General features: G+C 65.0%; 49 protein-coding genes, 1 tRNA gene, 1 pseudogene and 2 riboswitches (1 of these 53 running past the window's edge). Of the genes and pseudogenes, 30 read left to right on the forward strand and 21 right to left on the reverse strand.

All coding sequences use genetic code 11. From position 1 onward, the window contains the following. Both MUG94_RS02425 and MUG94_RS02430 read left to right on the forward strand, forming a co-directional pair. Window positions 1-320 carry the 3' end of a lipid II:glycine glycyltransferase FemX gene (locus MUG94_RS02425; protein ID WP_227909041.1) on the forward strand. It extends 754 nt beyond the left edge of the window, so 320 of the gene's 1,074 nt are visible here — the last part of the coding sequence; its start codon lies beyond the left edge, outside the window; its stop codon occupies window positions 318-320. Window positions 321-365: 45 nt separating this feature from the next. Further along, on the forward strand, window positions 366-2,285 hold the full coding sequence (locus MUG94_RS02430) for a threonine/serine exporter family protein (RefSeq protein ID WP_341482175.1): 1,920 nt from the start codon (window positions 366-368) through the stop codon (window positions 2,283-2,285). Between the two features lie 69 nt (window positions 2,286-2,354). Here the strand turns inward: MUG94_RS02430 and MUG94_RS02435 are convergent, their stop codons facing one another. Further along, window positions 2,355-3,197 (reverse strand): siderophore-interacting protein, encoded by an 843-nt coding sequence (locus MUG94_RS02435; RefSeq protein ID WP_423724462.1) that lies wholly within the window; start codon window positions 3,195-3,197, stop codon window positions 2,355-2,357. 7 nt (window positions 3,198-3,204) lie between these two features. Next, window positions 3,205-4,065 carry a uracil-DNA glycosylase gene (locus MUG94_RS02440; protein WP_423724453.1) on the reverse strand — a complete coding sequence of 287 codons (861 nt, stop codon included), beginning with the start codon at window positions 4,063-4,065 and terminating at the stop codon, window positions 3,205-3,207. 121 nt (window positions 4,066-4,186) lie between these two features. Here MUG94_RS02440 and MUG94_RS02445 point away from each other — a divergent pair, with 121 nt between their 5' ends. From MUG94_RS02445 to groL, 4 genes are all read left to right on the forward strand, one after another. Continuing rightward, window positions 4,187-4,489, forward strand: coding sequence for a DUF3263 domain-containing protein (locus MUG94_RS02445; RefSeq protein ID WP_227909039.1), 303 nt, complete (start codon window positions 4,187-4,189; stop codon window positions 4,487-4,489). Window positions 4,490-4,527: 38 nt separating this feature from the next. Then, entirely contained in the window at window positions 4,528-5,160 is a 633-nt protein-coding gene (locus MUG94_RS02450) for a LytR C-terminal domain-containing protein (RefSeq protein WP_227909038.1), read from the forward strand. 249 nt (window positions 5,161-5,409) lie between these two features. Next, window positions 5,410-5,613 carry a cold-shock protein gene (locus MUG94_RS02455; protein ID WP_227892593.1) on the forward strand — a complete coding sequence of 68 codons (204 nt, stop codon included), beginning with the start codon at window positions 5,410-5,412 and terminating at the stop codon, window positions 5,611-5,613. 284 nt (window positions 5,614-5,897) lie between these two features. After that, a complete protein-coding gene (groL, locus tag MUG94_RS02460) occupies window positions 5,898-7,535 on the forward strand; it encodes a chaperonin GroEL (RefSeq protein ID WP_227892594.1) in 1,638 nt (545 codons plus the stop codon). 212 nt (window positions 7,536-7,747) lie between these two features. Here groL and MUG94_RS02465 read toward each other — a convergent pair whose 3' ends face one another. From MUG94_RS02465 to MUG94_RS02490, 6 genes are all read right to left on the reverse strand, one after another. Continuing rightward, the gene (locus MUG94_RS02465) at window positions 7,748-8,038 is read right to left on the reverse strand and encodes a WXG100 family type VII secretion target (RefSeq protein WP_227909032.1); all 291 of its coding nucleotides are present in this window, start codon (window positions 8,036-8,038) and stop codon (window positions 7,748-7,750) included. Window positions 8,039-8,202: 164 nt separating this feature from the next. After that, window positions 8,203-9,621 carry a sensor histidine kinase gene (locus MUG94_RS02470; protein ID WP_227909031.1) on the reverse strand — a complete coding sequence of 473 codons (1,419 nt, stop codon included), beginning with the start codon at window positions 9,619-9,621 and terminating at the stop codon, window positions 8,203-8,205. Window positions 9,622-9,675: 54 nt separating this feature from the next. Then, a complete protein-coding gene (locus tag MUG94_RS02475) occupies window positions 9,676-10,389 on the reverse strand; it encodes a response regulator transcription factor (protein WP_227892600.1) in 714 nt (237 codons plus the stop codon). A 76-nt stretch (window positions 10,390-10,465) separates the two neighbouring features. Then, complete coding sequence (locus MUG94_RS02480) at window positions 10,466-12,112, reverse strand: DNA repair helicase XPB (RefSeq protein WP_227909030.1); 1,647 nt, start codon at window positions 12,110-12,112, stop codon at window positions 10,466-10,468. Continuing rightward, window positions 12,105-14,537: a helicase-associated domain-containing protein gene (locus MUG94_RS02485; protein ID WP_227909029.1), complete on the reverse strand. Its 2,433-nt coding sequence runs from the start codon at window positions 14,535-14,537 to the stop codon at window positions 12,105-12,107. The genes MUG94_RS02480 and MUG94_RS02485 overlap by 8 nt, the downstream gene beginning before the upstream one ends. A 39-nt stretch (window positions 14,538-14,576) precedes the next feature. Next, on the reverse strand, window positions 14,577-14,840 hold the full coding sequence (locus MUG94_RS02490; protein WP_227909028.1) for a hypothetical protein: 264 nt from the start codon (window positions 14,838-14,840) through the stop codon (window positions 14,577-14,579). 226 nt (window positions 14,841-15,066) lie between these two features. On the opposite strand from MUG94_RS02490, the gene MUG94_RS02495 reads away from it, so the two are divergent. From MUG94_RS02495 to MUG94_RS02505, 3 genes are read left to right on the forward strand one after another with little or no spacing between them, the layout of a single operon-like run. Beyond that, a complete protein-coding gene (locus tag MUG94_RS02495) occupies window positions 15,067-15,450 on the forward strand; it encodes a cold-shock protein (protein ID WP_210231717.1) in 384 nt (127 codons plus the stop codon). Window positions 15,451-15,470: 20 nt separating this feature from the next. After that, window positions 15,471-16,034: a DUF3027 domain-containing protein gene (locus MUG94_RS02500; protein ID WP_227909027.1), complete on the forward strand. Its 564-nt coding sequence runs from the start codon at window positions 15,471-15,473 to the stop codon at window positions 16,032-16,034. Window positions 16,035-16,088: 54 nt separating this feature from the next. Continuing rightward, window positions 16,089-17,363, forward strand: a complete 1,275-nt coding sequence (locus MUG94_RS02505) for an MFS transporter (RefSeq protein WP_227892605.1) — start codon at window positions 16,089-16,091, stop codon at window positions 17,361-17,363. Window positions 17,364-17,397: 34 nt separating this feature from the next. Here the strand turns inward: MUG94_RS02505 and serC are convergent, their stop codons facing one another. Beyond that, the gene (gene serC / locus MUG94_RS02510) at window positions 17,398-18,528 is read right to left on the reverse strand and encodes a phosphoserine transaminase (protein WP_227909026.1); all 1,131 of its coding nucleotides are present in this window, start codon (window positions 18,526-18,528) and stop codon (window positions 17,398-17,400) included. Window positions 18,529-18,755: 227 nt separating this feature from the next. On the opposite strand from serC, the gene MUG94_RS02515 reads away from it, so the two are divergent. The 9 genes from MUG94_RS02515 (at window position 18,756) to fdhD (ending at window position 26,375) form a co-directional block, all read left to right on the forward strand. Continuing rightward, on the forward strand, window positions 18,756-19,454 hold the full coding sequence (locus MUG94_RS02515) for an iron-dependent transcriptional repressor DtxR (RefSeq protein ID WP_227892607.1): 699 nt from the start codon (window positions 18,756-18,758) through the stop codon (window positions 19,452-19,454). Between the two features lie 92 nt (window positions 19,455-19,546). Further along, window positions 19,547-19,728: riboswitch (cyclic di-AMP (ydaO/yuaA leader) on the forward strand. Window positions 19,729-19,730: 2 nt separating this feature from the next. Next, entirely contained in the window at window positions 19,731-20,501 is a 771-nt protein-coding gene (locus MUG94_RS02520; protein WP_227892608.1) for a M23 family metallopeptidase, read from the forward strand. Window positions 20,502-20,619: 118 nt separating this feature from the next. Further along, window positions 20,620-20,782: riboswitch (cyclic di-AMP (ydaO/yuaA leader) on the forward strand. Between the two features lie 99 nt (window positions 20,783-20,881). After that, window positions 20,882-21,628 (forward strand): NlpC/P60 family protein, encoded by a 747-nt coding sequence (locus MUG94_RS02525; protein WP_227909025.1) that lies wholly within the window; start codon window positions 20,882-20,884, stop codon window positions 21,626-21,628. A gap of 32 nt (window positions 21,629-21,660) precedes the next feature. Then, entirely contained in the window at window positions 21,661-22,419 is a 759-nt protein-coding gene (locus tag MUG94_RS02530) for an NlpC/P60 family protein (RefSeq protein WP_227909024.1), read from the forward strand. A 221-nt stretch (window positions 22,420-22,640) separates the two neighbouring features. Continuing rightward, complete coding sequence (locus MUG94_RS02535) at window positions 22,641-23,141, forward strand: HNH endonuclease (RefSeq protein ID WP_227892611.1); 501 nt, start codon at window positions 22,641-22,643, stop codon at window positions 23,139-23,141. Continuing rightward, window positions 23,138-23,839 carry a molybdenum cofactor guanylyltransferase gene (gene mobA, locus MUG94_RS02540; RefSeq protein WP_227909023.1) on the forward strand — a complete coding sequence of 234 codons (702 nt, stop codon included), beginning with the start codon at window positions 23,138-23,140 and terminating at the stop codon, window positions 23,837-23,839. Before MUG94_RS02535 ends, mobA begins: the two co-directional genes overlap by 4 nt. 34 nt (window positions 23,840-23,873) lie before the next feature. Beyond that, window positions 23,874-24,164, forward strand: coding sequence for a DUF6457 domain-containing protein (locus tag MUG94_RS02545; RefSeq protein WP_227892613.1), 291 nt, complete (start codon window positions 23,874-23,876; stop codon window positions 24,162-24,164). Then, window positions 24,154-25,446: a molybdopterin molybdotransferase MoeA gene (locus tag MUG94_RS02550; RefSeq protein ID WP_227892614.1), complete on the forward strand. Its 1,293-nt coding sequence runs from the start codon at window positions 24,154-24,156 to the stop codon at window positions 25,444-25,446. Before MUG94_RS02545 ends, MUG94_RS02550 begins: the two co-directional genes overlap by 11 nt. Before the next feature lie 101 nt (window positions 25,447-25,547). Next, entirely contained in the window at window positions 25,548-26,375 is an 828-nt protein-coding gene (gene fdhD / locus MUG94_RS02555) for a formate dehydrogenase accessory sulfurtransferase FdhD (protein ID WP_227909022.1), read from the forward strand. 11 nt (window positions 26,376-26,386) lie between these two features. On the opposite strand, the gene MUG94_RS02560 is transcribed toward fdhD, so the two are convergent. Next, on the reverse strand, window positions 26,387-28,060 hold the full coding sequence (locus tag MUG94_RS02560) for a sensor histidine kinase (RefSeq protein ID WP_227909021.1): 1,674 nt from the start codon (window positions 28,058-28,060) through the stop codon (window positions 26,387-26,389). Window positions 28,061-28,266: 206 nt separating this feature from the next. Here MUG94_RS02560 and MUG94_RS02565 point away from each other — a divergent pair, with 206 nt between their 5' ends. After that, window positions 28,267-30,171, forward strand: a complete 1,905-nt coding sequence (locus MUG94_RS02565) for an ABC transporter ATP-binding protein (RefSeq protein ID WP_227909020.1) — start codon at window positions 28,267-28,269, stop codon at window positions 30,169-30,171. 67 nt (window positions 30,172-30,238) lie between these two features. Here the strand turns inward: MUG94_RS02565 and MUG94_RS02570 are convergent. Together MUG94_RS02570 and MUG94_RS02575 are read right to left on the reverse strand one after the other, a co-directional pair. After that, window positions 30,239-30,312: transfer RNA gene (locus MUG94_RS02570), tRNA-Arg, on the reverse strand. Between the two features lie 67 nt (window positions 30,313-30,379). Further along, a complete protein-coding gene (locus tag MUG94_RS02575; RefSeq protein ID WP_227909019.1) occupies window positions 30,380-30,889 on the reverse strand; it encodes a MarR family winged helix-turn-helix transcriptional regulator in 510 nt (169 codons plus the stop codon). 85 nt (window positions 30,890-30,974) lie between these two features. Here MUG94_RS02575 and MUG94_RS02580 point away from each other — a divergent pair, with 85 nt between their 5' ends. Beyond that, window positions 30,975-33,116: an MMPL family transporter gene (locus tag MUG94_RS02580; protein ID WP_227909018.1), complete on the forward strand. Its 2,142-nt coding sequence runs from the start codon at window positions 30,975-30,977 to the stop codon at window positions 33,114-33,116. A gap of 81 nt (window positions 33,117-33,197) precedes the next feature. On the opposite strand, the gene MUG94_RS02585 is transcribed toward MUG94_RS02580, so the two are convergent. Continuing rightward, complete coding sequence (locus MUG94_RS02585; RefSeq protein ID WP_227892620.1) at window positions 33,198-33,833, reverse strand: hypothetical protein; 636 nt, start codon at window positions 33,831-33,833, stop codon at window positions 33,198-33,200. 80 nt (window positions 33,834-33,913) lie between these two features. Here MUG94_RS02585 and MUG94_RS02590 point away from each other — a divergent pair, with 80 nt between their 5' ends. The 5 genes from MUG94_RS02590 (at window position 33,914) to MUG94_RS02610 (ending at window position 41,155) form a co-directional block, all read left to right on the forward strand. Next, window positions 33,914-34,714, forward strand: a complete 801-nt coding sequence (locus tag MUG94_RS02590) for an inositol monophosphatase family protein (protein ID WP_227892621.1) — start codon at window positions 33,914-33,916, stop codon at window positions 34,712-34,714. 86 nt (window positions 34,715-34,800) lie between these two features. Continuing rightward, window positions 34,801-37,332: a DNA helicase PcrA gene (gene pcrA / locus MUG94_RS02595; protein WP_227909017.1), complete on the forward strand. Its 2,532-nt coding sequence runs from the start codon at window positions 34,801-34,803 to the stop codon at window positions 37,330-37,332. A 206-nt stretch (window positions 37,333-37,538) separates the two neighbouring features. Then, window positions 37,539-38,708 (forward strand): ADP-forming succinate--CoA ligase subunit beta, encoded by a 1,170-nt coding sequence (gene sucC / locus MUG94_RS02600; protein WP_227892623.1) that lies wholly within the window; start codon window positions 37,539-37,541, stop codon window positions 38,706-38,708. Window positions 38,709-38,746: 38 nt separating this feature from the next. Next, complete coding sequence (gene sucD, locus MUG94_RS02605) at window positions 38,747-39,649, forward strand: succinate--CoA ligase subunit alpha (RefSeq protein WP_104056130.1); 903 nt, start codon at window positions 38,747-38,749, stop codon at window positions 39,647-39,649. A gap of 84 nt (window positions 39,650-39,733) precedes the next feature. Continuing rightward, the gene (locus MUG94_RS02610; protein WP_227909016.1) at window positions 39,734-41,155 is read left to right on the forward strand and encodes a sugar porter family MFS transporter; all 1,422 of its coding nucleotides are present in this window, start codon (window positions 39,734-39,736) and stop codon (window positions 41,153-41,155) included. 27 nt (window positions 41,156-41,182) lie between these two features. Here MUG94_RS02610 and MUG94_RS02615 read toward each other — a convergent pair whose 3' ends face one another. From MUG94_RS02615 to MUG94_RS02640, 7 genes and pseudogenes are all read right to left on the reverse strand, one after another. Next, the gene (locus MUG94_RS02615; protein WP_227909015.1) at window positions 41,183-42,736 is read right to left on the reverse strand and encodes an alpha/beta hydrolase; all 1,554 of its coding nucleotides are present in this window, start codon (window positions 42,734-42,736) and stop codon (window positions 41,183-41,185) included. 249 nt (window positions 42,737-42,985) lie between these two features. Further along, a complete protein-coding gene (locus MUG94_RS02620; RefSeq protein ID WP_227909014.1) occupies window positions 42,986-44,806 on the reverse strand; it encodes a BCCT family transporter in 1,821 nt (606 codons plus the stop codon). Window positions 44,807-45,173: 367 nt separating this feature from the next. Next, window positions 45,174-45,695, reverse strand: coding sequence for a hypothetical protein (locus tag MUG94_RS02625; protein WP_227909013.1), 522 nt, complete (start codon window positions 45,693-45,695; stop codon window positions 45,174-45,176). Between the two features lie 57 nt (window positions 45,696-45,752). Then, window positions 45,753-46,118, reverse strand: a complete 366-nt coding sequence (locus MUG94_RS02630; RefSeq protein WP_227892706.1) for a hypothetical protein — start codon at window positions 46,116-46,118, stop codon at window positions 45,753-45,755. 266 nt (window positions 46,119-46,384) lie between these two features. Continuing rightward, a pseudogene (locus MUG94_RS17310) lies at window positions 46,385-46,702 on the reverse strand (DUF6507 family protein); the annotation flags it as partial. A gap of 103 nt (window positions 46,703-46,805) precedes the next feature. Then, complete coding sequence (locus MUG94_RS02635) at window positions 46,806-47,633, reverse strand: aldo/keto reductase (protein WP_227909012.1); 828 nt, start codon at window positions 47,631-47,633, stop codon at window positions 46,806-46,808. Between the two features lie 9 nt (window positions 47,634-47,642). After that, window positions 47,643-48,767 (reverse strand): VIT1/CCC1 transporter family protein, encoded by a 1,125-nt coding sequence (locus tag MUG94_RS02640; RefSeq protein WP_227909011.1) that lies wholly within the window; start codon window positions 48,765-48,767, stop codon window positions 47,643-47,645. A 379-nt stretch (window positions 48,768-49,146) separates the two neighbouring features. On the opposite strand from MUG94_RS02640, the gene MUG94_RS02645 reads away from it, so the two are divergent. From MUG94_RS02645 to MUG94_RS02655, 3 genes are read left to right on the forward strand one after another with little or no spacing between them, the layout of a single operon-like run. Further along, window positions 49,147-50,958 carry a long-chain-fatty-acid--CoA ligase gene (locus MUG94_RS02645; protein WP_227909010.1) on the forward strand — a complete coding sequence of 604 codons (1,812 nt, stop codon included), beginning with the start codon at window positions 49,147-49,149 and terminating at the stop codon, window positions 50,956-50,958. A 45-nt stretch (window positions 50,959-51,003) separates the two neighbouring features. Beyond that, window positions 51,004-52,161: an AI-2E family transporter gene (locus tag MUG94_RS02650; protein WP_227892631.1), complete on the forward strand. Its 1,158-nt coding sequence runs from the start codon at window positions 51,004-51,006 to the stop codon at window positions 52,159-52,161. Between the two features lie 37 nt (window positions 52,162-52,198). Then, complete coding sequence (locus tag MUG94_RS02655; protein ID WP_227892632.1) at window positions 52,199-52,774, forward strand: helix-turn-helix domain-containing protein; 576 nt, start codon at window positions 52,199-52,201, stop codon at window positions 52,772-52,774. Between the two features lie 10 nt (window positions 52,775-52,784). Here the strand turns inward: MUG94_RS02655 and MUG94_RS02660 are convergent, their stop codons facing one another. Next, a complete protein-coding gene (locus MUG94_RS02660; protein WP_227909009.1) occupies window positions 52,785-54,512 on the reverse strand; it encodes an FAD-dependent monooxygenase in 1,728 nt (575 codons plus the stop codon). Between the two features lie 165 nt (window positions 54,513-54,677). Between MUG94_RS02660 and speB the strand changes: the two genes are divergently transcribed. Further along, entirely contained in the window at window positions 54,678-55,646 is a 969-nt protein-coding gene (gene speB / locus MUG94_RS02665) for an agmatinase (protein ID WP_227909008.1), read from the forward strand. After that, window positions 55,643-57,322 (forward strand): thiamine pyrophosphate-binding protein, encoded by a 1,680-nt coding sequence (locus MUG94_RS02670; RefSeq protein WP_227909007.1) that lies wholly within the window; start codon window positions 55,643-55,645, stop codon window positions 57,320-57,322. Before speB ends, MUG94_RS02670 begins: the two co-directional genes overlap by 4 nt. Window positions 57,323-57,671: the final 349 nt, after the last annotated feature.

Here is a 57,671-nt window from a genome sequence, read left to right on the forward strand (position 1 = left end):
ACGGCGGCTCCAAACCCCGCCGGAACCAGTACGGCGACTCCCACCTGGTGCAGTGGACCGCGATTAATGAGCTGAAGGAAGACTTCGGCATTGAACAGTACGACTTCTGCGGAACGCCTCCCAGCGATCAGCTGAAAAACAAGGAACATCCCCATCACGGCCTTGGCCTGTTCAAGACCAGTTTCTCCAAGACCGTCACGGATTTCGTGGGTTGCTATGACCTGGTGCTTGATCCCGTGCGGTACAAGATCTGGAACACCATCGGCGAACGCGTGGCGCGGCAGATTTACTGGCGCCGGCACCAGCAGCCGTTCTACTAAACAGCAAGCGCGCCTGAACGGATTCAGGCCAACAGAGGCGAGAGGGTGAGTCCTTTGGAGAACACGTCCGATGCAGACCGCCGAGAGCCTGCGCAGAATCCCGATCCCAAGGTGGGGTTGATCCCGGTCATCCGGCAGGCCGGACCAGCCAAACCGGAACGGAACAACCAGCCTGAAAGGCAGAACAAGCCGGCGCAGGAAGAACCCGGGCAACCGGGGCAGACCGGGCCCGCGGCGGGAGGAAAAACGCCGGGAGGAAAAACGCCGGCCGGCAAGCCGCCGCGGCTTGCCATGCCCGGCAGGGCGCCGAAGACTCCCAAGGCACCGAAGGGTGCCGAAGGTCTGCCCACGGGACCGGCCGGCATGGGCCTGCGCAGCACCAAACCCAAGCCGCCGCCTCCCACCACCTCCGTCATGCAGTCCCCGGTCAAGGGAACGTCGGGCGGTCAGGGCTCCGGGCCGATCGCGCCGGCAGGGCAGCCGCAGCGTAAACCGAGGGCCCGCAAAACGGTGCCCGGCAGCCACCACCTTCAGCCCGGCAGCGCCAACGCCCAGCGGCAGGACCGCTCGTCGGCCGCCGCCAAACGAATGCTGCGCCGGCTCGTTCAGGGCGAAACGCCGCCCACCCAGGCGATGTCCATTGTGGAGCGCCTGGCCGGGTCGCCCTATGCCAACCCCCTGGTGCGCACGGGCGGTCCGGATGCATCGGCCCGCAAGACGCTTGACCTGGCCCTGGGCCTGGCCGAAACGATGTTCCGTTACGGTGCGGGCGCCCTTGAGGTGGAAACCGCCATCATCGCGGTGACTGCTGCGTTTGGACTGGACAGTATCGAGGTGGACATCACCAACCAGTCGGTGCTGCTGAACTATTCGCCCAAGGACCAGACGCCCATCACCGTAATGCGGGTGGTGCGTTCCTGGACCAACAACTATGCCGGCCTGGGACTGGTCCACCAGCTGGTGACGGACATTATCGACGGCGGCGTTTCCCGCGCCGAGGCATCCAACCGGCTGAATGAAATCATGCACAAGCCCAAGCCGTTTCCGCGCTGGGCGGTGACCTTCTCGACCGGTGCCTTCGCAGCCGCGATCGTGGGGTTCATCGGCGGCGGACCGCTGGCATCCGCTGTGGCCTTCATCAGCACCTTCCTGGTCAGCCTGCTGCAGCGGGTGCTTGGTCGCTGGCGTGTTCCGGACTTCTTCACCACGGCAGCCAGCGGGTTCGTGGTCACGGGCCTTGCGATGCTTTTCTGGTCCGTGGACGTGCCCATCTCCCCGGGGATTGTGGTTGCCGGAGGCATCCTGCTGCTGCTGCCCACCGGACGACTCGTCTCTGCGGTGCAGGATGCGATCAACGGGTTCCCGGTCACGGCTTCCGGACGTTTCCTGTCAGCGTTCCTGACCTTCGGAGCGCTGGTGGCGGGCATCGCCGTCGCGCTGGTGGTCGGAGCACTCCTGGGCGTGCCGCGCCTGGACGTGACGCAGGTGACGGGATCCCAGTATCCGTTTGCCGTGACCCTGCTGTTGCTGGCCGTGGCGCTGGGAACCATCTGCGTCGTGGAGCAGTCGCCCATGAATCTGGTGCTGCCCACAGTCCTGACCGGGCTGGCCGGTTTCCTCGTGTTCCAGCTCTCGGAACTGGTGGGCGTCGGTCCCCGGCTGACGCCGGCCGTTGCCGCCATCTTCATCGGCATGGTGGCACGGATGATTGCCCTGCGGCTGGGCGCTCCGCAGCTGATTGTGGCAGTGCCCGCCGTGCTCTTCCTGTTCCCGGGGCTCTCCATCTTCCGGGCAATGTACGGGCTCAGCATCGGTTCGGATGACATCACCCTTGGCGCGGTGGGCATCTTCAACGCGCTGACGGTGATTCTGGCGATCGCCGGCGGAGTGGTGTTCGGAGACAACCTGGCCAGGCCGCTGACCCGGAACCTTTCCGGCAACGACCGCCGGAACCGCCGCCGCTAGGCACGGCTGAGGCAGGCAGGACGCCACTGAGGCCAACAGAAACAGCCTGAGGGCCCCGGAACGCAGGATCTAGAGGATCTTGCCGACCGGGGTCCTTTTTTCTGCCTGGAATGCGTCCTCGGTCCGGCCTGCCGCCCAGTACCCGGACAGCGAAACCTGCCGGCGCTCCAGGCCCCGGGTGCCGAAAAAGACATCCCTCAGGGCCTTCATGGCTTCCCGCTCGCCGTGCGCGAAGACCTGGACATCGTTGCCCGTCCAGGGTGCGTCAGCTACGGCGGCGGCCAGCAGGCCGGTGTTTCCTGCCGGGAGGTCACCGCGGTACAGCCAGGTCACGGTGAACCCCGCCGGCATTTTCAGGGGCTGGCGGTCCTCGGGTCCGCCCACTTCCAGGAAAACCTGCCCGACGGCGGACGCCGGCAGCGATTCCAGCACGGCAGCCGTGGCAGGCAGCGCGGATTCATCGGCGGCAAACAGGTACCAGCCGGCGTCGGGATCGGGATTGAACGCTCCGCCGGGGCCGGTGAAGGCGAGGGGTTCACCGGCAACGGCGCGGGCCGCCCACGGACCGGCCAGGCCCTCGTCGCCGTGGACCACAAAGTCGATGGCGATCTCCCCGGCGGCGGCATCGACGCTGCGGACGGTGTAGGTGCGCGAGACCGGCCACTGCTCGCGCGGGAACTGCTCCCGCAGTGCAACAAGTTCCTCGGTTCCGTCCAAGGGCTTGCCATCGGGGCCGAACCAGATCTTGCAGTACGCGTCGGCAAAACCGTTGTCCGCAAAACGGGAGAAATTCGGGCCGCCGGCAATAATCCGCACCATGTGCGGCGTGAGCTGTTCCTTCCGCAGAACCTCCAGGGTCAGCAGCGGGCGGGCCCGTCGGGGAGCATCCTGCGCCGGCTTCGCGGCGGGCACGGAGGGGTCAGGCATGTGGTTCTCCTAGATCAAGGCGGTTTTCCTTACCGTATCGCGCCAACCGCCAGTCAACCGGCTGGGCGCCCTGCTGCTGCAGCAGTTCGTTGACCCGGCTGAACGGGCGCGATCCGAAGAATCCGCGCGATGCCGAAAGCGGACTGGGATGGGCTGATTCGATTCGGGGAACATCTTCCAACAGTGCAACGATGGACCGTGCGTCGTTGCCCCACAGCACGGCCACCAGCGGTGCCCGGCTGCCGTTCTCCAGCCGACGGGCGACGACGGCGCGTACCGCCAGCTCGGTAATCTGTTCCCATCCGCGTTTGCGGTGCGACCCCGCGCTTCCTGCGCGGACGGTCAGCACCCGGTTCAGCAGCAGCACGCCCTGGTCCGACCAGCCGCTGAGGTCACCGTGTGCGCACGGAGCAATTCCGAGGTCCGAGTGGAGTTCCTTGAAGATGTTGTTCAGACTTCGGGGCAGCGGGCGAACTGCCGGGTCCACGGAAAAGGACAACCCCACCGCGTGGCCGGGAGTCGGGTAGGGGTCCTGGCCAATCAGCAGGACTTTGACCTCCGAAAGCGGGCGGGAGAATGCCCTGAGGACGTCATCCGGGGCCGGCAGGACGGTGTGGCCGGCGGCCCGCTCCTCCTGGAGGCCTGCGGCAATGCGCTGCAGTTCCTTGGTGGCAGGGGCCAGGGCTGACGCCCAATCCGGTGCCATGACGTCCGTCAATGCAGCGGGGGCGGCGAACGGGAAGGGGCGGTCACCGGGCAGATCAACGCCGGCCGGTTGAGCACCGGACACACGGGAACCGGCCTGCGGTGCATCAGGCGGCAGGGAAAAGAGCGTCGGCTCGCTGGAACTCACTCATCCAGCGTAGGTCGGATGCGGAGAACGGGCTATTCCGGGCCGGCGGGGGACTCAAATGACAGAGTTGTTATTCACCAACTAACATGGGGGTGAAACCGTCAACTATTGGGAGCGTTCCGTGGCCGAAACAACCGAAGCCTTCTCGCTGAACGGCGCGGTTGACCCCGACAGTCCGCTGGGGGAACAGGAACAGCAGATGCTGGCCCTGGAACGGGCCTGGTGGAAATACGCCGGCGCCAAGGAACAAGCCATCCGCGAACTGTTCGGCATGTCCGCCACCCGCTACTACCAGGTTCTCAACGCGCTGATCGATACCGAGGATGCCTTGGCTCACGATCCGATGCTGGTGAAGAGACTGCGTAGACTACGAACAACCCGTCAGCGCGCGCGCACCGCCCGTCGTTCAGGCTCTGACGTCTAGACCCGGCGCCACCTGAGACCAAGGACTGATACCTCACCATGAGCAAATACCCCCGGGATGAGTTCGACAAGGTTCCCGAGACATCGTCGCGTCAGGGCGTTCACAGGGAACGGCTGATCCCCTCACGCTCCGGCGGGCTGGGCCTGATCATCACGGTTGGCGTGCTTGCGCTGGTGCTCGGAGTGGCGGCCTACTTCGTCCTTCCCCGGCTGGGGATCGGAGCCGGCGACGGCGACACAGCGCCCGTCGCGAATTCCTCCGCCACCCAGGAGCCGCAAGAATCCCAGGAGCCGGCTGAATCTCAGGCCTCGGAGCCTGAGCAGAGTACGGAACCGACCCCCTCTGCCACCGCCGAGCCCAGCGTAGAACCCAGCGTTGAACCCACGCCGGAGGCCACAGCGGACCGGAGCCAGCCCGTGGTGGTGTTGAACGCCAGCGGAATCAGCGGCCTCGGAGCCAGCGTGTCGGCCCGGATAGGGGCGGATGGATGGACAACGGCACAGGTGGCGAACTGGGGCGGGCAGCCGCTGCAGGGATCGATCATTTTCTACAGCAGCGAAGATCAGCTGCCCAATGCGCAGGAGCTGTCGCAGCTGCTGGGGATCCCCACCATCGTTCAGTCTCCGGACTTTAGCCTCGTCACCGTGGTGCCCGGCCCGGGATTCCAATAAGGCCCCCGGCTTCCCCTCAACGAAAACGGGGGGGCGTCACTTTGCCTTTGCGTAAATACTCCATAACAATCCCGCCCGGCACCGGGGCAGAGGCAGCACGGTGGCTACAGTGAGTGCCAGCCAGGCCGTGCCGAATCCGGAAACGGGGCAGAAATAAGGCTCCACCCCCCGGACCCCGGTCCGAGCCGGCATGTTCCGCCATGAGCACCGTGGCGGGACCTACGCTCGCAACAAGGTGGGAGAGAGATCATGGCGCAGGGGATCGTCAAATGGTTTAACGGGGAAAAGGGCTACGGATTCATTACCGTGGACGAAGTTCAGACGGATGTTTTTGTGCACTGGTCCGCGATTCAGGCGTCCGGGTACCGCACCCTGGAAGAGGGCCAGCGTGTGGAGTTCGACATTGGCGAAGGCCAAAAGGGCCCGCAGGCGGAGGATGTCCGCGCCGTCTAGGGTCACGGAAGCTCCGGGACGGGTTGAGGATGGCTGTGACGCCGGCATCGAAGAGGCGTGATCGCTTGCACTCAGTGTGTGGGAGTGCTAATTATTGACTTAGCACTCTTGCCGGATGACTGCTAAAAGCAGTCGGCGTTGAGTGAAACAGCAAGCCACTGAGGTGAGGGCCTGCGGGCGCGTAAAAGAGATCGCGCCTGTTGGTCCGTCCGTCGCGGGCACCGCAGTCTGGAATGCAACATCTAAGCACCCAGCATGACTGTTCCGGAAGGACGAAAGCCGTTATGGCCAAGATCATTGCATTTGACGAAGAGGCACGCCGCGGCCTTGAGCGCGGATTGAACATCCTCGCCGACGCCGTGAAGGTTACCCTCGGCCCGCGTGGCCGCAACGTTGTCCTCGAAAAGAAGTGGGGCGCCCCCACGATCACCAATGACGGTGTTTCCATCGCCAAGGAGATCGAGCTCGACGATCCGTACGAAAAGATCGGCGCAGAGCTGGTCAAGGAAGTTGCCAAGAAGACTGACGATGTTGCCGGCGACGGTACCACCACGGCAACCGTTCTGGCCCAGGCACTGGTCAAGGAAGGCCTGCGCAACGTTGCTGCCGGCGCCGATCCGCTGAGCCTGAAGCGCGGCATCGAGAAGGCTGTCGAAGCCGTAACGGCCGAGCTGCTGTCCTCCGCCAAGGAGATCGAAACCAAGGAGCAGATTGCTGCCACGGCTTCCATCTCCGCCGGTGACCAGCAGATTGGCGACTTGATCGCCGAAGCGCTGGACAAGGTGGGCAAGGAAGGCGTCATCACCGTCGAAGAGTCCAACACCTTCGGCCTGGAGCTTGAGCTCACTGAAGGCATGCGCTTCGACAAGGGTTACATCTCCGGCTACTTCGTCACCGACGCCGAGCGCCAGGAAACGGTTCTGGAAGATCCGTACATCCTGATCGTGAACTCCAAGATCTCCAACGTGAAGGACCTCGTTGCCGTTCTCGAGAAGGTCATGCAGTCCGGCAAGCCGCTGCTGATCATCGCCGAAGACGTCGAAGGCGAAGCCCTCGCAACCCTGGTGGTCAACAAGATCCGCGGCACCTTCAAGTCCGTTGCCGTCAAGGCTCCGGGCTTCGGCGACCGCCGCAAGGCCCAGCTGGCTGACATTGCCATCCTCACCGGTGGCCAGGTCATCGCCGAGGAAGTCGGCCTGAAGCTGGAAAACGCCACGCTGGACCTGCTGGGCAAGGCCCGCAAGGTTGTAGTCACCAAGGATGAGACCACCATCGTGGAAGGCGCCGGTGACCCCGAGGAAATCGCGGGCCGCGTCAACCAGATCCGCGCCGAAATCGAGAACTCCGATTCCGATTACGACCGCGAGAAGCTGCAGGAACGCCTGGCCAAGCTGGCCGGCGGCGTTGCAGTCATCAAGGCCGGCGCTGCAACTGAAGTTGAGCTCAAGGAGCGCAAGCACCGCATTGAGGACGCTGTCCGCAACGCAAAGGCTGCCGTTGAAGAAGGCATCGTCGCCGGTGGCGGCGTGGCGCTCATCCAGGCCGGCCTGAAGGCTTTCGCAAACCTGAACCTCGAGGGCGACGAAGCAACGGGCGCCAACATCGTCCGCGTTGCCATCGACGCTCCGCTGAAGCAGATCGCCTTCAACGCCGGCATGGAGCCGGGCGTCGTTGTCGACAAGGTCCGCGGCCTGCCCGAGGGCTGGGGCCTGAACGCTGCTACGGGCGAGTACGAAGACCTGCTGGCTGCCGGCGTCAACGACCCGGTAAAGGTAACCCGCTCTGCCCTGCAGAACGCGGCCTCCATCGCCGGCCTGTTCCTCACCACCGAAGCAGTTGTTGCCGACAAGCCTGAAAAGGCTGCGCCGGCAATGGGCGGCGGCGACGACATGGGCGGCATGGGCGGTATGGGCGGCTTCTAGCAGCCCACCGATTCGTTCCCCAGGGCCACTCTGACCCCGCGGTGCGGATCACCATAACGCGGTTTTGAGAAGGCGCGGCACCTGCGGGTGCCGCGCCTTCCTGCTATGGGATGTACCCGTTCGGCGCCGAAACAGGGCTCAGCGCCGATAAGGACTCAGCGCCGAAACAGGGCTCAGAGCGCCGAACCAAGGCTCTCAGCGCCGGTAAGGACTCAGCGCCGAAAAAGGGCGGTGTTGGCTGCTTCGGTTTCGGCGTACTGCGCTGAGGCATGGCCCAGCGCCAGATTAATGCTGGCCAGGGACTCCTCGACTCTTGCCTGCGTGCTGCGCCAGTCGGCCACCAGGGACTGGAAGTTCGCTGATGCCTGCCCCTGCCAGGACTCGCTCAGGGACTGCAGCCCGGACTGCATCCGGTTGATGTCACACTGCAGCCGGTCGATGGTCCCGCGCACCTCTGCGCTTTTGGCGTCAAGGACCTCGCTGTCCACTGTTACCAGTGCCATGGTTGTCTCCGATCGAAGCTGTTGTAACTTTGGGGGTTATTGAGCTTTCGACGCTAGGCCGGCCGGAGCATCGAGGACGATCGTGCACGGAAGACTGTGGGCAACCCCGATCAAACACGACCGTCCCGCGCCCTGTGGAGGACCGGCAGCTGCGGAGCACAAATCTAGCCGTTGCCGGGCTCGTCCCGTTCGTCGTCGTCGAACTCTTCCGGGGCACGGTAGGGCAGACGGATGGACAGCGTGGCGCCGCCCCCTTCGGTTTCACTGAGGCGAACCGTGCCGTCATGCTGGGCCACCAGCGCTGCCACAATGGCCAGGCCCAGGCCGGTCCCGCCCGTTTCACGGTAGCGGGACGAATCGGCCCGGTAGAAGCGTTCAAAGACCCGTGCCGCGTCTTCTTCCGAGATGCCCGGTCCGTGATCGCGCACTTCAAGCACTGCGTCGGAACGGTTGTGGATGACCGGAGCCACCCCCACGGCAATCTCGATCGGGGACCCGTCAGGAGTGTAGCGCAGCGCATTGGTCATCAGGTTGGCCACAACCTGCCGCAGTCGTGCCTCGTCACCGAAGGTGGGAGCCGGACGCGGCTGCTGCCCGTCCAGGCCCACCACCCGGATGTCCCGCCCCGGAGCGCTGGCACGCGCGTCCATGGCCGCATCATTGCCCAGGAGCATCAGGTCCACCGGGGCGTATTCCAGCGGGCGCTGTTCATCAACACGGGCCAGGGTGAGCAGGTCTTCGACCAGCTGGCCCATCCGCTTGGCCTCACTCTCGATCCGGCCCATGGCGGCGCCGATCTCCTCGGGCTTCTGCAGTGCGCCGTGGCGGTACAGCTCGGAGAATCCACGAATCGTCACCAGCGGCGTGCGCAGCTCGTGGGATGCGTCCTGGACGAAGCGGCGCATCTTCTGTTCCGATTTGGTCCGGGCCGCAAACGCCGTTTCAATGTGGGCCAGCATGGCGTTCAGCGAGCGGGACAGCCGGCCGATCTCAGTGGCCGGGTTGCCCACGTCCACGCGCCGGGAAAGGTCTCCGGCGGCAATGGCCGCTGCGGTCTTCTCCACCTGGCTCAGCGGGCGGAACTGGCGGGTCACTGCCCAGTACGCGATGCCGGTTGCGCCCAGGGTGCCCAGCAGCCCCACCGAGAACACCAGCGAAGCTGCCTCATCCACCGTTGTGGCGACCGAATCGAGGGGAAGGGCCACCACAACGGAGCCGGGAGCATTCTCGAGAGCGAACACCCGCAGGCGCCAGCCCTTGCTGCCCGGTTCGGTACCGGGAACGGTCTGGCCCGCCTGATCGAGCTCCCGTACCCGCTGGGCGGTGTAGTGCGGTACAGCGGGCTTGTCGATGCGGGGGTCGGAGTGGGTCTCCGGTCCGTAGGAACCGTCATCCGCCAAGTAGAGACCGTAGAACTGGAACAGCGACGTATCACCGGCTTGGCCTTCGGACACGAGATAGCGCGATACGGCCGGAGCATTATCCTTGATTTCCGCGTCCAGGCGCGTCTCCAGGATCTGGCGCAGCACATAGATGGTGGCCAGCCCCGTGATGGTGACGGTGATGACCATCAGGACTGCCATGATGGCTACGAGCTGGGAGCGGAGCGAGGCAGATTTCCAGCGGCGGAGCAAGGCTTAGCGCTTCTCCGACGTCCGCAGCAGGTAACCCACCCCGCGCTTGGTCTGGATCAGGGCGGGCGCATCGGGGCTGCGGTCGATCTTTCGCCGCAGATAGGAAATGTAGGATTCGACGATGGATGCGTCGCCGTTGAAATCGTACTCCCAGACGTGGTCCAGGATCTGGGCCTTGGACAGCACCCGGTTGGGATTGAGCATCAGGTAACGGAGCAGCTTGAACTCGGTGGGGGAGAGGTCAATGGTCACGCCGCCGCGGCGGACCTCATGGGCGTCGTCGTCCAGCTCCAGGTCGTCCACGCGGATGACTGCGTCGTCATCGTCGAGCGGCTGGGTGCGCCGCAGGACAGCACGGATGCGCGCCACCACTTCGTCGAGGCTGAACGGCTTGGTGACGTAGTCGTCCCCGCCCACGGTCAGCCCGGTGACCTTGTCCTCGGTGTCATCCCGGGCCGTCAGGAAAACCACCGGGAAGTGCCGCCCGGCCGCCCGCAGGCGCCGGGTGAGCGTGAAACCGTCCATGTCCGGCAGCATGACGTCCAGAACCGCAAGGTCCGGGGCATGCTCCTCGACGGCGGCCAGGGCCTCGCGCCCGTTTGCTGCGGCAACGACGTCGAAACCGGCGAAGCGCAGGGAGGTGGAAAGGAGTTCGCGAATGTTGGGCTCGTCGTCAACGACCAGGAGCCGGGCTTCAGGTCCGGATGATTTGTTCACTGCACCAGTTTCTTACATTTAGCTGTGCGTTGTCTGTAGGCAATCAGGACATTGCCTGGCAGCCACCAGGGAAATGTCAGACCGGCTTCTCGATGTCAGCGGCGTCCAGGATGGAGTAAGCGTAGCCCTGCTCGGCCAGGAACCGCTGCCGCTTGGCCGCAAAGTCCTGGTCCAGGGTGTCCCGGGCCACCACGGTGTAGAAGTGCGCTGCCTTGCCGTCGGCCTTGGGCCGCAGCAGCCGCCCGAGGCGCTGTGCCTCCTCCTGCCGGGACCCGAAGGACCCGGACACCTGCACGGCTACAGACGCTTCCGGCAGATCGATGGAGAAGTTGGCAACCTTGGAAACCACCAGCGTGGTCAGCTTTCCCTCGCGGAACTCGTTGAACAGCCGCTGGCGTTCCTTCACGGGGGTGTCGCCCTTGATCACGGGTGCGTCCAGGCGCTCCGCAAGCTCGTCCAGCTGGTCCAGGTACTGCCCGATCACGAGGGTCTGCTCGCCGGCATGCCGGCGGACCAGCTGCTCGACGACTCCGGTTTTGGTTTCCGACGTCGAGCACAGCCGGTACTTGTCGCCGTCGTCCGCCATGGCATACGCGACCCGCTCGTCCCGTGGCAGGTCCACCCGAACTTCGATGCATTCCGCAGGCGCAATGTAACCCTGCGCTTCGATGTCCTTCCACGGCGCGTCGTAGCGCTTGGGCCCGATCAGGGAGAAAACCTCACCTTCGCGTCCATCCTCGCGCACCAGCGTGGCGGTGAGTCCGAGCCGCCGCCGGGCCTGCAGATCAGCGGTCATCCGGAAGATCGGTGCCGGCAGGAGATGCACCTCGTCGTAGATGATCAGGCCCCAGTCATTGGCGTCCAGCAGGTCCAGGTGCGGATACAGGCCGCCGCGTTTGAGCGTGAGGACCTGGTAGGTGGCGATGGTGACGGGACGGATTTCCTTGACCGCACCGGAGTATTCGCCGATCTCGTCCTCGGTCAGCGAGGTGCGCTTAAGGAGCTCATCTTTCCACTGCCGGGCGGAGACCGTGTTGGTCACCAGGATCAGCGTGGTGGTGGAGCTGGTCGCCATGGCTGCGGCGCCCACGAGGGTTTTGCCGGCTCCACAGGGCAGGACGACGACGCCGGACCCGCCGGCCCAGAAGTTCTCGGTGGCCAGCTTCTGGTAGGGACGCAGCGACCAGCCGTCCTCATTGAGCAGAATGGGATGCGGAGTGCCGTCCACATATCCGGCCAGGTCCTCGGCCGGCCAGCCGAGCTTCAGCAGCAGCTGCTTGAGCTGGCCGCGCATCGCAGACTGCACCACCACGGTTTCGCCGTCGATCCTCGGGCCGAGCAGGGGCTGGATTTTCTTGGCATGCATCACTTCTTCGAGCACCGGATAGTCGGTGGTGCGCAGCACCAATCCGTGCTGGGGGTCCTTCTCCAGCCGCAGCCGCCCGTACCGGGACATGGTTTCCTCGATGTCCACCAGCAGGGAGTGCGGCACGGGGAAGCGGGAGTAGGTGAGAAGGGTGTTCAGGACCTGCTCGGCGTCGAGCCCCGCGGCCCGCGCGTTCCACAGCCCCAGCGGGGTCAACCGGTAGCTGTGGATGTGTTCAGGGGCGCGCTCCAATTCGGCAAAGGCGGCGATGGCGTGCCTGGCCTCCGTAGCCTGGGCATGATCCACCTCCAGCAGAATGGTCTTATCACTCTGGACAATCAACGGTCCGTCAGCCATGCGCCGGGGTATCCTCCACTATTTCAACATCCATGATTCGGTGCACCGACACCACTCGCTCCACGTCGCGGCGCGGGTCGAAAACCCGCACCCGTCCGTCGGTGACTGATAAGGGAACGAATATTTCCTGCCGCTGATTCCCCTGGCCGTCGACGACGCCCATCCGGACCGAGCTGCGGGTGCGGATGGCTTCGCGCAGGATTTCCAGTCCTACCAGCGGCTGGCTTTCGCTGCGGCCGGCCACCGGCGGTCCCGAACCGCGGAGGGCAGCCAGCTGGTCCGCGATATCCTCGTCCGTCAGGTCCCAGGGATTGAGCCGTGTCCGCGACGACACCGGTACCGTCACCGGCGGATGCGCGTGGGATCCGGCCACGGGACGGGCTCGGCCCTCCAACGCAGGGGTGTAGCCGAGCTCGCGCAGGGTGTGGGACAGCTCCTGCGGGCTCGCGACCGAGCCAATGACAGTGGGTGACAGGCGTACAAGGCCCAGGGGTGCAGTGCCCGGATCGGCCATCAGCCCGGAGAGTCCGTCCTCGTCATCACTGCGCAGGTAGGACCCCATGGCACCCACACGGAGGCGGCCGTAGCGGGCGGCGGTGTCTTCCACCAGATATTTCAGCGGCTGAGGGACTTCAGTGGCGGAGTGTCTGTGCAGGAAGTCCAGGATTTCCGCTGCGCTCTGTCCGCCGTCCAGTGCCCGGCGCACGGAGTCAGCGGAAAAGCGGTAAATGGTGGCCGGCCCCTGGCCCTCGGCCACGGCGATGGCGGCGAGCTGCCGGGCGACGCCGGGCTCCAGATATCCGGGAGCGACAGCCGTCAGATCAGCCTGCAGCAGAAACGAGTTGAGCGGTTCCGGAAGCGCCTGGCGCAGGTATTCCAAAGCTGCGTCCCACTTCCCGGCGGCGACGGCGGCGCCCAACTCGGTGAGGGCGCCGGACCCCAGCAGGCCCAGTTGTGCAGCCTCCTTGAGGATGCCCGGAACAAGCCGCGCGAAGCGGCGCTGAAGCCGGGGCTGGTGCCACGTCAGGGCACTCACCAGGGCTTCTGCGTCGAGGGCTCCGGTGGCTCCCTCCTCAGCGGCGTCCTCCTCCAGCATGGCGGAGAGCATCTCCAGCGCCCGTTTGCGAACCAGGGGAGCGTCCGGCCGGGACGCCTCGGCTGCCAACGCGTTAATGGCTCCGCCGCCGGGCAGCGGGCTACCGACCAGGGAGGGCGCGCGGTCTGCTTCAAGCCATGCGGTGACCAGCTGCTTCCATTGCTCATGCCGGTCCAGGGTCAGCCAGGTTCCCTCCGTGACGCACCAGCGCGATGTGGTGACATCCAGGGACAGCAGGCCCGCCAGTGCAGCGAGTTCCAGCAGCCACGCGGTGGCGGGGATGTCAACGCGCAGCGCCTCCGAAACCCGGCGCACTTCCCGCACCCCCACTCCGCCTGAACGCAGAGTGCTGATGGGTGTTGAGGACGCCAGGCTCAGCAGCTCGGTGACCAGCCGCAGGGTTTCCGCCACTGCTCCGAAAGCCGCATTGTCACGAACACTGTTGGAGACACGGCGGGTTACCGGCGCGGGCGGTGAGAGTTTGAAATCGGAAACGATGACATGGCCGCGGGATGCCTGGCCCACCGGCCGGGGAAGCTCCACGTGCAGTGCATCCAGGGGAACCAGCAGGCCACGGGCCACCAGCCACTCCACCGGTGAGGGGGAAGGGTTGTCGAGCACGGCGCGTCCCAGTGCGGCCCTCTTCGGGATGGTGCCCACCGGGGAGTACTTGAAACGGCGGAGAAGCTCGAGGGTTTGGGGCGGGGCGTCCGAAATCAGCCGAGCCCATCCTGCCGGGTCTGAGACCAGATGGTGCAGCGAGTGCGCCGCCGTGGCCGGCGTGTCGGCTCTTTCCATGGAGATGCCGTTTTGGCGCAGCCCCTCCACGATGCCTACCAAGCGCTGGCCAAATTCCGGCTGCTGGACCGCCAGCGTGGAATAGGGGCGTCCCAAGCCTGCCGGGTAAGCCCCGAGTGCTTCGCCCAGTACGGAAACGGGCAGATAGAAGCGGCGTCCGGCGTCGGCTTTGGGCGCCCCGGGATGCGGGGTGGCACGCCTCAGCAGCGCAAGTGCATGCAGATGGTTCAGGATGGCATCCAGGGCCTTGATGGTGGATCCGGCGATGGCGCTTTTCAGCCAGGAGGCGGTGGTGCTGAGGTGCGAATCCTCGTTGGTCGTCAGGTCCACGGCTTCCAGGACCTGCAGTTCCGGTGAGGTGAGCTTCTCCAAAACGCGCTGCACGCTGATGCGCGTGGATGCACGGGCTGCGAGGGCCTGGAAATCCGGAACCGGGGGCAGGACCAAATCGGGTCTGGCCGCGAGCAATTCACGCAGCTGGTCGTCGCTGCGTGCAGCTAGATCTTCGGCTAAAGCGCGGATCGCGGACATCGTCTCCACGTTACCCGACCGGGAACCAAAACAAACGGCTTAGCCGCGTCGCCTGCGGCGGATTCCGTCAATTATTAGGCCTGCCATCAGGACGAATGCTGCCGGGAGCAAGTAAATGGCCCCCGCGGCGAATCCCGGCCAGACGCTTTCGCCGCGCAGTCCGGAGAGCAGGACGGCGCCCAGGCACAACAGCCCAACAACAGCCAGCAGTGCGGCCGTGCCCGTGAGGATTCGCCGCAGGGGAGAGCCCTCGGGAGCGGTGCGGTGCGGCGTCCTGCCGGGGGAAGGTGTGCTGGTGTCCATGGGCTTTAACGCTAACAGCGGAAACGGCGCCGTCCAAAGGTTAGGTACAGGGGAAGGATTACCCGGGCGGGATATTCTAAAGGGAACAGACTTCCCCGTAGTATCTCTCCCGTAGTATCTGGACAGCCAGTATCTGGAAGCAGTTCCCGGATGACCGGCACTGCGGGTTGCGGAACATTGCGGCAGTCAACTGCCGCACTCAATAGCTAAGAACGAGGTAACCGAAGTGCCCATCGGCAAGGTCAAGTGGTTCGACACTGGTAAAGGTTTTGGGTTTCTGGCCACGGACGAGGGTCAGGAAGTATTCCTTCATGCCTCGGCACTTCCGGCGGGCGTCACTGAGGTGAAGCCCGGTACCCGCATGGAGTTCGGCGTGGCCGACGGCCGTCGTGGACCGCAGGCGCTCTCGGCGCGGATCTTGGAAGCTCCGCCGTCGGTGGCGCGGGCCACGCGCAAGAGCGCGGATGACATGGCAGTCATTACGGAAGACCTTATTAAACTGTTGGATGCAGTCTCGAACGGCCTGCGCAAAGGCCGGTATCCGGACAAGAAGCATGCCACCAAGGTGGCGGCCGTTCTGCGTGCCGTCGCCGATGATCTGGACGTATAAGGCGGAACAGCTGCATGAGCATGAGCGCAACAGAATCTTCCGAATCGGTTTCCGGGGCTCCTGCCGCCGAGGCGGAGTCCCCTGCCAAGGCACCCCGCCGCGTGCGGCGGCCGTCCAAGCCTGACGCTGTTCTGGCGGCTGCGGTGGAAACGGCCCGTGCCGGCCTCCTCGAAGTTGTTCCGGCAGAGCAGATCGGTACCTATATTGGAGCCTTTCCCGACGCCGAACGCCTGGTAACGCACCGCTTTAAGTCCCTGCGCCCCGGGTACAACGGCTGGCACTGGTACGCCACGGTGGCGCGGGTTCCGCGGGGCAAGGTGGCCACGGTCTGCGAGGTGGGGCTGCTGCCCTCGGAAAACGCCGTCCTTGCTCCGGAGTGGCTGCCGTGGTCCGAGCGGCTGCGTCCGGAAGACGTTGCCGCCGAGGAAGCCGCCAAGGCGCAGGAACGCGCACTGTCCGACGACGATGAAGCCGCCGATCAGGCTCAGACAGGACAGGATCAGACGGAACAGGATGAGGCAGCGCAGGATGAAGCTGCCGAAAGTTCTTCAGATCCTCAGACAGGTGCGCAGGAGGATCGTTAAACCAGTGGTTCCGGGGGCAGACATCATCACGTTGAAACTGACCGGTGGTGAACTGTGTTCCGGTCGCTGAGATTCTTTAACTACCGCATCTGGTTCCTGGGTGCGCTGGTGTCCAACATCGGTACGTGGATGCAGCGGACAGCCCAGGACTGGCTGGTGTACGACATCCTCACCGATCAGGACGCTGCCGCGATGGGCATCGTCATGGCCCTTCAGCTCGGGCCGCAGCTGGTGCTCGCCCCGTGGGCCGGATTAATTGCCGACACGTACAACCGGCGCAAGGTACTGGTTTTCACCCAAGTGGCCATGGCCGCGCTGGGCCTGGGACTGGGCGTGCTGGTGCTTTCCGGTGCGGCCGAGCTGTGGCATGTCTATGCTTTTGCCCTTGCCCTGGGCGTGGTGTCGGCCGTGGACGCTCCGGCGCGCCAGAGCTTTGTGTCGGAAGTCGTGGGTGAAACCGACCTCCCCAACGCCGTTGCCCTGAACAGTGCCTCTTTTAATGGTGCGCGCATGGTGGGCCCCGCGGCGGCCGGGCTGCTGACTGTTGCCGTTGGCCCCGGCTGGGTTTTCCTGATCAACACGCTCACCTTCGCCGCAATGGTCATCGCACTGTTGAAGATGCGCAGCAGCGAACTGCGGGTCCTGCCCAAGGCGCCTCCGGGCAAGGGCCGCATCAGAGCCGGCCTGCGGTACGTTCGGCTCCGTCCCGACCTGATGATCGTGCTCCTGGCCGTCTTTATTGTCGGGACCTTCGGGCTGAACTTCGCGGTGTTCATTGCTGCAATGGCCCGCACCGAATTTGGCCAGGACGCCGGAGTTTTCGGACTGTTGAACTCCGTGATGGCCATTGGATCGGTATGCGGGGCGCTGCTCTCCGCCCGTCGGGACAAGCCGCGCCTGCGCTTTGTCTTCGGCGCGGCAGGAGCTTTTGGAGCCTCCTGCCTCGTGGCAGCCTCTGCGCCCACCCTCGTGTGGTTTGCCGTCTCCCTCATCCCGGTGGGACTGTTTGCGCTCACCCTCATGACCAGTGCGAACGCCTACGTGCAAACCACCACTGCGCCGGTGATGCGCGGCCGGGTGATGGCGCTTTATTTCGCCATCTTCATGGGGGGAACGCCGCTGGGTGCTCCCCTGGTGGGGTGGGTCTCCAACAGCTTCGGGCCTCGCTGGAGCCTCGGCGTCGCCGCGGCCTCCGGACTCATCACCGCCGTCGTTGGGTTTGTCTGGGCATGGCGTGCACACCACCTGCGGATCCACTATGACCGCACCCTTCCCCGGCGGCTGCATATGACCACCACTGAAACAGAGCAGGACCCGGGCCTGGTGTAAGGCCGCAGGTCCTGCCCCGTGGTGCGTTCGCCGATTACCGGGTGTGCTCGATCACGTAGTCAATGCACCGCAGCAGCGCGCTGACGTCGTCCGGCTCGATCGCCACGAACGTTGCGATCCGCAGCTGGTTGCGGCCGAGCTTGCGGTAAGGCTCAACATCCACGACGCCGTTTGCCCGCAGCGTCTTGGCGATTCCGGCCGCATCAATGCTGTCGTCAAAGTCAATGGTGGCAATGACATTGGAGCGGTCTTCAGGCCGGGCAACAAAGGGAGTGGCCACCGGGGAGGCCTCCGCCCAGGAATAGATCCGGCCGGCGGATTCTGCGGTTCGCCGCGTGGTGAATTCCAGGCCGCCGTTCGCATTCATCCACTCGATCTGGGCGTTGAGGGTCACCAGTGTGGACAGCGACGGCGTGTTGTAGGTCTGGTTCAGCTTGGAGTTGTCGATGGCGGTCTGAAGGTTCAGGAAGTCCGGGATCCAGCGGTCTGTTGCGTTGATCTGCGCGGCGCGTTCCAGTGCTGCAGGGGAGAACATGCCCAGCCAGAGGCCGCCGTCGGAAGCAAAGTTCTTCTGCGGAGCAAAGTAATAGACATCGGACTCGGCCAGATCGACGTCCAGGCCGCCCGCTGCGGAGGTCGCGTCAATGAGGACCAGGGCATCGGCGTCGGCGCCCTGAACCCGCTTGACCGGCGCGGCAACGCCCGTGGAGGTTTCGTTTTGGGGCCAGGCGTAAACATCCACGCCGGCCTCGGCAACGGCCGAAGGACGTGTTCCCGGATCGGCCTTGATGATGGAGGACTCTGCGAGGAAGGGGGCCTTGTTGGTGGCCGCGGCAAACTTGGAACCGAACTCGCCGAAGGACAGGTGCTGCGCCTTTTCCCGAACGAGGCCAAAGGAAGCAACATCCCAGAATGCCGTGGAACCGCCGACACCCAACACCACCTCGTAGCCGTCCGGTGCCCGGAAGAGGTTGGAAAGTCCCTCGCGGACGCTGCCCACCAGATTGCGGACCGGTGCCTGGCGGTGGGACGTGCCCAGCAGGCCGGTGCCGGCACGGGACAGTGCCTCCATCTGCTCCGGGCGCACCTTCGAGGGCCCGGCGCCGAACCGCCCGTCCCGGGGGAGGAGGTCGGCGGGAATCTTAAGTGCGGCGGTTTCGCCCATGGGATATCGCTCCAAGCGGTAGGCAGGGTGCTCTGATGTGCCTTTTCATTCTGCCCCACCGCCCCGGTTCCGGGCCATTTGTGAACCGGGCAAACGGCCAGTCGGACAGCTGCGGAATTATCTGCCTTGTGACCGAATGAGCTAACGTATTGGCAGTAATCACCTGTGGCGGCGGCGTCCGCCGTTGTTCTCCTGATCTTCCCTCGAATACATAGGAGCTCCCTGCCATGACGGACCTCATCGATACCACCGAGATGTATCTGCGGACCATCCTGGAGCTTGAAGAGGAGAACATCGTTGCGCTCCGGGCACGGATCGCCGAACGGCTCCGCCACTCGGGACCGACTGTTTCCCAGACGATCGGCCGGATGGAACGGGACGGGCTGGTGGTGGTTTCCGGCAACCGGCAGCTTGAGCTGACCGAACTGGGCAGGCGCCGGGCAACGGAAGTAATGCGTAAGCACCGCCTGGCGGAACGGCTGCTGTCCGACGTGATCGGCTTGGACTGGGCTTACGTGCACGATGAGGCCTGCCGGTGGGAACACGTGATGAGCGAGCGGGTGGAGCGGCGTCTTTATGAGCTGTTGGGCCGCCCCACGGAATCCCCGTACGGGAATCCCATACCCGGCCTCGAAGAAATTGGCGGCGTGGCCGCCGAACTGTTCCATCAGGGGGTCACCAACCTCGTGGCGGCGGTTGCCGCGGTCGAGCCCGGAACCAAGATGCAGCTGGTCCGGCTGGCCGAACCGGTCCAGGTGGAGCCGGAGCTGCTCACCCAGCTTGATGAGGCCGGGATGCGTCCGGGTGCCGAGATCACTGCGGAGGTGGTTGCAGGCTACATTTCGGTCCGCGTCCCGGGGATTGAAGGCGCCTTGGAGCTCCCTCCAGAGGTGGCCTCCCACGTGTTTGTGTCCACCGCTGGATAACGGAATGGTCTCTTTTGGCCTCCTTAACCTATAGTGACTTACTGACGTTGAAATAACACCGTTATCCGGGCCTTACGCCGAACCCTGCCACTGGCCCGGAATTGCAGACTTCAGGCAGGGGCGGAGGACCCATCAACTGGCAGCCAAGGCTGCCTCGGGGTGAAGCCTCCAGCATCAACACAGCGTCCGCACAAGCGGCCGGTGTTGAGTGTGGGGCCGAGTTTTCTCTACTCGAATCCGACAGCTAACTTCGCAGGCATATGAGAGAGGTATACCTTGTCGAAGCATGCTGCCCCGGGCAGGCGCCGCGCGTCCGCCCCGGCTCCGGCTCCACGCCCACGGAACGGCCAGTCCTCCGGACGCCGTCGTGCGGAAACGAAGAGCCATTCTTTTGGTGACACCGCCCAGAAGGTCGCCATCACCGCCGCAACATCCGGCCTGATTCTCACCGTTGCAATTCCCACCACCGCCGCAGTCAGCGAGCCTGTGCAGGAGATGCAGCCCGTCGCGGCTGAAGCCCCCGTGGTGTCCGCTGATCCCGATGCAGCCGTTACCTTCGAGCGCGCCGCCCTGAGCAGTAAATTCGACCCGGAAGCGAAACTTCGCCACGTGGTTGTTGCCTCCGGTTCGGCGATCTCCGCCGGTGCTGCCAAGGGCACACTGGCCAAACCGCTGGCCGCCGATCTTGTGGAAACCTCGGGCTTCGGCTACCGCGTCAGCCCCATTACGGGCACCGCCGGCGAGATGCACCGCGGCCAGGACTTCTCGGCTGCCTGCGGAACTGATGTCACCGCAGCCGCATCCGGCACCGTTACCTTCTCGGGATGGCACGCCTACGGCGGAGGCAACCGCGTGGTCGTGGATCACGGCAATGGCGTGGAAACCACCTACAATCACATGTCCGCCCTGGCCGTGGCTGTGGGGGCCACGGTGGAGCGCGGCGACCTGGTGGGTGCCAGCGGCACCACGGGTGCCTCCACGGGCTGCCATCTGCACTTTGAGGTCATGGTGAACGGCGAGGTTGTTGACCCGCTGGGCTGGTTGTGACCGCAGGATAACCATTTCGTGACCTGAACGTGACATTCCAGAGATGTTGTTGTAAGGTCATCCTCGTGCCTGATCGGCCAAAGATCAGGCACTCTCGAACAGATCGCCGAGCTCTGCCACTGTTTGAGGTCCGTTCGCAACATCGCATGGCAGAGGCGGGGGAACCACATTCGGGTTTCGCAAGAAGCCCTAGGGGTTAAGTTGCAAGGCTTCGCAGCCAGCAACCGGGTGACTCCCATCCGAATCCGACAGCTCACCTCGTAGGCATTGGGAGAGGCAAACTTGTGTCATCAGTAGCTCACGGCCGCCGTCGCGCGGCCTCCGTCCAGACGAGCCCAATTTCAGCACTATCCCGGGCCGTCACCTCCAACGTTGGAACCATGGGCCGCCAGGCCGCAGTCGTCGTCGCCGCATCAGGCCTCGTACTGGCCGCTGGTCTTCCCGCCCAGGCAGCCGTCAGCACCGATCGACAGGCCCTCGAAGCCACCGCGCTGAGTGCCGTAACCACCACCGGAGCCGTCTCGGTCTCCGCACAGGCACCCTTTGAACTGGCCACGATTGAGCCGGTTTCTGCTGTGTCCGGCGCTGAATACCGCGCTCAGGTTGCAGCCGAAGAAGCTGCTGCTGCCGCAGCAGCCGTTGCGCAGGAGCAGGCTGCCGTCCAGGCTCAGCAGGCCGCCGCTGTGCAGGCTTCCGCCGCAACGGCGCAGCAGGCTGTCGCCGTTCAGACCCAGTCAGCAGCCCCGGCCGCAACCACAGTTGCGCCGGCAGTGACCGCCGCACCCCAGGCTTCGGCACCCGCTCCCGCCCCGGCGGCCAGCGGCGTGGGCGCAGCGCTCGTCGCTTCGGCCTACTCCCAGATCGGCGTCGCCCAGGACTGCACCGCCATGGTGGAGAAGGCCCTGCGCTCGGTTGGCAAGTCGGTTGGCGACCTCGCCCCCGCACAGTTCTTCGCTTACGGCACGGTTGTGGGCTCGCCCCAGCCCGGCGACCTCGTCATCACCTCCGGCCACGTAGCGATCTACGTGGGCAACGGCCAGGTCATCAGCGGCGGCTTCGACGGCATGAACACCGTTCTGCACCCGCTGTCCTACCTCGGCGGCGCAAGCTTCGTCCGCGTCAGCTAAGACCAGTTGCAGATATCGGAGATCGCACCCGCATGACTTCTACAACTGAGCGCGCCCGGCACCGGGCGCCGGTGGAACGCACCGCCCCGCTGAGCGCCCTGGCCCAGGCAGTGTCCGCCAATGCCGGAACCGTCGGACGGCAGGCAGCCGTGGTTGTTGCCGCGTCAGGCCTGGTTCTGACCTCCGGCGTTGCGGCCAATGCAACTGGTTCCGACGTTGTCCGCGATGTTCAGACCAGCACGCTGGACCTGAGCGCCGCCGCACAGCTGACGGTTCCGGCAACAGCCGAAGTCAGTTTTGACCGTCCGGCCGTGGCCGGCGTCATCGTAGCTCCGGAAGCACCTGAGTTTGCGGTTCAGTCCCAAACGGAAGCCCCGCTTCAGGACGCTTCGGAGGCCTACACCGCGCAGGCTTCCGTGGCCTCCAACGCCGTCCCGGCGCAGTCCAATGCCCCGGCGGCATCGGGTACGGCAGCCATCATTGCAGCAGCTGCCTACGCGCAGCTGGGTGTGTCGCAGGACTGCACCATGCTGGTCACCAACTCGTTGGCGGCCGCGGGCATCAGCTTCCACGACTGGCCTGCCGGCTACCTGTCCCTGGGCAGCACCGTCAGTGCCTCGCAGGCTGTTCCGGGCGACCTGATCTATTACGCCGACGGCGGCATGGGCATGGCTCACATTGCTGTGTACATCGGCAACGGCCAGGCCATCCATGGCGGCTTCAACGGCAACTCCACGGTTGTGGCCCCCGCCGAGCTCGGCTCGGGCGGCGTCTACATCCGGGTTGGCTAGGCTGCGCGCCGCGTACGCAGCCTAACTGCCGGTCCGCCGGCTGCTTGCTGTCAAGGGTTTCTCCTTCGGGAGGAACCCTTGACCCGTTTAAACCCGCGTCCGGTGCTGGAAATGGCGGAGACCCGGATCGAGGCATACCCTTTCCATAGATCATCTGATGCGCCGTCCCCATCGGCAGGTTTCCTCCCGCCGATGGACGGCAGGCGAAGAGGAAAACGTGTATGCGCACTCTCGTTCTGAATGCCGGCTATGAGCCGCTGGCCGTCGTGAGCTTCCGCCGGGCACTGGTGCTGGTATTGGCGGGCAAGGCCAGCGTGGTTGCCGAGGACGGGGATCCCGTGGTGGGACCCACGGAGATCCTGCCCCGGCCGTCCGTGATCCTGCTGCACCGGTACGTGAAGATTCCCTACCGTGAAGGCACCGCGGCCACGCGGCGCGGCGTCCTGCGGCGGGACGGGCACCAGTGCGCTTACTGCGGCAAGGCAGCGTCCACGGTGGACCATGTCCTGCCCAAGGCCAGGGGAGGGGCCGACAGCTGGGAAAACATGGTGGCCTGCTGCCTGCGCTGCAACAATGCAAAAGGAGACAGAACCTTGCAACAGCTGGGCTGGCAGCTTCGGTTCCTTCCCCAGCCGCCGCGGGGGGCGCGCTGGCAAATCCGCGAACTTGAACGGCCGGCGCCCCAGTGGAACCAGTTCCTTGACGCCGGCACGGCAGCGTGAGGAGCGGGACCGGTCCGGCGGCCGGGGACACCGCATATCAGGCCATTATTCTTGCCGGCGGACGTTCCTCGCGGCTGGGCGGGACACCCAAGGCCCTGCTGGAATCATCCGGGCGCACGCTCCTGGCAGTGGCGCTTGAGGCAGCATCAGGGGCACGCGCATGCGCCGTCGCGGGGCCTCCGGAGCTGTCCGCAGCCGTGGAAGCGGCAGGAGTCCCCACACTGCTGGTCCGGGAGGAGCCGCCCTTTTCCGGTCCGGCTGCTGCCGTGGCGGCAGCGTGGAGCGCTCTGGTGCTGAAGGACAAGGAAGCGGGAAGGCCGCAGCCGGAATGGACTCTGGTCCTGGCCTGCGACATGCCCTTCATCGCACAGGCTGTGGCTGCGCTGCTCGCCGAGGCCCGCAGCGTCCAGATCCATCCCCTGCCCCCGTCGCTCCTCTCCTTGGACGAAACCGGAAGGGAACAGCCATTGGCTGCCTTGTATCGCACGGAGGCTCTGGCATCCGCCGTCGGCTCGATCGACAGGCCTGACGGACTGGAAAACCTCTCAATGAAGCGGCTCCTTGCTAGGGTGCAATGGAGGAACGTTGCGGTGCCGCCCAACAGCACGGCGGACATAGACACCTGGGAAGACGCCGGCCGCTGGTCGGTGAAACCCGGAATCGCCGGAATCCCGGATGTGCCTGCAACGGAGAATTAGGGCGTGTATTTCAGCGCCGGTGAAGGAGCAGGGAATGGCAAGCCAGGAAGAGGAACTCGAGGCGTGGTGCGGCAGGCTGCTTCGCGCATTGGAGCTTGAAGGAACGCCGGTGGACGTCAGCGCAGTGTTGCAGCTGGCCTCCGTTGCGGCGCACACGGTGGTCCGCCCCGCAGCGCCGGTAACCACGTTTGTCGCCGGATTTGCGGCAGGCCTCGCGGCAGGAAGCGGCCAGGCGAACGACGCCGTGGCCATGGGCGCGGCGATGCGTGTGGCCACCCGCGAATGCAAGAACTACGGCGAAACCGGAGACATTGATGACCACTGACAATTCCACACCCGTAATACTTCCACTGCAGCCGAACGCCGCTTGGGAACATGCCCGCAGCGCAGCGTTTTCCGCCGGCAGGCCGCTTCCCTATGAAACCGTCCCGCTGGCCGAGGCACTGGGGCAGATCCTCGCGCTGGACGCGACGGCGCTGCAGCCGGTTCCCCATTACGCATCATCGGCGATGGACGGCTGGGCCGTATCCGGTCCGCCGCCCTGGCAGCTGGTGACCCATGAGGAGCCGCCAACCGAACGCTGGCAGATCCACAAGGAATCCGGCCGCCGTCCGCTGCAGCCCGGACAAGCCGTGGCCATTCTCACCGGGGGGACGATTCCAGCCGGTGCACACAGCGTCCTGCGTTCCGAAAGCGGGGTTGTCTCGGAGGATGGCATGCTCACGCTTAGCCCCGGCGCCCGCAGCGGAGAACCGGGCGAGGGCGAACATATCCGCCCGGCGGGAGAAGAAGCAGCGGCGGGGGAAGTAACCATCCGACGCGGTACTGTCCTCAACCCCGCCCATATTGCCCTGGCCGCTGTCTGCGGACACGATACTCTGCCGGTGCTGCGCGCGCCCCGCGTCTCCCTCCTGCTGACCGGAGACGAAGTCATTGAGTACGGGCTGCCGGAATCGGGACAGGTTCGGGATACCTTTGGCCCCCAGTTGCCCCAGCTCGTCACCATGATGGGAGGACGCATGGATGTGGTGCGGCGCCTCTCGGACCGTTATGAAGACGTCGTGGCCGCGCTGAGCTCCGATGCAACGGATGAGATGTCCATCGCGATGTCCTCCGGAGACGTGCTGATTACCACCGGCGGCACCGGCCGTTCGGAGGCTGACCATCTGCGCCAGGCACTGGAGGACATGCAGGCTGAGATGCTGATTGACGGGATCGCCATGCGTCCCGGGCATCCAACCATGCTGGCGCGCCTTCCGGACGGGCGGCTGCTCGTGGCACTTCCCGGCAATCCGCTGGCTGCCATGATGGCCGTCTTTACCGTGCTCCAGCCGCTTCTGGACGGGCTCCGCGGCGCTCCGCTGTCGCCGGAACGCCATGTGCTCGTTGGCGTGGATATCGAGCCGCTGCCGGGGCGGACCAGGCTGATTCCCTGCCGGATCGAGAACGGCAGGGCTGTCCCGTCGCCGTATTTCCGGTCGGGAATGCTGCGCGGGATCGCTGACGCCGATGCCGTCATGGTTGTTCCCGAGGCAGGGTGCACCACCGACGAGGCCATCACCGCGCTGCCGCTTCCCTGGGCAGTGCAGCAGCCGCCGGCGCGCTAAGGCAAAGGCGCTCACGCGCCGGGGGCACAGGCAGCAACGGTGCAGCTGCACCGTGCGGCTGCAAAGGCTGTTGCGAAGAGTTGTGGGTCTAAGGAGACGGTATGGGACGGGTTACCAGGCGCGGACAGATCACGAAGTTCCGAACGGACGGAACAGTCACTAAGCGCGAGGACGTGCTGGCGGGGGAAGAGCCGCTGGAAATCAGGGTGGACGGCCGTTCCTTTACCGTGACCATGCGGACTCCGGGTGACGATTTTGACCTCGTTGCCGGGTTCCTGGTTTCGGAAGGCATCATTTGGGAACCGGGCCAGCTCATCAGCATGCGCTACTGCGCCGGCGTCGACGACTCCGGGCAGCAGACCTTCAACGTGGTGGATGTGCAGCTGCGTCCGGGCACCACGCTGCCGGACACCGCGATGGAGCGCCATGTTTACACGTCCAGTTCCTGCGGCATCTGCGGCACCGCCTCCATAGAAGCGGTGCGGAAGTCATCACACTTTTTGGTGGGCGACGACGACGTTCGGGTCCCGCTGTCAACGCTGGCGGCCCTGCCGGAACAGCTCCGGCAGCAGCAGAAGGTCTTTGACCGCACCGGGGGCGTCCATGCTGCGGGACTGTTCAGCGTCGACGGCGAGTTGTTGTGCCTGCGCGAAGACGTGGGGCGCCACAACGCCGTCGACAAGGTGGTGGGCTGGGCCCTGCGCGCCGGAATGCTGCCGCTGCGCGGCACCGTGCTGCAGGTGTCGGGCCGGGCGTCCTTTGAACTGGTGCAGAAAGCCCAGCTGGCAGGGATCCCGGTGTTGGCCGCGGTGAGCGCGCCGTCGTCATTGTCGGTGGAACTGGCTCAGGATGCGGGCATGACCCTCGTGGGGTTCAGCCGGGGAACATCCCTCAACTGCTACTCGTTCCCGGAACGCATCGTGGCCTGACGCCCGGCCCGTCAGCGGGCTGGAATGTGGACGGTGACAGTGGTGCCGCAGCCCACAGTTGAATCGATGTCCAGCTCTCCGCCGTGCTGGAGCACAATGTCCTGAACGATGGCCAGGCCCAGGCCGGTGCCCGGGATGGCGGCGGAGGTTGCATTGGATGCCCGGAAAAAGCGCCGGAAGAGCTTGGGGATGTCCGCCTCCGGGATTCCAATGCCGCTGTCCGCAACCTGAACCCGGACCTGGGCGCCGGCATCCGTGGAGACCACCGCGCTGAGCACATCGACAGTCCCGCCGGGGAGCGTGAACTTCACGGCATTGGACAACAGGTTCGTGAAAACCTGTTCCAGTTGTGCCTTGTCGCCGTCCACCAGGAGCGGTGCCGGCACCGGTCCGAGCTGCAGGGTGATCTCACTGGCAGCGGCGGCGGGGGCAAGGGAGGCGGCTACGGTCTCCAGCAGCTCACCGAGATCGAGTTCCTCCACGGCCAGGCCCGCATGGGCGTCGGTGCGGGAAATGGTGAGCAAATCGGAAATGAGCTGGTCCAGCCGGGTGGCATTGCGGCCTACGATTTCCAGCATCTTCCTCATGCGCGGTGGAATCTCACCGCCGGAGCCGTCCAAAATCAGTTCCAGATAGCCGGTGATTGACGTCAGGGGCGTCCGCAGTTCATGGTTCACCGTGGCCACGAAGTCGGTCTTGGCCTGATCGAGTTCCCGCAGCCGCGACAGGACCTCGCGCTGGGCCGTGATGACGTGTCCCTGCACCAGGCAGTGCGCCAAGTTGCCGCACACATGCTGGATTAGCGACAGCTCCGTCCGGCTCCACCTCCTGGCTCCGGCGGTGCCTGCAATCCACACGTAGCCAAGCACCTGGTCGCCGTGTGCCAGCGGAGCAAAGACTGATGTCCGAAGCTGGGCCGGAACGCCCGCGGGAAACACAGCCCTGTCAGGATCGTCGGGGGAAGAGTGGTCCTCGACCCGGAGGATGTCATCACGTTCGCACAGCGAGGTACTGAGGGTTTTCGCCTCCGCCAGCGGCAGCGATGGAAGTCCGGCTGCGTCGTCTGCCAGGCTCCAGGACGCTGTCAGCTCGGGAACACGTTCATCCGGAAAGGTCTCTATCCTTACGTGGCAGGCGCCAAACGTCTCGCCCAGGCCCTGCACCGCAAGGGCGGCCATTTGCTGGGGATCGTTGGTTCCGCGCAGGGCGGCGGACACGGCCCGCGCTTTGTCCCGGAGGCGGGCAGCAGCGATCTTGCGGCGGCGGGTGGCACGGGTGCCCGCCAGGATAAGGGACACACGATTGGCCAGATCCGTGCCTTCGACGTTGCCTCCCACAAAATGGGTGATGCTCAGCTGTACCATTCTTTCAATGTCCAGCTCGGCGTCGCCGGACAGCAGGATGACCGGCAGGCCGGCAACGGAGGGTTCCTGCCGCAGCCGCCGAAATTGTTCAGGCCTCGCTGAAGCCAACATATCGGCGTCGATAATCCCCAGCACCACATCCAGTTCAGAGATTGCCCGAAGGGCTTCGTACTCGTCACGGGCGTGCACCGGGGCCAGGCCCGCAGCGCAGAGGACTGCATCCGCCGTAGCCCGGAGACCATCGTTGTTGACTGCCACCACCGCGTACTGTGCACCAGCGTCACCGGACGTTTCCTGCAGCGGTAGAAGAGCCGTGGGCATGGATGCCTTTCGTTGTGTGCCAAGCGCCCGAGAAGGGCCCGGCGATTGGCATCCTATCAGCGCGTGCCTCTGATGATGTGGCTGGAATCACTATGTTTCGGCCGTCTTGCCCTGCTTCGCCCTGGCCGGCCGGGGCGGTCCGGAACCGGAAGCCGGTGTCAGCGCCGAGGCTTAAGCTGGAGAGTGCAAACAATGGAGGACGAATCATGAGCATGGAAAGCGCGGCCTGGAGTTCTCTTCACAAGATCTCCACGGCAAAGGGCAGCAACAATAAAATCTCCAAGGAGACACTCAAACGGATAGTTGCGTTCGCTTCTCCCTATAAAAAGCAGCTGATCGGCTTCGTCCTGCTGTCCACTCTCGGCGCCTTCCTTGCCGTTGCCACCCCTGTGCTGGCGGGTGAAGTCGTTAATGCCATCGTGGCCCGCTCCGCGACCGGCGTGGTCATCCAACTGGCTCTGCTCATCGGAGCAGTGGCAGTGGCCGATGCAGCGGTGTCCCTGGCTACCCGCTGGTTCTCGTCGCGGATCGGCGAGCAGGTCATCCTCGACCTGCGGACCGCCGTCTTCGACCATGTGCAGAAAATGCCGATCGCGTTCTTCACCCGCACCCGCACAGGTGCGCTGGTCAGCCGGCTGAACAATGACGTGATCGGCGCCCAGCAGGCCTTCAGCGGAACCCTCTCCGGCGTCGTGAGCAACGTCGTGGCACTGGTCCTGACGCTGATTGTCATGCTCAACACCTCATGGCAGGTGACCATCCTGGCGATGCTGCTGTTGCCGGTGTTCCTGATTCCGGCCCGCCGCATGGGCGGGAAGCTCGCTGCGCTGCGCCGGGAGGCAGCGAACCACAACGCGTCCATGGGCACCCAGATGACCGAACGGTTCTCCGCCCCCGGAGCCACTCTGGTTAAGCTCTTCGGCCGGCCGGAGCAGGAATCCACGGAATTCTCCGTGCGGGCGGCCCGCGTGCGGGACATCGGCGTCAAGATGGCCATGATGCAGTCCGTCTTCGTGACGGCCCTGACACTCGTCTCCGCCCTCGCTCTGGCATTGGTCTACGGTCTCGGCGGTTACTTTGCCCTGTCCGGGCGGCTGGACACGGGTGATGTGGTGACCCTGGCCCTGCTGCTGACCCGGCTGTACGCACCGCTGACCTCGCTGGCCAACGCCCGGGTGGAAATCATGAGCGCCGTGGTGAGCTTCGAGCGGGTCTTCGAAATCCTGGACCTCAAGCCGCTGATCCGCGAAAAGGAAAATCCGGTTCCGGTGCCGGACGGTCCGCTGGGCGTGGAGTTCGATGACGTGCGGTTCGCCTATCCGACGGCGGACAAGGTGTCGCTGGCTTCGCTGGAGGATGTTGCCGTGCTCGATTCGCGCGGCGGCGAAGAGGTGCTGCACGGCATTTCCTTCCGGGTGGAGCCCGGCCAAACGGTTGCCCTGGTGGGAACCTCCGGCGCCGGTAAATCCACCATTGCCCAGTTGCTTTCACGGCTGTACGACGTCGATTCCGGAGCCGTGCGCTTCTCCGGCACCGATGTGCGGGACGTGAGCTTTGCGTCCATTCGGCAGGCGCTGGGAATGGTCACCCAGGACGGGCACCTGTTCCATGAGAGCATCCGCTCCAACCTGCTGCTGGCCAATCCCGAAGCCACCGAGGAACAGGTGTGGGATGCGCTGCGCCGGGCCCGCCTCGAAGACCTCATCCGGTCCCTTCCCGACGGCCTGGACACCATGGTGGGAGAGCGCGGCTACCGGCTCTCGGGCGGAGAACGCCAGCGGATGACCATCGCCCGGCTGCTGCTGGCCCAACCCCGGATCGTCATCCTGGACGAAGCAACCGCCGCCTTGGACTCCACCTCGGAGGCTGCCGTGCAGGCGGCGCTGGGGGAGGCGCTGGAAGGCCGCACCGCCGTCGTCATTGCCCACCGGCTGTCCACCATCCGCAACGCGGACAAGATCCTGGTGATCGAAGGCGGACGCATCGCGGAGCAGGGTACCCACGCTGAACTTCTGGCGCTGGGCGGACGCTACGCGGAGCTGCACGGCACGCAGTTTGCGGTGGAAACGGTGCAAACCGTGGACGCGGGCGCTTCGGCCGGGGAACAGTGACGGCACCGTAAGGACAGGCCCGGGGCATGGAAAAACCCGGGGCATGAAGGCTCCCGGGCATAAAAAGTGCCCCCGGCCGGAATCGAACCGACGACCTGCCCTTTAGGAGAGGGCCGCTCTATCCTACTGAGCTACGAGGGCGGACTGCCGGGCTGGCCGGCAGGCGGTTATCAGCTTACCTGTTTCTGAACCCGTGGTGCTGCAGGCCTTACGGTGCGTCCTGTTCCGGCAGGGCTTCGGGTGCCGGGGGCGGCGGTTCCTGCAGTGCAGACTGGTGTGCTGCATAGGCCGACCGCATGTCTTCCATGAACCGGTGGACAGTGGCCAGCTCCTCGGTGGTGTATTTGTTCATGACGTCATCCGTCAGGACCCCGAGCGGGCCGAAATAGGCTCCCGCCAGCTGCATCGCCAGCGGTTCGAAGTGAAGCGTCACCTTCCGCCGGTCGGCGTGCTCACGGTTGCGGCGGATGTGTCCGATCCGCTCCAGCCGATCGATCACGGCCGTGGTGGCGCCGCTGGAGGTGCCCAGCTTCGAGCTGAGGCGACCGGCCGTAAGCGCCTCGTGACGGATTTCCGCTTCCATGATCAGCGTCAGCGCCCGCATGTCGGTGGTATTGAGCCCGTGGCGGTGCGCAAAGGTATCCGCCACCCGCTGCCCGTCGAGGCTCATGCCACGGATGGCGTTGATGATGCAGCGCCGCAGATCCTTGTCTTCCACCGTCCTACTGTAACTCCACATTGAAGTATCTCTATAAGTGAGATACTTTTTGCTGGAGACAATTTTTAGTGCACCAGGAGCGAGCATGTACGCAGGGATAGTGAAGTCGGCCAAAGCGGCCTGGATTACGCTGCTGCTGAGCCTTGCGGTCGTCATTGGCCTCTTTGCTTTGCCGGCGCAGGAGAACGAGGCGTCCACAGTCGGAGGCCTCAGTGACAAATACCAAACCACGCAGGTCAACGAACTCCTCGAAGAGTTTCCCGACGCCCAGACATCCACCGCACTGATCGTGGTGTCCCGGGAGGACGGCGGCGAACTGACCGACGCTGATCAGGCTTTGATTTCAGACATTAATGCCGCTGCCACGGAGCTGGGGGCCGTTGGCCCTCCTCCGCAGGTTCCGCCGATCGTGTCGGAAAACAACCTGGTGGGTCTGGTTCCGGTCACCCTGAAAGCGGCCGCGGACGACGGCGATGCCGTTGCGGCCGAGGTGGAAAGCCTCCGCGGAAGCATTTCGGATGCTGCCCCCGAAGGCATCAAGGCGGAACTGACCGGCGGGGCGGCGTTCACTGCTGACCTGGCCGGTGTTTTTTCCGGAGCAAACTTCATTCTGCTGACGGTGACGGCCGGCGTCGTTGCGCTGCTGCTGCTCATCACCTACCGTTCACCGTGGCTTTGGCTGGTTCCCCTGGCCGTGGTGGCCACCATCGAACAGGCTGCGCTGAAGGTGGTGGACCTGCTGGCGCCGGTAGTGGGAATCGACGTTGATCCGTCCGCAGTGGGCATCACCAGCGTGCTGGTCTTTGGTGCTGCCACCAACTACGCTCTGCTGCTGATCGCCCGGTACCGCGAAGAACTGCGCATCCACGAGTCCAAGTACCAGGCCATGGGCAAAGCGCTCACCCGCACCCGGGAAGCGATTATCGCTTCCGGCGGCACGGTTATCCTGGCCCTGCTCGTGCTGCTCTTTACCGATACCCTGAGCTACCGCGGCCTGGGCTTCTCCGCGGCCACCGGCATTGTGCTGGCCATCCTCAGTGCCCTGTTCATCCTGCCCGCAGCCCTGGTGCTGCTCGGCCGGAAGCTCTTCTGGCCGTTCGTGCCCAAGGTCGGCGACGCAGCCCGCGAAGGCAAATTCTGGGGGAAGCTCGGAGAGGCCACGGCGCGTGCCCCCAAGCGCATTGCCGGCACCGCCGTCGTCGTCCTGCTGGCGGCCGGCGCACTCCTGTTCAACGTCCAGATCGGCCTCAGCGAGAACGAACAGTTCACCGAGAAGCCGCAGGCCGTCACCGCAGCCGAAACCCTTGCCGAAGGCTTCCCCGCCGGCTCCACCTCGCCGGTTATTGTCCTGGTGAACTCCGATTCCGCGGACGCCGCGGCGGAAGAACTTGCCGCTGTTGAAGGCGTCTCCAGCGCCGACGTGGTCTCCGAAAACAACGGCGTGAGCCGCATCGACGTTGTCGATCAGTATGAGCCCGGCACTGCCGAGGCCAACTCCTTCATTGAAGATCTGCGCAACGATCTGGCGGAAACCCCTGAATATGAAGCACTGGTGGGCGGTGAAGCCGCCGAACGCGTGGACCAGCTGTCAGCAAACCAGCATGACCTGACCCTGGTGGTCACCTCGGTGATCATCCTCGTGTTCCTCGTTCTGTTCGTCCTGCTGCGCAGCCTCGTGGCCCCGGTGCTGCTGGTCGCATCGGTTCTCCTCACGTTCGTCGCAAGCACCGGCATCAGCTGGTTCCTGTTCGTGAACGTGCTCGGCTTCCCGGCACTGGACACGCTGACGCTGCTGTACTCGTTCATCTTCCTCGTGGCCCTGGGCGTGGACTACAACATCTTCCTGACCACCCGGGCCCGTGAAAACGCCATGACCATGGGCACCAAGCAGGGGATGCTCAGCGCGCTGCGCTCCACCGGCGGTGTGATCACGAGTGCCGGCATCCTGCTCGCCGCAGTGTTCGCTGTGCTGGGTGTACTGCCGCTGGTCACCCTGACCCAGGTGGGCATCACCGTGGCGATCGGCGTCCTGCTGGACACCCTGGTGGTGCGGACGGTCATCGTTCCGGCGCTGACCTTCATCCTGGGCGACAAGTTCTGGTGGCCGTCCAACCCTGCCGCACAGGGCGGCACCGGCGGCCGGCACGAGGCCCCGGCGTCCAGCGACGATTCGGGATCGGATTCACTTGCCGCTCCCGCCGGCGCTCACCGGGCCTCCACCCGCTGACGGTTCACCCATAAGAAACAGAAAAGTGCCTGTCCGGATTATCCGGACAGGCACTTTCTGCTTGAAGTCGGTCGTAAGCGTCTAGGCTTTCGTCGAAGCCTGGCTGTCCGCCGTGCGGGGACGGGGCTTGCTGAACACGGCGATGACCGACGCCAGCAGGCTCAGCGCGAACAGCACCCACCGCGCAATGGTCAGGATGCTGGCCAGGGCAGCATCGCCGCTGGTCAGGGTGTCCGACCCCAGCGCTGCGTCGATGGCGACGTTTTCCCACAGGTCCACAATGACAAACAGGATCGGGGCAGCCCACAGGATCCAGCGCTTGACCCGGCCCCGGGCATTAAGCCCGATGATCAGCAGCCAGGTAAAGCCGAAGATCAGCGGGAAGATGGTTCCGGCGGTCTTGTGCACATAGCTGAGCTGGCCGAGTGCATCGGCGTCCATGACCGAGCGAAGGTCCGCCAGGTACTCCATGCTGTAACCGCCCACCAGCGAGTCGGGCATGGCCATCCCGTTGGAGATCTGCGTCATCTGATTCAGCACCATCAGGTGCAGGTAGAAGAACATGAACAAAGTCGTGGCGACAGCCGCGATCAGGATCAGGTTGGCGTTGGACTTGGCCTGCTGCTCGGAGCGCGGCGTGGTGGTGTTCGCTGAATGCGGCGGCGTGACGGCATTGTCGCCATGCTTAGCGGCCCGCTGTGCCGGAGTTTTTCCCATGCCTACAGAGTATCGCCGCTGCAGCGGGCGGCCCGGAAACCATCCTTTGGTTCCGGGATGCCGCCCGATAGGCTGGCCGAATGAGTGCTCACGCGACAAACGACGACTTCATCCTTGCGGCAGACCTGGTGCGCGAAGCCGGTGCCCTGGCCCTGCGCATGCGCCGGGAAGGTCTGACCGCCACAGCCAAGACAACGGTGTCCGACGTCGTCACCGCCGCGGACCACGCCGCGGAAAAGCTGGTAGTGGAACGCATCCGCAAGCTGCGCCCCCATGACGGAATCGTGGGGGAGGAGGGGGCCAGCGTCACCGGCACGTCGGGGAGGTCGTGGGTGATCGACCCTGTGGACGGGACCTACAACTTCTTCGCCGGATCCACCTACTGGTGCTCCGCGATTGCACTGAAGGCGGACGAGCCGGAATCGCTGGACGGGGACCCCAACGTTCTGCTCGGAGCCATCTTCCAGCCGCAGGAGGACCGGCTGTGGGTCGGCGGCGAGGGGCATCCCGCAACCCTGAACGGGGTGCCGGTTCCGCAGCTTGAAGACGCGCCGCTGGACCGGCTCAGCGCTGGAACGTACCTGCATCCCACCTGGCTGCTCCGAGCCGAGGTGGCCGGTCCCTGGACTGCTGCGGCCTCCCGCGCCGCCACCATCCGGATGCTCGGGTCGGGTTCCTGCGACCTCGGTGGCGTGGCCTCCGGCCGGCTGGGAACCTGGTTCCAGCACAGCTGTCCCGAATGGGACTGGCTGCCGGGCAAGGCCATTGTCCGGGCTGCAGGCGGAACGACGGCGGTCACCGAAGTGAACGGCTTTCGCTGGCACATTGCCGGCACGGTGTCGGCTGTGCGGGAAATCCAAACCGCGCTCCTGCGGGCCTGAACGGGCGCAGGTCCTCCTGCGGGAAATCCCCGGAAGAATGACCGCCGCCGGAGTGGTCGGTGCCAGCGCCTAGACTTAAGAACACCATGGACTATCTTTTTGATCCGTACTTTTCAGCCGCCAAGAGCGAAGCCGGCAAGCCCGGCTCCGCTGCCGCGGATTCCGCACCAGACGGTTCGCTTTCGAAGGAATCCGCTGCTGACAGTGCCGCGCAGAACGGGCAGGGCGCCGGCATCGAACGCCCGCACACGCCGTCGCGCGTTGATGAAAAGCGGGCAGCGGACCTGCTGCAGGGCCTGAATCCGCAGCAGGAAGAAGCAGTGAAGCATGCCGGCTCACCGCTGCTGATCGTGGCCGGAGCGGGATCGGGCAAAACCCGGGTGCTCAGCCACCGGATTGCTTATTTGATGGCCACGGGACGGTCCAACCCCGGCCAGATCCTGGCGATTACGTTCACCAACAAGGCCGCGGCGGAAATGCGCGAGCGCATCGAAACGCTGGTGGGCGGCGTCGCCAAGACCATGTGGATTTCCACGTTCCACTCCTCCTGCGTGCGCATCCTGCGCCGGGAGGCCAAGTCCGTGGGCATGAACTCCAATTTCTCCATCTATGACTCCGCGGATTCACTGCGCCTAATCACGCTGGTGGCCAAGGGCCTGGACCTGGACCCCAAGCGATTCACGCCCAAAATGATCATGCACAAGATCTCCGCCCTGAAGAATGAACTGATCGACGACGAGTCCTTTGCCGCCTCGGCCAACTACTCCGATCCGTTTGAGCAGGCAGTCGCTGACGTCTACAAGGGCTACACGGAGCGCATGCGGTCGGCCAACGCCATGGACTTTGACGATCTGATCGCCCAGACGGTCTACATGTTCCGTGCGTTCCCCGGCGTGGCCGAGTATTACCGCCGGCGGTTCCGCCACATCCTCGTGGACGAGTACCAGGACACCAACCATGCGCAGTATGCGCTGGTGCGGGAGTTGGTGGGTGTGCCCGGTGAACACAACACGGTGGACATCCCGCCGGCCGAGCTCACCGTGGTCGGTGACTCGGACCAGTCCATTTACGCGTTCCGCGGAGCCGATGTGCGCAACATTGTCGACTTCGAGAAGGACTATCCAACAGCGCGCACCATCCTGCTGGAACAGAACTACCGGTCCACGCAGACCATCCTGAACGCGGCCAACGCCGTCATCTCCCGCAACCCGAACCGGCCGGAAAAGCGCCTGTGGACGGCCGAGGGCAACGGCGAGAAAATTATTGGCTACGTCGGCGAAAACGAACACGAAGAAGCCCGGTTCATTGCCGAGGAAATTGACCGGCTGCAGGATGAAGAGGGTCTGCGCCCGGGCGACGTCGCGGTGTTCTACCGGACCAACGCCCAGTCCCGCTCCCTCGAAGACGTCCTGGTCCGCGTGGGGCTGCCCTACAAGGTGGTCGGCGGCACCCGGTTCTACGAGCGCAAGGAAATCAAGGACGCGCTGGCCTACCTGCGCGTGCTGGTGAACTCCGACGACGTCGTGAACCTGCGCCGGATCCTGAACGAGCCCAAGCGCGGCATCGGTGACCGGGCCGAATACTCGGTGGCAGCGCTGGCCGAACGGGAGCGGATTTCCTTCATGGCCGCGCTCCGGCGTGCGGGGGAAGCCCCGGGGCTGGCCACCCGGTCGCTGAATGCGGTCAACGGGTTCGTCAAGCTCATCGATGACCTGTCCGAGGTGGCGTCCGGGTCCGGTGCTGCAGCGGCGCTGGAAGCGGTGCTGGAACAAACCGGTTATCTCGCCCAACTGCGGTCCTCCGCTGATCCGCAGGACGAATCGCGGGTGGAAAACCTGGCTGAACTGGTGGCCGTGGTCCGGGAGTATGAAAAGGACAATCCCGAGGGGTCGCTGGGGGAGTTCCTGGAACAGGTCTCCCTGGTGGCGGACGCCGACTCCATCCCCGACGCGCCGGAAGGCTCGGCCGAGGAAGTGGCGGCCGCCGTCGAAGAGTCCCGCCGCCAGGGCGTGGTGACCCTGATGACGCTGCACACCGCCAAGGGGCTGGAATTCCCGGTGGTCTTCCTCACCGGCATGGAGCAGGGGCTTTTCCCGCATCAGCGTTCCGCCACCGACCCTGCGGAGCTGGCCGAAGAGCGGCGGCTGGCCTATGTGGGGCTCACCCGCGCCCGGAAGCGCCTCTACATTACGCGTTCTGAAGTGCGCAGCATGTGGGGGCAGAGCCAGTACAACCCCGCCAGCCAGTTTGTCGGGGAGATCCCCGGGGAACTGATCCAGTGGAAGCGCGAAGGGATGGAACGGCCCGCCTGGGGCGGGAGCTCCGGAGCCGGGTCCAGCCGGTACGGCGGCTCGCACTGGGGTGCCGGGTCCGCGTCGGGCTCCGGCACCGGCGGCAACATCTCCGCTGCTCCCGTTGCCAAGGCCATTGGGCGGGTGCAGCCGCAGAAGGAAGTCATTTCAGTGGCGCCGGGGGACAAAGTCAACCACACGTCCTTCGGGCACGGCACAGTGCTCGCGGTGGAAGGCTCCGGCGACAAGACAGTCGCCAAGGTGAAGTTCGACGTCGGCGAGAAGCGCCTGCTGCTGAGGTACGCGCCGTTGACAAAGGAGTCCTAGAGAAAAGTAATCTGCGCCTCATACTCCACCGCAGCGGATTTCTACAAACCATAGAAGTGTGCGCTTAATCACTAAAGCGGTAGTCTATGGACGGCATTGAGCGCTTAGCGACTAAAGTTCCAGAGAGGCAGACCGGCTACATGCATCTGCTTCTGCGATCATTTGATCGAATGTAAACCTACTTCGACGTAGAAGGACACTAGCCCGTGGACCTGTTTGAATATCAGGCGCGCGATCTTTTTGAGGCGCACGGTGTACCCGTGCTTGCCGGAATCGTGGCGCACACTCCTGAAGAAGCAAAAGCTGCAGCCGAGAAGATTGGCGGCGTAGTTGTCGTCAAAGCACAGGTCAAGGTCGGTGGCCGAGGCAAGGCCGGCGGCGTCAAGGTCGCCAAGACCGCTGACGAGGCGTTCCAGTACGCCTCCGACATCCTCGGCATGGACATCAAGGGCCATACCGTCAACACCGTGATGATCGCCCAGGGCGCTGACATTGCCGAGGAGTTCTACTTCTCCGTTCTTCTGGACCGTGCCAACCGCAACTACCTGGCCATGTGCTCGGTGGAAGGTGGCATGGAAATTGAGGTCCTCGCCGTAGAGCGCCCCGACGCCCTGGCTCGCGTTGCCGTTGACCCCGCCGTGGGCATCGACCAGGCCAAGGCCGAAGAGATCGTCGACACCGCCGGCTTCGCGCCGGAACTGCGCGAAGGCGTCGTCAACGCGATCCTCAAGCTGTGGGATGTCTTCGTCAAGGAAGACGCCACCCTGGTGGAGGTCAACCCGCTGGTCCGCACCGGCGCCGGTGACATCGTTGCCCTCGACGGCAAGGTTTCCCTGGATGAAAACGCAGACTTCCGCCAGCCCGGCCACGCCGCGCTGGAAGACAAGGACGCTGCTGATCCGCTCGAGGCCAAGGCCAAGGCCAACGACCTCAACTACGTCAAGCTTGACGGCCAGGTTGGCATCATCGGCAACGGCGCCGGTCTGGTCATGTCCACGCTCGACGTCGTCGCCTACGCAGGCGAGAAGCACGGCAACGTGAAGCCGGCCAACTTCCTGGACATCGGCGGCGGAGCTTCCGCATCCGTCATGGCCGCCGGCCTGGACGTCATCCTGAACGACGAGCAGGTCAAGTCCGTGTTCGTGAACGTCTTCGGCGGCATCACCGCCTGTGACGCCGTCGCCAACGGCATCGTCAAGGCCCTGGAAATCCTGGGCGACGAAGCCAACAAGCCGTTGGTCGTCCGTCTGGACGGCAACAACGTCGAAGAAGGCCGCCGCATCCTCGCCGAAGCCAACCACCCGCTGGTCACGCTGGCCACCACCATGGACGAAGGCGCCGACAAGGCTGCCGAGCTCGCTTACGCCGCTCGCTGATCCAGAGCCTGTCGAACCTTTAGAAAGAGAATCCCCTTATGTCTATCTTTTTGAACAAGGACTCCAAGGTCATCGTTCAGGGCATCACCGGCGGCGAAGGAACCAAACACACCGCCCTGATGCTCAAGGCCGGAACCCAGGTTGTCGGCGGCGTTAACGCCCGCAAGGCCGGTACCACGGTCACCCACGGCGACGTGGAACTGCCCGTTTTCGGCACCGTCACCGAAGCCATGGACAAGACCAACGCCGACGTCTCCATCGTCTTCGTGCCGCCGGCCTTCACCAAGGACGCCGTCATGGAAGCGATCGACGCCGGCATCGGCCTCGTCGTCGTCATCACCGAAGGTGTCCCCGTGCAGGATTCCGCCGAGTTCTGGGCCCACGCCCAGTCCAAGGTGGATGCCGACGGCAACCAGGTCACCCGCATCATCGGCCCGAACTGCCCCGGCATCATCACTCCGGGCGAAGCATTGGTTGGCATCACCCCCAACAACATCACCTCCAAGGGTCCGATCGGTCTGGTCTCCAAGTCCGGCACCCTGACCTACCAGATGATGTACGAACTGCGGGACCTGGGCTTCTCGACCGCCATCGGCATCGGCGGCGACCCGGTCATCGGTACCACCCACATCGACGCCCTGGCGGCGTTCGAAGCGGATCCCGAGACTAAGGCCATCGTGATGATCGGCGAAATCGGCGGCGACGCCGAAGAGCGCGCTGCCGAGTTCATCAAGGCCAACGTCACCAAGCCCGTCGTGGGCTACGTGGCAGGCTTCACCGCACCCGAAGGCAAGACCATGGGCCATGCAGGCGCCATCGTCTCCGGTTCCGCAGGAACCGCACAGGCCAAGAAGGAAGCTCTTGAAGCCGCTGGCGTGAAGGTCGGCAAGACGCCGTCCGAGACCGCCACCCTGCTGCGCGAAGTTTACGCAGCGCTCTAACACGCACGCATCAGCCCCCGTCCGCCGGAGTACTTCCGGCGGGCGGGGGTTTTTGTGCGCTTGGCTATATCCAGAAAGAACGTGATGTCCACAACTCTTACCCCCGCCTCCTCCGCACGGCAGGGCCGAAACCGCCACCGCGGCGTGCTGGGGCGTGCCTCCTGGATTGCCACCCTCGGTGGCTTCCTGTTCGGCTATGACACCGGTGTCATCAACGGGGCGCTGCCCTTCATGACGGAGGATCTGGGCCTGACCCCGTTCACGGAAGGCCTGATTACTTCAAGCCTCCTTTTCGGAGCAGCCTTCGGGGCCCTTGCCGCCGGCCAGCTCGCTGACCGGTTCGGCCGCCGCCGGTTGCTGACGGTGTTGGCCGTAGTCTTCCTCGCAGGTGCCCTCGGTACAGCGGCTGCCCCCACGGTGGGTCTGATGGTGGTGGCGCGCGTGGTGCTGGGCCTGGCCGTGGGCGGCGCATCCGCCGTCGTGCCCATGTTCCTGTCCGAAATTGCTCCCGCTGACCGCCGCGGACAAATGGTGACGCGGGATCAGCTGATGATCGTCACCGGGCAGCTGGCCGCCTTCACCGTCAACGCGGGCATCGGCAATGCATGGGGCGGGGAAACACACGTCTGGCGGTGGATGCTGGCCGTGGCCTCGCTGCCGGCGATCGCCCTGTGGATTGGCATGAAGTTTGTGCCGGAAAGCCCGCGCTGGCTCGCAGCGCAGGGACGCTACCCGCAGATGATGGCGGTGCTGCAGAAAATCCGCAGCACTGAAGCCGCGCAGGCCGAGTACGACGGCGTCCGCGCCCTGGCCGCCGGGGAGGACACCCGCCGTGGTTCCTTTAAGGACTTCGCCGAACCCTGGCTGTTCCGGGTGCTGCTGATCGGCATGGGCATGTCCGTGGTCCAGCAGATCACCGGAGTGAACGCGATCGTGTATTACGGCACGCAGATCCTTGCCGACGCCGGATTCGGCACCGAAGCCGCGCTCACCGCCAACATCGCCAACGGTGTCGTCTCGGTGGCCGCAGCGATCCTGGGCATCTGGCTGCTGGGCAAGGTCGGGCGCCGTCCCATGCTGATCACGGGCCTGATCGGCACCTCCACGACGCTGCTGCTCATCGGCGCTGCGTCCCTCACGATGCCCGAGGGGACAGCCCGCGGCTTCGTGGTGCTGTCCCTGACAGTGCTGTTCCTGGCTTTTCAGCAAGGCTCCATTTCTCCGGTCACCTGGCTGATGATTGCCGAAATCTTCCCGCTGCGGGTCCGGGGGCTGGGCATGGGGTTGTCCGTTTTCGTGCAGTGGATGACGAACTTCGCCGTCGGCTTCTCCTTCCCCATGCTGATGGCCGGACTGGGAATATCCAACACCTTCTTCATTTTCGTGGCGCTGGGCATCTGCGCGATTCTGTTCGTGAAGCGCTTCATGCCGGAAACCCGGGGCCGAAGCCTGGAACAGGTGGAAGCACAGCTGCGCGGCATGTCCCCCGGGGAGCGGCGCCGCTAGCCCCGGGGGACATTCTTGGCCGGGCGGCTAGGGAACCACCGGGTAAGCGGCTACCGTCGGCACCGTGACAGATGCCGTGAAGCTGGTCAGGGCCGTCGCCTTCGGCAGCGCGTAGACGGACGTTGCCGGCGTCACCTGGAGCACCAGGCGGCTTGCCGCCGTCGCCGTGTAGGAAACCTCTTCCAGCGGAACGGTTACCGTGTGTTCCCTGCCGTCCAGGACCAGGGGAACCGGCGTGACCTGGTTGCCCAGCACCAGCGACGCCCGGGCTCTGTCGATGATCTGCGCGTACACATGCGTGCTGCCCTGGGGTGAGTATCCGCGGTAGGTTAAGGTCAGCTGCGGGGCGCCAAAGACCGACGTCGTCACCGCCGGCGCGGTGATCGGCACGTTGACGGCTGACGGTGCCACTGCAGCAGCAACAACCGCGCCGCTGACGGCGACCGGCGTGAGCAGCAGGGAGCCCTTGCCGGAGCCGGCCAGGCTCCCGGTGGCTGCCGGATAGTCCGGAGCTGCGCGGGTTACCCCGAGCTGGTCAATGAACTCGAATGCCGCTCCGGTATCCACCGGCGCATCTTGAAGATGCTTGCCGAACCAGTTCAGCACCGCAGGGGTGATGCGGTCCGGTCCGGCCGTGGAGTTGCACAGACCGTGCCCGCCGCAGAACTGCAGCATCTTGGTGGGTGTTCCGGTGCTGCTGATCAGTTCATAGTTGCGGGTGGCTTCGGAGAGCGTAAACAGGGTGTCAGCGGTGCCCTGGATGATCAGGGTGGGTGCCGTGATGGACGTAAACATCTCGTCCGGGGTGAGCGACGCGAAATACGCCACGGATTCGGCGCTGAGCCGGTTCGGATAGGTCAGGCCCTCCTTGCAGGCTTTGCGCACCGGCGCGGACAGCGCGCCCTGGTTTCCAACGAGCGAGCCCAGCTGGCCCAGCGCGGTGCCTTCGGCGCAGAGCAGGGCACCCCAGCCCGTCTTGAAGGAGCCTTCCTTGTACAGGCTGGTGGTCAGGTCATTCCAGGCGATAGTGGGGGCTATGGCGTCTACCCGCGGATCCTGGGAAGCCAGGACAAACTGGATGCCGCCGCCGTAGGAAGCACCTGCCATGCCAAGCACTGGATCCCCCGGGGCATCCAGTCGGGCCTCGGGCTGGGCCGCGATGTAATCCACGATGGCCTGGGCGTCCCGGCCCTCGTACTGCGGGTTGTTGATGTAGGCCTCGCCGCCGCTGAGGCCGAAGCCGCGCGGGTCCCAGGTCACCACGTTGTATCCGGCATCGCGCAGGGGAGCGATGCCGATGGAACCGATGAGGGTGCTGGTGGAAGTGACAGGGAGGCGTCCGCCGGGAAGCCCGAACCCTGGCCCAACCATTACGGTGGGCGCCTGCTGCCCGGCGGCAAGACCTGCGGCCGGAAAGAAGTTGGTGTGAATGGGAGTGCCATCAAAACTCGTGATGACGACGTCGGTGCGGACAGCGGGTGCGGCTGCTTGAACCGGTGCCGCCCAGACGGCGGGAGCTGCTGCCAGGGATGAGCCCAGCAGTGCTGCTGCTGCGGCCAGAATGCCAAGATGCTTCCTCATAGGGACCTCATTGTCTCTGTGCGTGGCGGAAAACGAGTTACCAATCGGTAACTTGTCGGAGGCTATGCACAGGATGAAGGTGCTGCAAGAAGGAAGGTCGAATCCGTTGGATTGGCGGTTCACCTGACCGGAGGGGCTTCAGGCCGGTCGGCTCGCCTAGTACTATCCGCCCTTGCCGTCAGCTGCTGCCGCCGAAGCGGCAGCAGCTGACGTGGCAGCATTCCCCGGAATGCTGCGCGGCGGCTTCAGTTAGCTGCGCGGACGCAGCGCTCCGCCGTCGTCGTGCGAGGTGGTGTCGTGTTCGTGCGTGGACAGATCGAAGGTCGATCCGCCGTGCTCATCCACTCCGGAGGCGATGGCCCGTTCAACCACCGACCTGGCCAGCCGGCGTCGCAGGGCCATCGGGTCTCGGGCCAGATCCTTGGCCAGGGCAACGGTCATGAGCAGCATAACCAGGGCAAACGGAAGTGCAGCCACGATGGTGATGCGCTGCAGGGCGGCCAATGCCGTCGATGGATCGGCATCGTCACCGGCCAGAAGCATCACCGCTGCCACGGCACCGGTCAGGACACCCCAGAAGATGGTGACGGCGCGGGCAGGCTTGTCAGAGCCGTTGGAGCTCAGGGAAGCCATCACAATGGATGCGGAGTCCGCTCCGGTGACGAAGAAGATGCCCACCAGCACCATGGCCAGAATACCGACGGCCGCGGCAATCAGGTTGGGCATGGGCAGCAGGGCAAACAGCTCGAACAGTGCTGCGTCGGAGCCGGCGGCCGCGGTCATGGCATCGGCCTCACCCGGTGCGGCGGTCTGCAACGTGCCGATGGCGGCGCCGCCGAAGATCGAGAACCACAGGACGGTGACCACGAACGGCACCAGCAGAACGCCGCTGACAAACTGCCGGATGGTCCGGCCGCGGCTGATGCGGGCAATGAACATGCCAACGAACGGCGTCCAGGAGAGCCACCAGGCCCAGTAGAAGATCGTCCAGCCGGAGAGCCAGGCACGCATGGAATCGTCGCCCACAGCCTCAGTGCGTGAGGCCATCTCGGCCATGTTGCCGGCATAGTCGGCGATGGCGGAGGGAATCACATTGAGGATAAAGAGGGTGGGGCCGGCGATAAACACGATGATCGCCAGGAGCAATGCGAGGCCCATGTTGATGTTGGAAAGCCATTGGATGCCCTTGGAAATTCCGGACATGGCCGATCCCACGAAGCAGGCCGTCAGGATCGCGACGATGCCGACCAGGATCGGGGTGCCGACAGTGTCGATCCTGGTCGTCGATTCCAGGCCGCTGCCAATCTGCAGTGCGCCCAGGCCAAGGGAGGCTGCGGTACCGAACAACGTGGCGAAGATGGAGAAGACATTCAGCAGCTTGCCCAACGGGCCGTCGACGCGTGCCCGGCCAAAGAGCGAGGTGAAGGTCGAGGAAATGAGCTGCTTGCGGCCCAGCCGGTAGCTGCCGTACGCCATGGCGATGCCAACGATTGCGTACATGGCCCAGGGATGCAGGCCCCAGTGGAACATGGAGGTGGCCATGGCGGTGCGCAGGGCTTCGGGAGTCTGCCCGTCCACTGTGCCGGGGGGAGGCGAAACGTAGTGGAACAGCGGTTCGGCAACACCGTAGAACATCAGGCCGATGCCCATGCCGGCAGCGAACATCATGGAGATCCAGGACAGCGTCTTGAACTCCGGTTCCTCATCGTCCTTGCCCAGCGGAATGTTGCCGAAGCGTCCAAGGGCAAGCCACAGGACGTAAACAACGAAGAAGGATGCCAGCAGGACAAACAGCCAGCCGGTGTTCGCCATGACCCAGTCCAGGGCCGTCTGCGACGACGTGGCCAGGGAATCACCCCCGAAGAAGCCCCAGAGAATAAAGGCTATGGCCAGCGCGCCGGTGATTCCGAAGAGAACCTTGTCCAATTTGGCCGGGACGTCGGTGCTGCGGGCAGCTTCATGGGCCCGTTCGGTTTCCCGGAGCTGCTGAAGCAATTCCTGGTCCGGATCGGCGTCTGCAATCAGGGCGTCTTCCCCCGGGAGGGGGGAAGTTTCAATCGTGTTAGCCATAGGCCTTCCTTGGAATTAACGGAAGAATGCCCGGTTTCCGCAGGGAATTATCGGGCGGGCTTGAGAGGGGGCTGCTGGTCCCGGAATTGTGCAGGCATAAACTCTGCAGGCATGACTTTTACCGGGTGATGAAAGCGACGCTGACCCTCTTATGCGTTTCTTCCGCACCTGATACGTAGTGATTCGTAGTCCCTCTTAGGCTTGCCCGGTTGCACTTTCAAGTCAAATTAGCGGCTGCGGGGCTGCAGCCCGGTCATTGTTTTAAAGGCTCACAACCGCGGCCCCGTGCGGATTCCGGCCGCGCCGGGGTGTGGGAACACACACCAATGCCGTGGGCAGGGGATCCTGTCAGCGGAGCAACAACCTGCTAAAGTCCCCGCTGCTCCGGGGCGTCGGCGCTGCGCTGCAACCGCGCCAAGGAACGCATGCACTCATCTTCAGCGGCGCTCAGCTCCAGTGCCAGCTGGTCTGCATTGCTCTGCAGAAGGAACGCGGGGAGGCTGAGCGGGAGGTTTCCGGCCGGCAACGCCGCGGCCGGTGCCAGGTCATTGTTCTCCTTCTCCAGAAGGAGAACAGCCTGCGCCTGGAGCTCCAGGCGCTTCCGGCGGATTCCTTCGACAGCGGCCGCGAAATTCCTCAGTGCCGTGGCCGCATGGGAGGCAGCCTGGAGCACAGCTTCCCCTGCGTCGCGGGGACGGTCCATGGCACCCTGGACCTGGGCTTGTTCAGGGGCTGAATACGCCCCCGCCAGGAGCGACCACTTGGCATGCACGCGCTGAAGGGCATCATTGACGTTGGAGCCCCGATGCAGGATCTCAGCCGCGCTCTCCTCCAGCTCCGAGGGGATTGGCAGACCGGCCGTTCCGCTGAGGTCGATGAAGGCGCTCATGTCAGTCCCCACTTTCGGCTGCCGGGATTGGCTGCGCCTTCGGCAGGAGCGTGGGCGTCAGGCATGGTCTGGCGGCCGATCAGCATCTGCCCGACGGGCGGCTCTGTTCTCAGCAGGGGAATCTCCAGGGGCAGCAGCGGGTAATAGTAATCCGGAGGAGGAAGGAACCCCCGATCCGGCAAGCGATGCGGCCCGGGGCAGCCCGGCATCGGCCAGAATCCCCAGAGCCAGGGAGGCCGTTGCGCCCCGGGTCCGTGGGGCCACCGGGGCAAACCCGGCCACCACGGCGGACGCATCCATCCCGGAGGGGTCATCCACCATGGCGGGCGCCTCCACCGGGGCAGCCGCATCCACCAATACGGCAGCCGCAGCAGTGGGTTCGGCAGGACCGGAAGGGGCTTCCGTGGCCAGATGGGCTTCCAAGGCGGCGGCCCGGGCAGCGGCACAATAGCTCCGCGTTCCGGTTCCGGCTCTTCTCGAGGGGGCGGCGAGGGCAAGGGTCTGGGCCAGGGCAGAGGCAGCGGCGTCGCAGGGACCAAGCCCGGGGCCGCCGCTGCAGGAGGCGGAACAGGCGACGGCGCAGCAGGCGGGACGGACGGAGCCCGATCCTGCTCGACGCGGGGCCCACGATCCTGCACAATGCCGGGACGTACACCGGGCTGCGGTTTCTGCTGGTTTCCGGAACCCGCTGCCGCCGGCACCGCAGCAGCGGCGGCCTCGGCCCGCAGCCGCATTTCCTGATCGGCGGCCCCATATTCTGCTACGGCTGCCTTCACGGACTGGACGGCACGGTCGGAGCCGGCCATTGCGGAACCGAGGTCAAAAAACAGCGTCTCGGCCGCATAGTTCTTGAAGGCGCGGCCCACCGGGCTGGAAGAAAGTGAAGCCGTGACCGCGTCCACTCCGTCCTGGAGATCCGAACTGAGGGAAGTCAGGGAAGACAACTCTGTTTCCGTGTCCTGGATGACAGCCGTGACAGTAGCAGTGTCGATGTCGTAAGCGACCATGAGCTCCCCTTCCGATGCCCGGCGGCCGGGCCCGTTCGCTCAATCTAACCGGTCCGGTTCGGCTCGCCTACGGGAGGGTGCAACCTGTGGAAAAGCAGGGGAGTTAGTGGCCGAAATCGTCTGAATCGGTCACCGGAGCATCGGTTTCCAAGTGGTCCAGCGCTGCCATCTCCTGGCCGTCGAGCGCAAAATCGAAGATGTCCAGATTCTCCGCCATCCGCTCCGGATTGGCGGACTTGGGAATGGTCACGATGCCGGACTGAATGTCCCAGCGCAGCACCACCTGCGCCGGAGTCTTGCCGTATTTGGCGGCAAGTGTGCCGAGCAGGGGATTCTGCAGCAGCGCGCTGCCCTTGCCCAGGGGGCTCCACGCTTCGGTCACGATGCCCAGCCCGGCATTGGCCGCCCTCACATCCCGGCGCGGGCGGAAGGGGTCAAGCTGGATTTGATTCACTTCCGGAACCAGTCCGGCGTCGGCCAGCTTCTGCAGGTGGGCCGGCTTGAAATTGGACACCCCCACGGCTTTGACCAGGCCCTCATCCTGCGCGGCCCGCATGCCGCGGAACGCGTCGACATATGTGTCCTGCGCGGGATTGGGCCAATGGATCAGCAGTAAATCCACATAATCCGTTCCCAGCCGCTGTGTGGCAGCCTCCACCGCCCTGCGAACGCCGTCGAAACTGTGCCATTCCTTATTGAACTTCGTGGTGATGAAGGCCTCGGCGCGGTCCAGGCCGCTGCGGCGCAAACCTTCGCCCACACCGCTTTCATTGCGGTAGTTCTCAGCGGTGTCAAAATGCCGGTAGCCCAGGCCGATGGCGGTTTCCACTGCAATAGCCGCAGCATCATTGTCCAAGGGCCAGGTTCCCAGCCCGATCTGGGGGATAAGGGCGCCACTGCGCAGCGGAAGGACGGGCACGGAAGTCTTCATGGGGGAAGCCTAAGCCACCCCGGTGCCGAACAGCATGCCAAGAAGGTAGGTGGCGCCGGCCGCGCCCAGTCCGATCGCCAGCTGGCGCAGTCCCCGCTTCAGCGGTGACGCGCCGGACAACAGTCCCACCACGCCGCCGGTAATGAGCAGGGCCAGGCCCACGAGGACGCAGGACACGATGACGGCGGCCAGCCCGGTGAGCCCGAAAATGTACGGCAGGACCGGAATGATCGCGCCGGAAGCGAAGAAGCAGAAGCTGGAGGTGGCCGCGCCGATTCCGGTGCCCACTGTCTCATGCTCGTCCACGCCTTCGACGGCGGCCTCCGGGTTAAGCGAGAAGCTCGGGTCACAGTCGCAGCTGTACAACCCCATCCGCTCAGCCGCCCGGTGCTCGGCGGCCTCCGGGGACATGCCCCGGGCCCGGTAGACAAGCACCAGTTCGTTGGCGTCAATGTCCAGGGATTTGGCTGCGGCCAGGGTGATCTGGGTGGGGCGGGACGCTTCAAGAAGTTCCCGCTGTGAGCGCACGGAGACGTATTCGCCTGCTCCCATGGAGAGCGCGCCGGCCAGCAGGCCGGCCAAGCCGCTGAACAGGATGAAGCCGCTGGACACGCCCGTGGCGCCAATGCCCATCACGAGGGCGAGGTTGGACACCAGCCCGTCATTGGCGCCGAATACCGCGGCGCGGAAATTGCCGGAGAGCCGGTTGCGGCCGCGGGTTGCCAGGCCCCGCACCACTTCCTCGTGGATTTGTTCGTCGGCCGCCATGGCGCTCGTGGCGTTGGGATCCTGCGCATAAGGCGAGCGGCCTTCGGCCCGCTGGGCCAGCGCCAAGACGAACACTGATCCAAAACGCCGGGCCAGAAATCCGAGCAGACGGTTGCGCAGGGATGCGCGGGTCCGCCGGTTGGCCTCTTCACCCAGCAGCTCCCGCCAGTGGGCTTCATGGCGCCCTTCGGCTTCGGCCAGGGCCAGCAGGATGTCGCGTTCTTCGCCGTCGCGGCGTTCGGCGAGGTAACGGTAAGTATCGGCTTCCGCTCGTTCGTCGGCCAGGTATTGCCTCCACCGTCTCAGGTCGGACGACGACGGCGACCCGGGCTGGGGCGAGCGCTCGGCTTCGGGGTGGGTGTTCAACACTGCTCCTGGTACGTGGACCGGAGCGTTTTGGGAGGCTCCGGTCAGCTGATGGCGAAACTGACCGAAGGTCTCGCTCGCCCGTGCGTTGAACACACTGGGTGGTATGCCGGGCCACATGGCGGCCAGTATGTCGACAGACCTCGGCTGCTCCGCGGATCCGGTGAACGCGGCAACCAGCGGCAATTAATGACAGCTGACTGAGTTCACTACTATGGATTCTGCGGGAGGGCCGGAGCTACTCCCCTTCGACCTATCAGTGTAGCGGAGAACTAAAGTGCAACCCGAGGAAGACAGGATGCAGGCAACAGCAGACAATGGTGTCGGAATGGGCTGGCGTGGGACGGGAGCTCTCCGGCCAACGGCTAAAGTCGAGGACGTGACTACGCATACACCAACAGTCCCTGCCGAATACCCGCGGCCCTGGACGCGCCACTACGGCGCCGGAGTTCCCACGAATCTGTCCCTTCCGGAAGGGTCCCTGGTGGACATGGTGGAGCAGTCGATCCGCAAATACGGGTCCAAAACCGCCCTGGAGTTCTTCGGAGCGACCACCAGTTATCAAGCCCTTGGCGAACAAATACGCCAAGCAGCCTCCGGACTCAAGAAGCTGGGCGTCAAGCAGGGCGACCGCGTGGCGCTGGTGCTGCCGAACTGCCCGCAGCACATCGTGGCGTTCTACGCGATCCTGCGGCTGGGTGCCGTAGTGGTGGAGCACAACCCGCTGTACACGGACCGGGAACTGCGGCACCAGTTCGAGGACCACGGTGCCACGGTGGCTGTGGCGTGGGACAAGGCAGTGGACCGGCTGGAGGCGATGCCGGCAGACATCCCGCTGCGCAGCATCGTGTCGGTGAACCTGATCGAGAGCATGCCGCTGAAAAACCGGCTGGCCCTTAAGCTTCCGGTTCCGGCGGCGCGCAAGGCCCGCGAGTCCCTGACCGTTTCCAGGACGCCCCGCAGCGGATCGCGGAACGTCGTCGCCTGGAAAAAGCTGCTGGACCACCGTCCGCTGCGGCGCCGGCATCCCCGGCCTGCGGCGTCGGACCTCGCAGCAATTCAGTACACCAGCGGCACCACAGCCGCCCCCAAGGGTGCCATGCTCACCCACGCCAACCTGATGGCCAACGCCGCGCAGGGCAGGGCCTGGGTTCCCGGGCTGCGCCCGGGCAAGGAAACTTTCTACGCCGTCCTGCCCATGTTCCACGCCTACGGCCTGACGCTGTGCCTTACCTTCGCAATGAGCCTGGGCGCGAAGCTTGTCCTGTTCCCCAAATTCGATGTGGACCTGGTGCTGAACGCCGCAAAGAAGTCGCCGCCCACCTTCCTGCCCGCCGTTCCGCCGATCTATGACCGCATTGCGGCCGGGGCAAAGGAAAAGGGAGTCTCCCTGAAGGGTGTGCGCTTCGCGATTTCGGGCGCCATGAACCTGCCGCCTGCCACCGTTCAGGCTTGGGAGGAAGCCACCGGCGGATACCTGATCGAGGGGTACGGGCTGACCGAAACCTCACCGGTGGCCATCGGCAACCCGATGGGACCCACTCGGAAGCCCGGAACGGTTGGCGTGCCGTTCCCCCTGACTGATATCCGCGTGGTTGATCCGGAAAACCCCACGGTGGACCGCCCGGCAGGCGAGCAGGGTGAACTGCTGATCCGGGGGCCCCAGGTTTTCCAGGGATATTGGAACAAGCCCACAGAAACCCAAGCAGCCTTGCTGGACGGCGGATGGTTCCGCACCGGTGACATTGTCTCCGTGGATGAGGACCACTTCGTCACTATCCGCGACCGGATCAAGGAACTGATCATCACCGGCGGCTTCAACGTTTCCCCGTCCGAGGTGGAGGAAGCGCTGAAGCGCCATGACAGCATTGCCGAAGCCGCCGTCGTCGGCATTGGCAGGCCCAGCGGCGGAGAGGACGTCGTAGCCGCCGTGGTCCTCAAGGAGGATGCACACTTCCAGCCGGAAGACCTCCGCGAGTATGTCCGCGCCGAGCTGGCTGCGTACAAGGTGCCCCGCCGCATCGTGCAGATTCCGGATCTGCCCCGGTCACTGATCGGCAAGGTGCTGCGCCGACATGTCCGGGACAGCCTGATGGACTCAGCTGCTGCCGGCTCCGGCGTCGCCGAGGGCAACGAATCCGACAAGCAGGACTCCGCCGGAAACGGCAGCACGCCTCCGGGTAATTCCTAAACCAAACAGCTCCTCCACCGGCTCCGTCAACAGGAAGACCAGGACATGTCCACAACACCGTCACCCCAGCAGCGCGGACCCGTGGGGGAACCGCCTCAGCGATACTGGAGCGGCTCCCTGGGCCATGCTGCCCAGCGTGCCGCCCAGATCCTGCTGATCCTGCTCCTTGTGGGTGTGGCAGTCTACGGACTGCTCCAGATCACCCTGGTGGTAATTCCCGTCCTGCTGGCCCTGATCCTGGCAGCAGCAATTGCCCCGTTCGTGAACTGGCTGCGGCGCAAAGGCTGGCCAAGCGCACTCGCCACCGGAGTGTCCTTCCTGCTCCTGCTCGCCGTTTTCGGCGGGCTGATCACGGGTATCGTCTTTGCCATCCGCAGCGAGTGGAGTTCGCTGGTGGACCAGGCGGTGGACGGCTTCAACAAGCTGTATGAATTGATCCAGGACAGCCCCATCCCGCATGACGCCGCCGCCATCGAAAACGCCCGTGACGCTGCGATCGACTTTGCCACCAGTTCCACTGTGGGTGCCGGCGCACTGGCCGGCATCGGGGTGGCCACGAACTTTGTCACCGGATTCCTGCTGCTGGCCGTGGTGCTGTTCTACTTCCTCAAGGACGGGGACAAGATCTGGGCCTTCATCCTTCGCTGGTTCCACGGTGAGCGGCTCGAAAAGGCGCGCCTGTCCGGAACCCGGGCGATGGAAGTGCTTGGCGGATACGTCCGGGGGACCGCCATCGTGGCCGCCGTTGACTCGATCTGCATCGGCGCGGCTCTGTTCATCCTGCAGGTGCCGCTGGCACTGCCGCTGTCCGTGATTGTTTTTGTCGGCTCCTTCATTCCTCTGGTGGGAGCCACGGCGGCGGGCGTGCTGGCCGCTTTGATTGCCCTGGTGGCCAACGGTCCCCTGGTGGCACTGATCGTGGTGATCGTGATTATTGCCGTCAACCAGCTGGAGGGAAACTTCCTGCAGCCGGTAGTGATGGGCCGAACCCTGAGCATTCACGCCCTGGTGATTCTGCTGGCGCTGACGGCCGGCACCATTCTGGCCGGAATTGTCGGTGCCATCCTCTCCGTTCCCATTGCTGCAGTTTCCTGGGCGATCATCAAGGTTTGGATTGGAGAGGACGACGGCGATCCGGAAGAGGTCACTGAAGTCCCCGAGCCGGACGAAGCGGAATCCGCTAAGGCGCTCGGCCAAGACTGAACCCCGGGGATCGAACAGTGAGAGGACAGTTTCCGTCATGAAGGCCTTGCCCGTAGAGCCGTCCAGCGCCCCGGTGGCCATCGGGCCGAGGATCCGCCTGGCACGACAGGCCCGGCGGATGACCATCGAGCAGGTGGCCGGCGCCACCGGACTCACCAAAGGGTTCCTCAGTCGGGTGGAGCGGGACCTGACATCGCCGTCGGTGGCGTCGCTGCTGACGCTGTGCCAGGTGCTGTCGATCTCCATCGGGGACCTGTTTACTGCCCCGGCGACGGAACTGACGCGCTGGCGGGATGCACCGTCAGTTCATCTGGGTGGTACCGGGATCACGGAGAGACTGGTGACCCCCCGCGCAGAACGTCGAATCCAGGTTATCCGCGCGGTTATTGAACCCGGGGGCTCCGGGGAGACCGAGCTCTACTCCGTGGATTGCGACGTGGAAGTACTGCACGTTGCCCGCGGCAGCTTCGTTTTGGTCTTCGACGGAGAAACCATGGAGCTTTCCGAAGGGGACACCGTGACGTTTCCCGGTCAGGAGCCGCACTCCTGGCGCAATCCCACGGATACCGAGGCTGTGGTCCTGTGGACGCTGGTCAGCCCGTCTGCGAGCTGACCAGCGGCTGTTAGGCCCCCGCGGGCTGGTTGACCGCGGCCGGCTGGGAAGCTGCGGCCGGCTGGGAAGCTGCGGCGGAAGTGGTCAGCCGGTTCAAGTACTCCACGGCGCCGGTGATGTCCGTCCCCTGGGAGCGGAATCCGATGTGTCCGTCCGGACGCACCACCAGGATCTCCGGGCGTCGGACACTAAGTCCGAGGCGTTCAAAGGCCAGTCCGCTCACGTCCTGGATCTCCGAGGGATCCGCCGCTGCCAGCCGGCTGCCCACAGTCAGGCGCTGGACGCTGAGCCACGGCGAGAGGCGCCCAAGGGCGTCATGGATCCGCAGTTGTGTGTCCGCCGGCCAGCCCGGGCCGCACAGGAGGACGTGGAACCCCGGCGTGGAAAGGACTTCATGCAGGCGACGCTCGCGGCCTTGGTCCAGGACCACGGCATCCGGCATCCGGTCACCGGCCTTCGGACCCGCCGTGAGGAATGCCGGAAGGCGGCTGTCGCCGGTGTCCACCATGTCGCTGTCCCGGTACTGGGTGCCCAACTGGGAAACGGTCCGGAACAGACGTGTGCGAAGTGCTTTTGAGCCTGAAGCCTTAGGGGCGATGGCGGGCAGGAGCTTGGTCCGGGGCAGCTTCAGCAGGCCGTTTTTGGACGACGCGAGGCGGAAGATGCGGTCGGTGAAGTTCAATACGTTCTGGCCCACGGGCCGGCGTTCGGCGTCGTAGCTGTCCACCAGTTCTTCCGAGGCCAGGCCGCGTGCACCCAGCGACAGTTTCCAGCCCAGGTTCAAGGCGTCCTGGATGCCGGTGTTCATGCCCTGCGCAGCAACGGGGGAGGAGACGTGGGCAGCGTCGCCGGCCAGGAAGACGGAACCGTTCTGGTAGTACTCGGCAATCTGGTGGGACAGCTTGAACGTGCTGATCCACTGCGGGTCGCGCAGGCTTAGTGCGCCGTCGGCGAACTTGTCCGCGATGTTCTGGAGGGACTCCAGCGTCGCCTCGCCCGAGTCTCCGTCCTCCTTCATGGCGATGAGACGCCATGTGGCCGGCTGGCCCAGGGGGAAGAGGAGCAGGAATCCGTCCTCGTTGAGGTAGGAATGCATGGTGTCCGGCTCCGCGCCGTCGATTTCGAGGTCGGCCAGCACATATGTGCCGGGGTAGCCGCTGCCGCGCCAGTCCATGCCGGCCTTGGACCTGACCGTGCTGTGTGCGCCGTCGGCACCGACGACGTAGCGGGCGCGGATACGTTCGATGCCACGGTCCATGCGCTGGATCTTGGCTTCCACTCCGGCAAACGGATCTTCCGGGTCCAGGCGTTCCAGATCCTGGAGTTCGACGCCGCGTTCCACGCGAACCCGTCGTCCCGCCAGATGGGAGGTCAGGGCCCGTTCGGTTTCCGCCTGCGAGAGGAAGAGCAGGTGCTGGAATTCGGAGTCTTCACTGCCTGCATCGGCCAGGTCAACCGGGATGATCTGTTCGGGCAGGTGAAGGTGGAGTCTGCGGGCAGGGTGTCCTGCCGCTGCGAGTGCGGCGCTGATGCCGAAGGGCCGCAGGGCCTCCAGGGTGCGCGGCTGCAGTGCCAATGCCCGGGAGTGTTCCGCCGGCGTCAGGCTGCGGTCAATGATGCGGAAACTGGTGCCAAAGCTGTCGAGTTGGGCCGCGAGGGCCAACCCCGTGGGTCCCGCGCCCACGATCAGGACGTCGACGTCGTAGTTACTGTCCGCACTGTGCTGTTGAGCCGCCATGAGAACAGCCTAGTCTTGACGACAGCCCACGTTCCACTTTAGCCTCATGGGAAACACTTGATGCCTATCAGGCAACGCGCTCGGAAGTACTGGATCCTCACGGTCTTCATGGCGCGGAGCCAGGGTCCGGCCGGGCTCCGGCAGGCCCGGATCTGGAGAAACAGCATGCAGAACCCGCCGCGGATCACCGCCAACGGCAACCTTGGACCTGTTGACGCGGCATTGGTGCCGCGGTACGCCGGTCCGGCAACCTACGCCCGGCTGCCCCGGTTGGACCAGGTGCAGCATGCTGACGTGGCAGTGGTGGGTGTGCCGTTCGATACCGGTGTCTCTTTTCGGCCGGGTGCCCGCTTCGGAGCCAATCACGTTCGGGAAGCCTCCCGTCTCCTGCGTCCCTACAACCCTGCGCAGGACACATCGCCGTTCGAAAACCTCCAGGTGGCGGATGCCGGCGACATGGCAGTGAATCCGTTCAACATCAATGAAGCAATCGAAGCCATTCAGGCAAGCGCCCTGGACCTGACCGAGGCAGGTTCGAAACTCCTGACGCTGGGTGGGGACCATACGATTGCGCTGCCACTGCTGCGTGCCGCCACCGAACGTGCCGGCCGGCCCGTTGCACTGCTGCACTTCGACGCTCATCTGGACACCTGGGACAGCTACTTTGGTGCTGAATACACGCACGGCACTCCCTTCCGCCGGGCCGTGGAGGAAGGGATCCTCGATACCGAGGCCATCTCGCACGTGGGTACCCGCGGACCGCTCTACGGAAAGCGGGACCTGGAGGATGACCGCCGCTTCGGGTTCGGTATCGTGACGTCCTCCGACGTTTTCCGGCAGGGCGTGGATGAAGTGGTTGCGAAGCTGCGGGACCGAATCGGAAGCCGGCCGCTGTATATTTCGGTGGACATTGACGTCCTTGACCCGGCCCACGCACCGGGAACCGGCACCCCCGAAGCCGGCGGCATGACCAGCCGCGAACTCCTGGAGATCTTGCGCGGCCTGCGCGGCCTGAACCTGGTGGGCGCCGACGTCGTCGAGGTTGCCCCGGCATATGACCACGCGGATATTACCGCCGTGGCCGCGTCCCACGTCGCCTATGACCTGATCACCCTGATGGGACTGTCCGAATGAGCGCGGGAACAAGCCGGGAGGGTGCGTCACCGGTGCGCAACGGCGGGGACCTGGTGGTGGAAACCCTGGCCGCACTCGGCGCGACCACCGTTTTTGGCATTCCCGGCCAGCATGCGCTGGGCCTTTTCGATGCGCTGTCCCGGTCCACCCTTCGCTTTGTGTCCTCACGGGTGGAGAACAACTCTGCTTTTGCCGCGGACGGCTTCTCGCGTGCCACCGGCCAAGTGGGGGTTGTGTTCCTGTCCACCGGCCCCGGTGCCCTGACGGCGCTCGCGGGTTTGCAGGAGGCCTACGCCACCGGCGTGCCCATGGTGGTGGTGGCAAGTCAGATTCCCATCGAGGGACTCGGTGCCCGACGACGCGGCATGCTGCACCAACTGGATGACCAGAAGGCTTCGGCCGCCAACGTCACCAAGAGCCAGCGGCTCATCCAGCATGCCTCCGGCATTCCCTCGGCCATCCAGGATGCGTGGACGGAAGCCATTTCCTCGCCCATGGGGCCGGTCTGGCTGGAGATCCCGCAGAACGTGCTGCTGAACCCCGTGATGGTGCCCGCCGTCGAGGATGCATTGGCGGAGCCCTTCGACAATCCGCCCCGGACCGAGCTGGTCAAGGAGGCGGTGCGGTGGCTTGCCGCTGCGGAACGTCCCGCGATTATTGCCGGCGGCGGAACCCGCCGCGGCGGTGCGGAAGCTGATCTTCTGGCTCTGGCGGAGAAACTGCGGGCGCCGGTGATCTGCACCCCCGGCGGGAACGGAGCCTTCCCCTGGGACCATGAGCTGTCCCTGCAGTCCTGGATCGAGGACCGTCACACCACTGACGTCCTCGAAGATGCCGATGTCCTGGTCGTCATCGGTTCGTCGCTGGGCGAGGTCACCTCCAACTACTTCACGCTGCAGCCCCGCGGCCGGATCATCCAGATCGACGCCGAGCCCCGCGTGCTGGAATCCAACCAGCCGGCACTCGGCATCCGCGCCGATGCCGGGCAGGCGCTGGCCGCACTGGATGAAGCACTTGAAACCTTCCTCGCCGTTTCACCGCGCAAGGAGCCGGACTGGAACGGTCGGACTCCGGAGCAGCTGGTGGCCCTGACACTGGCGCAGGTCGCTGATCGGCTGGATGCCCAGGACCTCGCCATGGAGCGGAAGTTCATGGCCGACATCCGTGCTGCCGTTCCCGACTCCATGCAGACCTATTGGGACATGACCATCTCGGCGTACTGGGCGTGGAGCTGTTGGGATGCCAAGTCAGGGCAGTTCCATTCCGCCCAGGGCGCCGGCGGCCTGGGTTACGGCTATCCCGGAGCCATCGGCGGCGCGGTCGGGCTGGGAGATCGCGTCCTCGCGGTTTCCGGCGACGGATCGGCCATGTACTCCATCGCCGAACTCGCCGCCGCCCGTCAACACAACCTCCCCGTCACCTGGTTGATTGTCGACGACGGCGGTTACGGCATCCTGCGCGAGTACATGGTCGAAGCGTTCGGGAAGGCCACGGCCACGGAGCTGGCGGGTCCGGATTTCGTGAAGCTGGCCGAGTCCTTCGGTGTTCCGGCCCGGCGCACTGCGCCCGACGGCGTGCGCGAGGCGTTGGAAGAAGCACTTGCCGGCGAGGGGCCCAACGTGGTGGTGGTCGAAGCGACCATCGGTCTCTTCGCGCCGACCCATCTGGCGGTCTGACACCCGGCAGGGCGGCCCTGAGTTCCGAAATTCCGGATAGCGGATCCCTGACGGGGATTAAGCCGGGCGGCGGAGGCTGGTCCGGTCTCCTGCAGCGTTTCTGGGCTCCTGGCTTGGGCATCGAGTGTACAGATTTGGCGACTTCCTGCTGCCTCAGGTGATTCTGTGTGCAGGTATGGCGGCTTGGACAGTGTCCGGGTCGCCATACCTGTACACAGGCGAAGCCTGTCGCCCGTTTCCCCGCCATACCTGCGCACTGGATGAAGATCAGCGTGCTGCGAACCCGCATTTCCTACCACTGTGCACTTTTGGTCGTTAGTTCGTTGACTCAGGCAATCAACAGTCGTAT

Source organism: Arthrobacter gengyunqii, from assembly GCF_023022985.1.
GTDB lineage: Bacteria > Actinomycetota > Actinomycetes > Actinomycetales > Micrococcaceae > Arthrobacter_B > Arthrobacter_B gengyunqii.

What these genes read in the sequence shown, in the direction of transcription:
- MUG94_RS02450 (WP_227909038.1), top strand. Translation starts at nt 4,528, where the DNA reads ATGAGCAAATACCCCCGGGATGAGTTCGACAAGGTTCCCGAGACATCG.
- MUG94_RS02455 (WP_227892593.1), top strand. Translation starts at nt 5,410, where the DNA reads ATGGCGCAGGGGATCGTCAAATGGTTTAACGGGGAAAAGGGCTACGGA.
- groL (WP_227892594.1), top strand. Translation starts at nt 5,898, where the DNA reads ATGGCCAAGATCATTGCATTTGACGAAGAGGCACGCCGCGGCCTTGAG.
- MUG94_RS02465 (WP_227909032.1), bottom strand. Translation starts at nt 8,038, where the DNA reads ATGGCACTGGTAACAGTGGACAGCGAGGTCCTTGACGCCAAAAGCGCA.
- MUG94_RS02470 (WP_227909031.1), bottom strand. Translation starts at nt 9,621, where the DNA reads ATGGCAGTCCTGATGGTCATCACCGTCACCATCACGGGGCTGGCCACC.
- MUG94_RS02480 (WP_227909030.1), bottom strand. Translation starts at nt 12,112, where the DNA reads ATGGCTGACGGACCGTTGATTGTCCAGAGTGATAAGACCATTCTGCTG.
- MUG94_RS02485 (WP_227909029.1), bottom strand. Translation starts at nt 14,537, where the DNA reads ATGTCCGCGATCCGCGCTTTAGCCGAAGATCTAGCTGCACGCAGCGAC.
- MUG94_RS02490 (WP_227909028.1), bottom strand. Translation starts at nt 14,840, where the DNA reads ATGGACACCAGCACACCTTCCCCCGGCAGGACGCCGCACCGCACCGCT.
- MUG94_RS02500 (WP_227909027.1), top strand. Translation starts at nt 15,471, where the DNA reads ATGAGCGCAACAGAATCTTCCGAATCGGTTTCCGGGGCTCCTGCCGCC.
- serC (WP_227909026.1), bottom strand. Translation starts at nt 18,528, where the DNA reads ATGGGCGAAACCGCCGCACTTAAGATTCCCGCCGACCTCCTCCCCCGG.
- MUG94_RS02515 (WP_227892607.1), top strand. Translation starts at nt 18,756, where the DNA reads ATGACGGACCTCATCGATACCACCGAGATGTATCTGCGGACCATCCTG.
- MUG94_RS02525 (WP_227909025.1), top strand. Translation starts at nt 20,882, where the DNA reads ATGGGCCGCCAGGCCGCAGTCGTCGTCGCCGCATCAGGCCTCGTACTG.
- MUG94_RS02530 (WP_227909024.1), top strand. Translation starts at nt 21,661, where the DNA reads ATGACTTCTACAACTGAGCGCGCCCGGCACCGGGCGCCGGTGGAACGC.
- MUG94_RS02535 (WP_227892611.1), top strand. Translation starts at nt 22,641, where the DNA reads ATGCGCACTCTCGTTCTGAATGCCGGCTATGAGCCGCTGGCCGTCGTG.
- MUG94_RS02545 (WP_227892613.1), top strand. Translation starts at nt 23,874, where the DNA reads ATGGCAAGCCAGGAAGAGGAACTCGAGGCGTGGTGCGGCAGGCTGCTT.
- MUG94_RS02550 (WP_227892614.1), top strand. Translation starts at nt 24,154, where the DNA reads ATGACCACTGACAATTCCACACCCGTAATACTTCCACTGCAGCCGAAC.
- fdhD (WP_227909022.1), top strand. Translation starts at nt 25,548, where the DNA reads ATGGGACGGGTTACCAGGCGCGGACAGATCACGAAGTTCCGAACGGAC.
- MUG94_RS02560 (WP_227909021.1), bottom strand. Translation starts at nt 28,060, where the DNA reads ATGCCCACGGCTCTTCTACCGCTGCAGGAAACGTCCGGTGACGCTGGT.
- MUG94_RS02565 (WP_227909020.1), top strand. Translation starts at nt 28,267, where the DNA reads ATGAGCATGGAAAGCGCGGCCTGGAGTTCTCTTCACAAGATCTCCACG.
- MUG94_RS02580 (WP_227909018.1), top strand. Translation starts at nt 30,975, where the DNA reads ATGTACGCAGGGATAGTGAAGTCGGCCAAAGCGGCCTGGATTACGCTG.
- MUG94_RS02585 (WP_227892620.1), bottom strand. Translation starts at nt 33,833, where the DNA reads ATGGGAAAAACTCCGGCACAGCGGGCCGCTAAGCATGGCGACAATGCC.
- MUG94_RS02590 (WP_227892621.1), top strand. Translation starts at nt 33,914, where the DNA reads ATGAGTGCTCACGCGACAAACGACGACTTCATCCTTGCGGCAGACCTG.
- pcrA (WP_227909017.1), top strand. Translation starts at nt 34,801, where the DNA reads ATGGACTATCTTTTTGATCCGTACTTTTCAGCCGCCAAGAGCGAAGCC.
- sucD (WP_104056130.1), top strand. Translation starts at nt 38,747, where the DNA reads ATGTCTATCTTTTTGAACAAGGACTCCAAGGTCATCGTTCAGGGCATC.
- MUG94_RS02610 (WP_227909016.1), top strand. Translation starts at nt 39,734, where the DNA reads ATGTCCACAACTCTTACCCCCGCCTCCTCCGCACGGCAGGGCCGAAAC.
- MUG94_RS02615 (WP_227909015.1), bottom strand. Translation starts at nt 42,736, where the DNA reads ATGAGGAAGCATCTTGGCATTCTGGCCGCAGCAGCAGCACTGCTGGGC.
- MUG94_RS02620 (WP_227909014.1), bottom strand. Translation starts at nt 44,806, where the DNA reads ATGGCTAACACGATTGAAACTTCCCCCCTCCCGGGGGAAGACGCCCTG.
- MUG94_RS02625 (WP_227909013.1), bottom strand. Translation starts at nt 45,695, where the DNA reads ATGAGCGCCTTCATCGACCTCAGCGGAACGGCCGGTCTGCCAATCCCC.
- MUG94_RS02635 (WP_227909012.1), bottom strand. Translation starts at nt 47,633, where the DNA reads ATGAAGACTTCCGTGCCCGTCCTTCCGCTGCGCAGTGGCGCCCTTATC.
- MUG94_RS02650 (WP_227892631.1), top strand. Translation starts at nt 51,004, where the DNA reads ATGTCCACAACACCGTCACCCCAGCAGCGCGGACCCGTGGGGGAACCG.
- MUG94_RS02655 (WP_227892632.1), top strand. Translation starts at nt 52,199, where the DNA reads ATGAAGGCCTTGCCCGTAGAGCCGTCCAGCGCCCCGGTGGCCATCGGG.
- MUG94_RS02660 (WP_227909009.1), bottom strand. Translation starts at nt 54,512, where the DNA reads ATGGCGGCTCAACAGCACAGTGCGGACAGTAACTACGACGTCGACGTC.
- speB (WP_227909008.1), top strand. Translation starts at nt 54,678, where the DNA reads ATGCAGAACCCGCCGCGGATCACCGCCAACGGCAACCTTGGACCTGTT.
- MUG94_RS02670 (WP_227909007.1), top strand. Translation starts at nt 55,643, where the DNA reads ATGAGCGCGGGAACAAGCCGGGAGGGTGCGTCACCGGTGCGCAACGGC.